The 56,833-nt window shown below is 67.7% G+C and carries 48 protein-coding genes, 1 tRNA gene and 1 pseudogene (2 of these 50 running past the window's edge); 25 read left to right on the top strand and 25 right to left on the bottom strand.

Features of this window, described 5'->3' with window-relative positions; translation table 11 throughout:
- From ACRARE_RS08805 to phoB, 10 genes are all read left to right on the top strand, one after another.
- On the top strand, positions 1–936 hold the 3' portion of the coding sequence (locus ACRARE_RS08805; RefSeq protein WP_432656057.1) for a surface lipoprotein assembly modifier. Its footprint begins 405 nt before the window's first position; only the last 936 of its 1,341 coding nucleotides appear in the window; its start codon lies off the left edge, out of view; the stop codon is at positions 934–936.
- 100 nt (positions 937–1,036) lie between these two features.
- Positions 1,037–1,687 carry a guanylate kinase gene (gene gmk / locus ACRARE_RS08800; protein WP_432656056.1) on the top strand — a complete coding sequence of 217 codons (651 nt, stop codon included), beginning with the start codon at positions 1,037–1,039 and terminating at the stop codon, positions 1,685–1,687.
- Positions 1,684–2,205 carry a gamma carbonic anhydrase family protein gene (locus ACRARE_RS08795; RefSeq protein ID WP_432656055.1) on the top strand — a complete coding sequence of 174 codons (522 nt, stop codon included), beginning with the start codon at positions 1,684–1,686 and terminating at the stop codon, positions 2,203–2,205. Before gmk ends, ACRARE_RS08795 begins: the two co-directional genes overlap by 4 nt.
- Positions 2,206–2,317: 112 nt before the next feature.
- Entirely contained in the window at positions 2,318–3,358 is a 1,041-nt protein-coding gene (locus tag ACRARE_RS08790) for an ATP-binding protein (protein WP_432656054.1), read from the top strand.
- A gap of 223 nt (positions 3,359–3,581) precedes the next feature.
- Positions 3,582–4,610 carry a substrate-binding domain-containing protein gene (locus tag ACRARE_RS08785; protein ID WP_432656053.1) on the top strand — a complete coding sequence of 343 codons (1,029 nt, stop codon included), beginning with the start codon at positions 3,582–3,584 and terminating at the stop codon, positions 4,608–4,610.
- 102 nt (positions 4,611–4,712) lie between these two features.
- A complete protein-coding gene (gene pstC, locus ACRARE_RS08780) occupies positions 4,713–6,176 on the top strand; it encodes a phosphate ABC transporter permease subunit PstC (protein WP_432656052.1) in 1,464 nt (487 codons plus the stop codon).
- Positions 6,173–7,534: a phosphate ABC transporter permease PstA gene (gene pstA, locus ACRARE_RS08775; protein WP_432656051.1), complete on the top strand. Its 1,362-nt coding sequence runs from the start codon at positions 6,173–6,175 to the stop codon at positions 7,532–7,534. The genes pstC and pstA overlap by 4 nt, the downstream gene beginning before the upstream one ends.
- A gap of 23 nt (positions 7,535–7,557) precedes the next feature.
- Complete coding sequence (gene pstB, locus ACRARE_RS08770) at positions 7,558–8,355, top strand: phosphate ABC transporter ATP-binding protein PstB (RefSeq protein WP_432656050.1); 798 nt, start codon at positions 7,558–7,560, stop codon at positions 8,353–8,355.
- 32 nt (positions 8,356–8,387) lie between these two features.
- The gene (phoU, locus tag ACRARE_RS08765; RefSeq protein WP_432656246.1) at positions 8,388–9,125 is read left to right on the top strand and encodes a phosphate signaling complex protein PhoU; all 738 of its coding nucleotides are present in this window, start codon (positions 8,388–8,390) and stop codon (positions 9,123–9,125) included.
- A 1-nt stretch (position 9,126) separates the two neighbouring features.
- Positions 9,127–9,819 carry a phosphate regulon transcriptional regulator PhoB gene (gene phoB, locus ACRARE_RS08760; RefSeq protein WP_432656049.1) on the top strand — a complete coding sequence of 231 codons (693 nt, stop codon included), beginning with the start codon at positions 9,127–9,129 and terminating at the stop codon, positions 9,817–9,819.
- A gap of 345 nt (positions 9,820–10,164) precedes the next feature.
- On the opposite strand, the gene ACRARE_RS08755 is transcribed toward phoB, so the two are convergent.
- From ACRARE_RS08755 to ACRARE_RS08740, 4 genes are all read right to left on the bottom strand, one after another.
- Positions 10,165–10,698 (bottom strand): chemotaxis protein CheD, encoded by a 534-nt coding sequence (locus ACRARE_RS08755; protein WP_432656048.1) that lies wholly within the window; start codon positions 10,696–10,698, stop codon positions 10,165–10,167.
- 14 nt (positions 10,699–10,712) lie between these two features.
- Positions 10,713–11,774, bottom strand: a complete 1,062-nt coding sequence (locus ACRARE_RS08750; protein WP_432656047.1) for a protein-glutamate methylesterase/protein-glutamine glutaminase — start codon at positions 11,772–11,774, stop codon at positions 10,713–10,715.
- Positions 11,775–11,864: 90 nt separating this feature from the next.
- Positions 11,865–14,948: a methyl-accepting chemotaxis protein gene (locus ACRARE_RS08745; protein WP_432656046.1), complete on the bottom strand. Its 3,084-nt coding sequence runs from the start codon at positions 14,946–14,948 to the stop codon at positions 11,865–11,867.
- Between the two features lie 222 nt (positions 14,949–15,170).
- Positions 15,171–15,791 carry a response regulator transcription factor gene (locus ACRARE_RS08740; protein WP_432656045.1) on the bottom strand — a complete coding sequence of 207 codons (621 nt, stop codon included), beginning with the start codon at positions 15,789–15,791 and terminating at the stop codon, positions 15,171–15,173.
- A 145-nt stretch (positions 15,792–15,936) separates the two neighbouring features.
- Between ACRARE_RS08740 and ACRARE_RS08735 the strand changes: the two genes are divergently transcribed.
- The 3 genes from ACRARE_RS08735 (at position 15,937) to ACRARE_RS08725 (ending at position 20,236) form a co-directional block, all read left to right on the top strand.
- Positions 15,937–16,473, top strand: coding sequence for a putative pterin-binding protein (locus ACRARE_RS08735; protein WP_432656044.1), 537 nt, complete (start codon positions 15,937–15,939; stop codon positions 16,471–16,473).
- A 59-nt stretch (positions 16,474–16,532) separates the two neighbouring features.
- Positions 16,533–18,956, top strand: coding sequence for a hybrid sensor histidine kinase/response regulator (locus ACRARE_RS08730; protein ID WP_432656043.1), 2,424 nt, complete (start codon positions 16,533–16,535; stop codon positions 18,954–18,956).
- Between the two features lie 107 nt (positions 18,957–19,063).
- On the top strand, positions 19,064–20,236 hold the full coding sequence (locus tag ACRARE_RS08725; protein ID WP_432656042.1) for a hypothetical protein: 1,173 nt from the start codon (positions 19,064–19,066) through the stop codon (positions 20,234–20,236).
- 153 nt (positions 20,237–20,389) lie between these two features.
- Here ACRARE_RS08725 and ACRARE_RS08720 read toward each other — a convergent pair.
- The 11 genes from ACRARE_RS08720 to ACRARE_RS08670 all read right to left on the bottom strand — a co-directional run bounded on the left by ACRARE_RS08720 (position 20,390) and on the right by ACRARE_RS08670 (position 32,557).
- Positions 20,390–20,479: transfer RNA gene (locus ACRARE_RS08720), tRNA-Ser, on the bottom strand.
- A gap of 201 nt (positions 20,480–20,680) precedes the next feature.
- On the bottom strand, positions 20,681–23,194 hold the full coding sequence (locus ACRARE_RS08715; RefSeq protein WP_432656041.1) for a DUF3772 domain-containing protein: 2,514 nt from the start codon (positions 23,192–23,194) through the stop codon (positions 20,681–20,683).
- A gap of 35 nt (positions 23,195–23,229) precedes the next feature.
- A complete protein-coding gene (locus ACRARE_RS08710) occupies positions 23,230–24,264 on the bottom strand; it encodes a cysteine synthase A (RefSeq protein WP_432656040.1) in 1,035 nt (344 codons plus the stop codon).
- Positions 24,265–24,321: 57 nt separating this feature from the next.
- The gene (locus ACRARE_RS08705) at positions 24,322–25,449 is read right to left on the bottom strand and encodes an NUDIX domain-containing protein (protein WP_432656039.1); all 1,128 of its coding nucleotides are present in this window, start codon (positions 25,447–25,449) and stop codon (positions 24,322–24,324) included.
- Position 25,450: 1 nt separating this feature from the next.
- Complete coding sequence (locus tag ACRARE_RS08700) at positions 25,451–25,897, bottom strand: TrgA family protein (RefSeq protein ID WP_432656038.1); 447 nt, start codon at positions 25,895–25,897, stop codon at positions 25,451–25,453.
- A 331-nt stretch (positions 25,898–26,228) separates the two neighbouring features.
- Positions 26,229–27,647, bottom strand: coding sequence for a cryptochrome/photolyase family protein (locus ACRARE_RS08695; protein WP_432656037.1), 1,419 nt, complete (start codon positions 27,645–27,647; stop codon positions 26,229–26,231).
- 114 nt (positions 27,648–27,761) lie between these two features.
- Positions 27,762–29,432 carry a BCCT family transporter gene (locus ACRARE_RS08690; protein WP_432656036.1) on the bottom strand — a complete coding sequence of 557 codons (1,671 nt, stop codon included), beginning with the start codon at positions 29,430–29,432 and terminating at the stop codon, positions 27,762–27,764.
- 12 nt (positions 29,433–29,444) lie between these two features.
- Entirely contained in the window at positions 29,445–29,861 is a 417-nt protein-coding gene (locus ACRARE_RS08685) for a universal stress protein (RefSeq protein ID WP_432656035.1), read from the bottom strand.
- A gap of 312 nt (positions 29,862–30,173) precedes the next feature.
- Positions 30,174–30,689 carry a DinB family protein gene (locus ACRARE_RS08680; protein WP_432656034.1) on the bottom strand — a complete coding sequence of 172 codons (516 nt, stop codon included), beginning with the start codon at positions 30,687–30,689 and terminating at the stop codon, positions 30,174–30,176.
- A 183-nt stretch (positions 30,690–30,872) separates the two neighbouring features.
- Entirely contained in the window at positions 30,873–32,015 is a 1,143-nt protein-coding gene (aroB, locus tag ACRARE_RS08675; protein ID WP_432656033.1) for a 3-dehydroquinate synthase, read from the bottom strand.
- Positions 32,012–32,557, bottom strand: a complete 546-nt coding sequence (locus tag ACRARE_RS08670; RefSeq protein ID WP_432656032.1) for a shikimate kinase — start codon at positions 32,555–32,557, stop codon at positions 32,012–32,014. Before ACRARE_RS08670 ends, aroB begins: the two co-directional genes overlap by 4 nt.
- A 145-nt stretch (positions 32,558–32,702) precedes the next feature.
- On the opposite strand from ACRARE_RS08670, the gene ACRARE_RS08665 reads away from it, so the two are divergent.
- The 4 genes from ACRARE_RS08665 to ACRARE_RS08650 all read left to right on the top strand — a co-directional run bounded on the left by ACRARE_RS08665 (position 32,703) and on the right by ACRARE_RS08650 (position 37,167).
- Complete coding sequence (locus ACRARE_RS08665; protein ID WP_432656031.1) at positions 32,703–32,852, top strand: hypothetical protein; 150 nt, start codon at positions 32,703–32,705, stop codon at positions 32,850–32,852.
- Between the two features lie 49 nt (positions 32,853–32,901).
- Positions 32,902–34,662 (top strand): hypothetical protein, encoded by a 1,761-nt coding sequence (locus ACRARE_RS08660; RefSeq protein WP_432656030.1) that lies wholly within the window; start codon positions 32,902–32,904, stop codon positions 34,660–34,662.
- 12 nt (positions 34,663–34,674) lie between these two features.
- The gene (locus ACRARE_RS08655) at positions 34,675–35,664 is read left to right on the top strand and encodes a tyrosine recombinase (protein ID WP_432656029.1); all 990 of its coding nucleotides are present in this window, start codon (positions 34,675–34,677) and stop codon (positions 35,662–35,664) included.
- A 165-nt stretch (positions 35,665–35,829) separates the two neighbouring features.
- Entirely contained in the window at positions 35,830–37,167 is a 1,338-nt protein-coding gene (locus ACRARE_RS08650) for an HlyC/CorC family transporter (RefSeq protein WP_432656028.1), read from the top strand.
- Positions 37,168–37,373: 206 nt separating this feature from the next.
- Here ACRARE_RS08650 and ACRARE_RS08645 read toward each other — a convergent pair whose 3' ends face one another.
- Positions 37,374–38,549: a DUF2254 domain-containing protein gene (locus ACRARE_RS08645; protein WP_432656027.1), complete on the bottom strand. Its 1,176-nt coding sequence runs from the start codon at positions 38,547–38,549 to the stop codon at positions 37,374–37,376.
- 228 nt (positions 38,550–38,777) lie between these two features.
- Here ACRARE_RS08645 and ACRARE_RS08640 point away from each other — a divergent pair, with 228 nt between their 5' ends.
- The gene (locus ACRARE_RS08640; protein WP_432656026.1) at positions 38,778–41,186 is read left to right on the top strand and encodes a GcvT family protein; all 2,409 of its coding nucleotides are present in this window, start codon (positions 38,778–38,780) and stop codon (positions 41,184–41,186) included.
- Positions 41,187–41,382: 196 nt separating this feature from the next.
- Here ACRARE_RS08640 and ACRARE_RS08635 read toward each other — a convergent pair whose 3' ends face one another.
- From ACRARE_RS08635 to ACRARE_RS08625, 3 genes are read right to left on the bottom strand one after another with little or no spacing between them, the layout of a single operon-like run.
- Entirely contained in the window at positions 41,383–42,759 is a 1,377-nt protein-coding gene (locus ACRARE_RS08635) for a cytochrome P450 (protein ID WP_432656025.1), read from the bottom strand.
- Positions 42,756–44,042 (bottom strand): hypothetical protein, encoded by a 1,287-nt coding sequence (locus ACRARE_RS08630; RefSeq protein WP_432656024.1) that lies wholly within the window; start codon positions 44,040–44,042, stop codon positions 42,756–42,758. The genes ACRARE_RS08635 and ACRARE_RS08630 overlap by 4 nt, the downstream gene beginning before the upstream one ends.
- A 50-nt stretch (positions 44,043–44,092) precedes the next feature.
- Positions 44,093–44,842, bottom strand: coding sequence for a cytochrome c biogenesis CcdA family protein (locus ACRARE_RS08625; RefSeq protein WP_432656023.1), 750 nt, complete (start codon positions 44,840–44,842; stop codon positions 44,093–44,095).
- Positions 44,843–45,041: 199 nt separating this feature from the next.
- On the opposite strand from ACRARE_RS08625, the gene ACRARE_RS08620 reads away from it, so the two are divergent.
- From ACRARE_RS08620 to ACRARE_RS08605, 4 genes and pseudogenes are all read left to right on the top strand, one after another.
- Positions 45,042–45,269 (top strand): sulfurtransferase TusA family protein, encoded by a 228-nt coding sequence (locus ACRARE_RS08620; protein WP_432656022.1) that lies wholly within the window; start codon positions 45,042–45,044, stop codon positions 45,267–45,269.
- 39 nt (positions 45,270–45,308) lie between these two features.
- Positions 45,309–45,536, top strand: a pseudogene (locus ACRARE_RS08615) (TfoX/Sxy family DNA transformation protein); the annotation flags it as partial.
- Between the two features lie 216 nt (positions 45,537–45,752).
- A complete protein-coding gene (locus ACRARE_RS08610) occupies positions 45,753–45,935 on the top strand; it encodes a YqaE/Pmp3 family membrane protein (protein WP_432656245.1) in 183 nt (60 codons plus the stop codon).
- Between the two features lie 25 nt (positions 45,936–45,960).
- The gene (locus tag ACRARE_RS08605; RefSeq protein ID WP_432656021.1) at positions 45,961–46,317 is read left to right on the top strand and encodes a DUF4112 domain-containing protein; all 357 of its coding nucleotides are present in this window, start codon (positions 45,961–45,963) and stop codon (positions 46,315–46,317) included.
- Between the two features lie 103 nt (positions 46,318–46,420).
- Here ACRARE_RS08605 and ndk read toward each other — a convergent pair whose 3' ends face one another.
- On the bottom strand, positions 46,421–46,843 hold the full coding sequence (gene ndk / locus ACRARE_RS08600) for a nucleoside-diphosphate kinase (protein WP_432656020.1): 423 nt from the start codon (positions 46,841–46,843) through the stop codon (positions 46,421–46,423).
- A gap of 326 nt (positions 46,844–47,169) precedes the next feature.
- On the opposite strand from ndk, the gene ACRARE_RS08595 reads away from it, so the two are divergent.
- From ACRARE_RS08595 to ACRARE_RS08585, 3 genes are read left to right on the top strand one after another with little or no spacing between them, the layout of a single operon-like run.
- On the top strand, positions 47,170–49,026 hold the full coding sequence (locus ACRARE_RS08595; protein WP_432656019.1) for an ABC-F family ATP-binding cassette domain-containing protein: 1,857 nt from the start codon (positions 47,170–47,172) through the stop codon (positions 49,024–49,026).
- A gap of 56 nt (positions 49,027–49,082) precedes the next feature.
- Positions 49,083–49,727, top strand: coding sequence for a MarC family protein (locus ACRARE_RS08590; RefSeq protein WP_432656018.1), 645 nt, complete (start codon positions 49,083–49,085; stop codon positions 49,725–49,727).
- A gap of 50 nt (positions 49,728–49,777) precedes the next feature.
- Positions 49,778–50,359 carry a retropepsin-like aspartic protease family protein gene (locus tag ACRARE_RS08585; protein WP_432656017.1) on the top strand — a complete coding sequence of 194 codons (582 nt, stop codon included), beginning with the start codon at positions 49,778–49,780 and terminating at the stop codon, positions 50,357–50,359.
- A gap of 18 nt (positions 50,360–50,377) precedes the next feature.
- Here the strand turns inward: ACRARE_RS08585 and ntrX are convergent, their stop codons facing one another.
- The 5 genes from ntrX to dusB form a co-directional block, all read right to left on the bottom strand.
- The gene (gene ntrX, locus ACRARE_RS08580; RefSeq protein WP_432656016.1) at positions 50,378–51,802 is read right to left on the bottom strand and encodes a nitrogen assimilation response regulator NtrX; all 1,425 of its coding nucleotides are present in this window, start codon (positions 51,800–51,802) and stop codon (positions 50,378–50,380) included.
- Position 51,803: 1 nt separating this feature from the next.
- The gene (locus ACRARE_RS08575; protein ID WP_432656015.1) at positions 51,804–54,026 is read right to left on the bottom strand and encodes a sensor histidine kinase NtrY-like; all 2,223 of its coding nucleotides are present in this window, start codon (positions 54,024–54,026) and stop codon (positions 51,804–51,806) included.
- 138 nt (positions 54,027–54,164) lie between these two features.
- The gene (locus ACRARE_RS08570) at positions 54,165–55,538 is read right to left on the bottom strand and encodes a response regulator (RefSeq protein WP_432656014.1); all 1,374 of its coding nucleotides are present in this window, start codon (positions 55,536–55,538) and stop codon (positions 54,165–54,167) included.
- Entirely contained in the window at positions 55,538–56,674 is a 1,137-nt protein-coding gene (locus ACRARE_RS08565; RefSeq protein WP_432656013.1) for a two-component system sensor histidine kinase NtrB, read from the bottom strand. Before ACRARE_RS08565 ends, ACRARE_RS08570 begins: the two co-directional genes overlap by 1 nt.
- On the bottom strand, positions 56,671–56,833 hold the end of the coding sequence (dusB, locus tag ACRARE_RS08560) for a tRNA dihydrouridine synthase DusB (protein WP_432656012.1). The gene runs 842 nt beyond the window's last position; the window shows 163 of its 1,005 coding nt (coding positions 843–1,005); its start codon lies off the right edge, out of view; it ends in the stop codon at positions 56,671–56,673. The genes ACRARE_RS08565 and dusB overlap by 4 nt, the downstream gene beginning before the upstream one ends.

Below are 56,833 nucleotides of genomic sequence, written 5' to 3'. Positions count from 1 at the left end.
GGCGGACAGTTGAACCCCGGCCAGCGCGCCCGCGCCGCCGAGGGCGCCACCCGGATGGAAGCGCCGCAGCGCTGGTCGGGCCGCTTCGGGATCGCCGTTGTCCCCTCCAGCAACCCGGGCCGCAAGACCCAGGAGGAAACCCTGGATCTGGGCTTTGGCGAGGCGACCCTGAACGAGGCCTCGCGCGCCCAGCCCGCGACCGGGGTCGAGGTGCAGGCCAGTGGCGCCTATGCGCATCGTTTCGGCCCCCGCACCCAGGGGCAGATCGCGCTGCATTTCAACGGCAGTTTCTTTGAAGATCGCGACGACAACGACCTGTTGGGCCTGATCGAGACCAGCCTGACCACGCAGCTGGCCCCCGGCGCGCTGCTGCGCGGGGCGCTGTCCTATCAGGAACGCTATCTGGGCGGCGACATCTATTCCCGAGGGCCCGGTCTGGGGCTGGACCTGGTGCTGCGCAGCGGGGCGCGCGGGCGGGTGACGCTGGGCCTCAGCCTGACCGACCTCAGCTTTCCCCATGCGCCGGGGGCCGACGGGCTGCGGCGCACGCTGCGGGCCAGCTACAGCCATGCGGCCAGTTCGGCCCTGACCCTGCGCGGCTCGCTGCGCCACGAGCGGGTCGACGCGGCGGTGGCCGAGATCGCCGCCACGACGCAGGAATTGGGCCTGGGGGCCAGCTATGCCTTTCGCGGCGGGCTGATCCTGGATGGCGATCTGGCCTTCCGCCGGACCCGGCGGGACGGGCCGCATGGCCTGTTCGGCGTGGTGCAAGAGGACCACCGCCAGACCCTGAGCCTGCGGCTGCGCCATGCCGAGGTCAACTGGAAGGGCTTCGCCCCCTATGTCGAGCTGCGTGCCGAGCGGCAGCGCTCGAACATCGCGATCTACGGCTATCACGCCGAGGACGTGACCCTGGGTCTGACGCGGCGGTTCTGACGGCGGCGGGCCAGGTCTCGCCGGGCGCAACGCTTGCCCGGCGGGGCGAAACCTGCTTAACGCTGAAGGGGACGTGACCAGCGACCCGGAAAGACCCCATATGACCCATCGGCGCGGCCTTCTGATCATCATCTCCTCGCCCTCTGGCGCGGGCAAGTCGACCCTGTCGCGGCGGCTGCTGGAGTGGGACGGCGATATCCGCTTTTCCGTTTCGGCCACCACCCGTGCGCCCCGGCCGGGCGAGGAACACGGGCTGCACTACTTCTTCCACAGCCAGGCCGATTTCGACCGTCTGGTCGAGGCGGGGCAGATGCTGGAACATGCGACCGTCTTCGGCAACAGCTACGGCAGCCCGCGCGGCCCGGTGGAAGAGGCGATCAACGCGGGCCGCGACCTGCTGTTCGACATCGACTGGCAGGGCGGGCAGCAGATCCGCGCCTCGGCCCTGGGCAAGCATGTGCTGTCTATCTTCATCCTGCCGCCCTCGATGCGCGAGCTGGAGCGGCGGTTGATCAGCCGCGCCCAGGACGCCCCCGAGGTGATCGCCAAGCGCATGGCGCAAAGCCGCGACGAGATCAGCCACTGGCCGGAATACGACTATGTGCTGGTCAACGACGATCTGGACGCCACCGAAGAGCGGCTGCGCACCATCATCGCCGCCGAGCGGCTGCGGCTGAGCCAGCAACCCGGCGTGGTCGAGGTGGTGCGCCAGCTGAACGCGGAATACGAAGAGGAGACGCAGGCCAAATGACGATCTATTCCCTGGACGGCGTGGCGCCGCTGATTGCCGCCAGCGCCTGGGTGGCCCCCGACGCCAATGTCATCGGTAAATGCGTGCTCGAGGCCGACAGCTCGGTCTGGTTCGGCGTCACCCTGCGCGGCGACAACGAGGAAATCCGCGTCTGCGAAGGCGCCAATGTGCAGGAAAACGTGGTCTGCCACACCGACATGGGCTTTCCCCTGGTGATCGGGCCCAATGTCACCGTGGGGCACAAGGCGATGCTGCATGGCTGCGTGATCGGCGAGAACAGCCTGATCGGCATGGGGGCCACGGTGCTGAACGGGGCCAAGATCGGGAAGAATTGCCTGATCGGCGCAGGCGCGCTGGTGACCGAGGGCAAGGAGATCCCCGACAATTCCATGGTGCTGGGCGCGCCCGGCAAGGTGGTGAAGGAACTGGGCCCCGACTGGGAACAGCGGCTGGCCGCCTCGGCGCTGCATTACCAGGAAAACGCCCGGCGCTATCGCGACGGGCTGCGGGCGCTGTAGGCGCGCCGCGACCGGAGGGGCAGGGGATGCAGAGGGCGATCAGACAGGGGATCCTGATCGGCGCCCTCGGCGGCGCCCGGGCCCCCGACGCCCTTTCCCAACGGATCCTGCCATGACTGACGCCTCGATCACCGCGCTGCTGAGCGCCATTCCCCTGCCGGCCCTTCTGGTGGGGCGGGGCGAGCGGATCATCGCCGCCAACCCGCCGACCAGCGCGCTGTTCGGTCCCTCGGTCACGGGGCGGCATTTCATCACCGTCATTCGCCAGCCCAACGTTCTGGACGCGGTCGAGCATTGCCTGGCGGACCGGCAGGTTCACAAGACCCAGTACCTGGCCACAAGGCGTGGCCAGGACAGCACCTATGAGGTGACCTGTTCCTATGTGGACACGCCCCTGGGCCAGGGGGTGGTGGTGGTCTTCCAGGATCTGACCATGCTGACCAAGGCCGAGCAGATGCGCCGCGACTTCGTGGCCAATGTCAGCCACGAGCTGCGCACGCCGCTGACCGCGCTGATCGGTTTCATCGAGACCCTGCGCGGCCCGGCCAAGGACGATGCCGGCGCGCGCGAACGCTTCCTTGAGATCATGGCGCGGGAGGCCGAGCGGATGGAACGGCTGGTCAAGGACCTGCTGTCGCTCAGCCATGTCGAGGGCGAGGCGCGGATGCGGCCCACGGAACGGGTCGAGCTGTCGGGGCTGATGCAATCGGTCTCCAGCGCGCTGGCGCCGCTGGCGCGTGACGCCGATGTGGCGATCGAGATCGAGGCGGGCCCGGAAGAGGTGCATGTGCAGGGCGACCCCGACCAGCTGCGCCAGGTGCTGACCAATCTGGTGGAAAACGCGATCAAATACGGCCGCACGGGCAAGCGGGTGACCCTGCGCCTGGGCCAGCCGGAAGAGATGCCGGAATTGCAGGGCCGGGGCGTGGCGCTAAGCGTGACGGACTACGGCGCAGGCATCGACGAGATCCATATCCCGCGACTCACCGAGCGATTCTACCGCGTGGACAGCCACCGCTCGCGCGAAATGGGCGGAACGGGCCTTGGACTGGCCATCGTGAAACATATCGTGACACGTCACCGGGGCCGGATGCGAATTTCCTCGACCCTGGGCGAGGGCACCACGATCCGCATTCTGCTGCCCCTCGACTGATCCGTTATGTGACCAATTCATAACGATTTCTCAACAACCGCAGGGATTTGTCTAGTTTCTGCAGCACCGTACTGTTGCGTCTTGACCTAAGGGCCCAAAGCGCAAGGACAAACACTGTCATGGAACTGTTACACGATTGTCGCAAAAGCATCGTGCCCGGCCTCTAGCAGGGGGCGCAAGGCCGCCGGGGGATGGCGGTCCTTTCAGATAACAGGAGCATTCCATGTCCTTCATGAAACTGACCGCTTCGGCCCTGGCCGTTGCCGCCGTTTCCGCCACCGCAGCGGCCGCCCGTGACAACCTGCAAATCGCCGGTTCCTCGACCGTTCTGCCCTACGCGTCGATCGTGGCCGAAGCCTTCGGTGAAAACTTCGAATTCCCGACCCCCGTCGTGGAATCCGGCGGCTCCTCCGCTGGCCTGAAGCGCTTCTGCGAAGGCGTCGGCGAGAACACCATCGACATCGCCAACGCTTCGCGCGCCATCCGCGAAAAAGAGATCGCCGCCTGTGCCGAAGCCGGCGTGACCGACATCATGCAGGTTCGCATCGGCTATGACGGCATCGTCTTCGCCAGCCAGATCGACGGCCCGGCCTTCACCGCCTTCGAGCCCGCCGACCTCTACAACGCCCTGGCCCCGAAAGTGGTGGTCGACGGCGCGCTGGTCGACAACCCCTACACCATGTGGTCCGAGTTCAACGCCGAGCTGCCCGAAGCCGAGATCCTGGCCTTCATCCCGGGCACCAAGCACGGCACCCGTGAAGTCTTCGAAGAGAAGGTCCTGGCGGCTGGCTGCGAAACCACCGGCGCCCTGGAAGCGATGATCGCCTCCGGCATGTCCGAAGACGACGCAGAAGACGCCTGCATCGCGGTCCGCACCGACGGCAAGTCCGTGGACATCGACGGCGACTACACCGAGACCCTGGCCTCGATCGACTCCAACCCGAACGCCATCGGCGTCTTCGGCCTGGCGTTCTACGAGAACAACACCGACAAGCTGAAAGTGGCCACCATGTCCGGCGTCGAGCCGATGACCGCCACCATCGCTTCGGGTGAATACCCGGTGTCGCGTCCGCTGTACTTCTACATCAAGAAGGCCCACATCGGCGTCATCCCCGGCCTGAAAGAGTTCGCTCAGTTCTTCGTCTCCGACGAGATCGCAGGCCCCTCCGGCCCGCTGTCGAACTACGGCCTGGTTGCCGACCCCGAGCTGGCCGACACCCAGTCGATGATCGAGAACGAAGAGACCATGTAAGTCTCTTCCGGGCGGCCTCCCTCGGGGCCGCCCATCTCCGGGCCCCGGGTCGTTTCCACGGCCGGGGCCTTTCGCCGCAACGACCCATCCAGCGAGTATTCCATGCCGGCAACCTGGATCTTCCTTATCGTCCTGGCGCTCGCCGCCATCGGATACGTGCTGGGACGCTCGCGCGCCCTTGCTTCCGCCGAGGGCGACGCCCGTCACCTTCATTCCCTTCCGTCCTATTACGGGGCCAATGCCGCGCTTCTGGTGCTGGTGCCCTCGCTTCTGGTCCTGGTGATCTGGCTCTTCGCCCAGCCGATGATCATTCAGTCCCAGGTCGAACACATGGTCCCCGAGACCAGCTATGAGACCCAGGGCGAGCTGAGCCTGGTCATGTCGGACGTGCGCCGCATCGCCGAAGGCCTGGACCTGGCCGTGGCCGAAGGCGCGCTGACCGAGGAACAGGCCAGCGACATCCGCACCGAATTCACCAATATTCGCGAACGCTTGGGCGCGGTCGGCGTGGCGCTCGGCTCTGACGTCGAGGCACCGATCCTGACCGCCGCCAAGGCCTGGCGCGCCATGGACAAGACCGGCAACATGATCCGCACCGGGGTCGTCCTGCTGGTCGCCCTGGCCGGTCTGGGCCTGGGCCTGGCCCGCGCAAACAAAGAGTTCCGCGCCCGCAACTCGGTCGAGAAGGTGATCAAGGCGCTGCTGATCCTGGCGGCCTCGCTGGCGATCCTGACCACGGTCGGCATCATCCTGTCGCTGCTCTTCAACACCATCGAATTCTTCCGCCTCTACCCGGCGCTGGACTTCTTCTTTGGCACCACCTGGGCCCCGTCCTTCGGCGGCGGTTCCGAGCTGGGCATCCTGCCGCTGCTCTGGGGCACCTTCTACATCTCGCTGATCGCTCTGGCCGTGGCCGTGCCGATCGGCCTTTTCGCGGCGGTCTACCTCAGCGAATATGCCTCGCCGGCGGTGCGCAGCTTTGCCAAGCCGCTGATCGAGGTGCTGGCCGGGATCCCGACCATCGTCTACGGCCTGTTTGCCCTGCTGACCGTCGGCCCGCTGCTGTTCAACGTCTTTGGCCCCGATGGCGCCGGCTGGATGGGCGGTGGCCGCGCGGTGATGACCGCGGGCCTGGTGATGGGCATCATGCTGATCCCCTTCGTCAGCTCGCTGTCGGACGACATCATCAACGCGGTGCCGCAAGCGATGCGCGACGGCTCGCTGGGCCTGGGCGCGACCAAGTCGGAAACCATCAAGCAGGTGGTTCTGCCCGCCGCCCTGCCGGGCATCGTGGGCGCCATCCTGCTGGCCGCCTCGCGCGCCATCGGTGAAACCATGATCGTGGTGCTGGGGGCAGGGGCCGCGGCCCGGCTGTCGATGAACCCCTTCGAGGCGATGACCACCGTCACCGCCAAGATCGTCAGCCAGCTGACCGGCGACGCCGACTTTGCCTCGCCCGAGGCGCTGGTGGCCTTCGCCCTGGGCATGACCCTCTTCGTGATCACCCTCGCGCTCAACATCTTCGCGCTCTGGATCGTGCGCAAATACCGGGAGCAATACGAATGACCGACGCAACCGCATCCGGTGCAGGCGCCCCGCAGACGAAACATACTGCCGGGTCCCTGCTGGAACTCAACGACCGCACCAAGCGCCGCAATGCCGCCGAGGCCCGGTTCCGCGCCTATGGCATGGCCGCTGTCGGCATCGGTCTGATCTTCCTGGTCGTGCTGCTGGTGGCCATCATCCGCAACGGTGTCCCGGCCTATACCCAGACCTTCATCAACCTGCCGGTGGAGCTGCGCGCCGAGAACCTCGACAAGAGCGGCACCCGTGACCCGGAAGAGATCAAGAAGGTCTCGACCTTCGGCTACAACCCCCTGATCCAGGACGCGCTGGTGCGTGTGCTGGCTGACAACGGGGTCGAAACCGAGGTCTCGGACGGCGACCTGCGCAAGATGGTCTCGTCCTCGGCCGCGGCCCAGATCCGCGACGTCGTCATCGCCGATCCCTCGCTGATCGGGCAGACCGTGGATTTCCGCGTGCTGGCCTCGTCGCGGGTGGATGGCTACCTGAAGGGCCGCGTGCTGCGTGAAGACCTGGAGCGTGACAAGAACCTGGATGCCGCGCATCTGGACATCGTCGATGCCCTGCGCGCCGAAGGTGTGGTGCAGCGGACCTTCAACTGGGACTTCATCCTGGGCGCCGACGCCTCGGAAAGCCGCCCGGAACAGGCCGGGATCGGGGTTTCGATGCTGGGCTCGCTGTTCATGATGATCGTCGTGCTGGTGCTGTCGCTGCCCATCGGTGTGGCCGCCTCGATCTACCTCGAGGAATTCGCGCCGAAGAACAAATGGACCGACCTGATCGAGGTGAACATCTCGAACCTGGCCGCCGTGCCGTCGATCGTCTTCGGTATCCTGGGCCTGGCCGTGTTCATCCAGTTCATGCACCTGCCGCAATCGGCACCGCTGGTCGGTGGCCTGGTGCTGACGCTGATGACCCTGCCGACGATCATCATCTCGACCCGTGCCTCGCTGAAATCGGTGCCGCCGTCGATCCGGGATGCGGCGCTTGGGGTAGGGGCCTCGAAGATGCAGTCGGTGTTCCACCACGTGCTGCCCCTGGCCATGCCCGGCATTCTGACCGGCACCATTATCGGCCTGGCCCAGGCCCTGGGGGAAACCGCGCCGCTGCTGCTGATCGGGATGGTGGGCTTCATCGCCTCCAACTACCCCGACGGCATTGGCTCGGGCTTCCTTGACCCGAACTCGGCCATGCCCGCCCAGATCTACGAATGGGCCAAACGCGCCGACCCGGCCTACTACGAACGTGCTTGGGGGGGGATCATCATCCTGCTGCTCTTCCTCATGACCATGAACATCATCGCCGTGATCCTGCGCCGCCGTTTCGAGCGCCGCTGGTAAACGATAGGATAGGGGACAGATCCATGTACGATGAGCCCGCCCTGGAGAGCAAAGTGACCAACAAAGATATCAAGATCGCCGCGAACAAAGTTCAGGTCTATTACGGCGATACCCATGCCATCAAGGATGTCGACGTCCAGATCCAGGACAAGACCGTGACCGCCTTCATCGGCCCCTCGGGCTGCGGCAAGTCCACCTTCCTGCGCTGCCTGAACCGGATGAACGACACCATCGACATCTGCCGCGTCGAGGGCGACATCCTGCTGGACGGTGAAGACATCTACGACAAGCGCGTCGACCCGGTGCAGTTGCGCGCCAAGGTCGGCATGGTGTTCCAGAAACCGAACCCCTTCCCGAAGTCGATCTACGACAACATCGCCTATGGCCCCCGGATCCACGGTCTGGCCAAGTCGAAGGCCGATCTGGACGTGATCGTCGAGAAGAGCCTGCGCCGCGGCGCCATCTGGGATGAGGTCAAGGACCGTCTGGATGCCCCGGGCACCGGCCTGTCCGGCGGCCAGCAGCAGCGTCTGTGCATCGCGCGCGCCGTTGCGACCGAGCCCGAAGTGCTGCTGATGGACGAGCCTTGCTCGGCCCTCGACCCGATCGCCACCGGCCAGGTCGAGGAACTGATCGACGAGCTGCGCGACAGCTATTCCGTTGTCATCGTGACCCACTCGATGCAGCAGGCCGCCCGGGTCAGCCAGAAGACCGCGTTCTTCCACCTGGGCAACCTTGTGGAATATGGTGAGACCAGCCAGATCTTCACCAACCCGGTCGACAGCCGCACCGAAAGCTACATCACGGGCCGGATCGGCTGATCCGGACGCAAGGGTGAGGACCCAAGAAAATGATGGAAGAACAGCACATTGCAAGCGCTTATGACCGCGATCTCGAAGCGGTACAGGCGCGGATCATGAAGATGGGCGGCCTGGTGGAACAGGCCATCCTGGAAGCCTCGGAGGCGCTGGAGGCGCGCGACGAGGAGCTGGCCGAGAAGGTGCGCAAGGACGACCTGGCGATCGACGAGCTCGAAGAGCTGATCCAGGAAGAATCCGCCCGCATCATCGCGCTGCGCCAGCCCGCAGCGGGGGATCTGCGCATCATCCTGTCGATCATCAAGATCGCCAACAACCTGGAACGGATTGCCGACTACGCCAAGAACATGGCCAAGCGGACCTCGGTTCTGGTGCAGATGCAGCCGATCTCGGGCGCCCATACGGCGCTGCGCCGCATGGCGCGCGAGGTGGAAACCATGCTGCGCGACGCCCTGGATGCCTATATCCAGCGTGACCCGCAGCTGGCCCGCGACGTGATCGCCCGCGACCGCGACGTCGATCAGATGTACAACGCCCTGTTCCGCGAATTCCTGACCTTCATGATGGAAGATCCGCGCAACATCACGGCCTGTATGCATCTGCATTTCATCGCCAAGAACACCGAGCGCATGGGCGACCATGTGACCTCGATCGCCGAACAGGTGGTCTATCTGGTGACCGGCGAAACCCCGGATGAACTGCGGGTGAAGGGTGACAAGACCTCGACCGATCCGTCGGTCGCGCCCGACATGCCCCTGAACGGAGATGCGTGACATGGCGGCAGATCAGCAACCCACCGTTTTGGTCGTCGAAGACGAACCGGCCCAGCGGGAGGTTCTGGCCTACAACCTGGAAGCAGAAGGCTTTCGCGTCAGCCGGGCCGAAAACGGCGAGGAGGCGATCCTCCTCGTCGATGAGGTCGCGCCGGACATCATCGTGCTGGACTGGATGCTGCCGAACCTTTCGGGGATCGAAGTGTGCCGTCAGCTGAAGATGCGCAGCGAGACGCGCGGGGTTCCGATCATCATGCTGTCCGCCCGGTCCGAAGAAGTGGACCGGGTGCGGGGGCTTGAGACCGGTGCCGACGATTACGTGGTGAAGCCTTATTCGGTGATCGAACTGATGGCCCGGGTGCGCGCGCAACTGCGCCGCACACGGCCGGCATCGATGGGCGAACGGTTGGAATATGAAGATATCGTGCTGGACGCGGAAACCCATCGGGTGACCCGGGCGGCCAAGGAATTGAAGCTGGGACCGACCGAGTTCCGGCTGCTGTCGACCTTCATGGAAAAGCCGGGCCGCGTGTGGTCACGCGAACAGCTTCTGGATCGGGTCTGGGGCCGCGACATCTATGTCGACACCCGCACCGTGGACGTTCACATTGGCCGACTGCGCAAGGCGCTTTGTGCCCATGGGGGCGACGATCCGCTGCGCACCGTGCGTGGCGCAGGTTATGCGCTTGGCTGATGGCGCCGAGCGCATAGGGTCGTGAGAAAAACGGGCTGCGTCGCGGGGGACCGGGGCGCAGTTCTCGCTTTTGGGGGCCAGGGAACCCGAAGGATAGGCGCCGGTTTCCGGTGCCAGATCCCTGGATACATTAGTTCGGTAATCAGTATTATGTTAATAATGTGTTAATCTGCCGACCCAGGCAGCAAGACCTGCCGCCCAGATAGCTTAACCGCAAAGACAAACGGTTACCGCAAAGATCTCATCCCTGTGGCGACTGGCCTCCTGGCTCCACTTTGCGTCGCTCCTCGCAGTCTGCACCCTGGCGGGCCCGAAGCTGCCCCGGGACGCGCGCCCCTCGCACGGTCAGAACAGCTCGACCCCGTTGCGTTCGGCGGGTTCGGGTTTCGGCGGGCGTTCGACCACCTCGGGCGCGGCAGAGACCGTGCGTTGCATCACACGACCTTCCGCGACCATGAACCGGATCTGCCGGGCCGACGTGCCCCCCAGGCTCTTGCCCAGAAGCGGAATGCCCTCGCGCTCGAGATACTCGACGACGAAGTTGCCGTTGGTATGACCGATGTCGGACAGCCCGTTGATCATGTTGGCGCCGCCGAAGACCTTGGCCTGAAAGCGCGAGCGCACGGCGCCCAGGCGAACAAGACCGTTGATCAGCAGCTCCATCGCGTTGACCCCGGCGAAGTCGTTCACGCCAAGCGCGGTGTGCGAGCGCGCCACCAGGATATGGTTCATGCCACCGCAGCCGCGCACCGGATCCCAGATACAGGTGGCCACGCACGAGCCCAGAATGGTGGTGATCATGCCGCCCGAGACATCGGAGACGGCATATTCGCCCTGGGTGATGTTGATATGCGGGCCCCTGCCCCTGGCTTCTCTCACCTCAGGCCCCCCGGTCAGTTGCGCCGTGCGGCGTCGCAGGCCGTGCAGATGGCCTGGGCGATTTCCGGCAAGGGCAGTTGCGCATCCAGAATCCCCAGTTCGGCCGCGGCGCGGGGCATCCCGTAGACGACGCTGGTGTCTTCATCCTGGCCAATGCAATAGGCTCCGTTCCGTTTCAGTTGTGCCATGCCCGCCGCGCCGTCCTTGCCGATTCCGGTCAGGATGACGGCGACCACGTTTCCGGCAGTGTCCACGGCAGACATGAACAGCTCGTCAACCGAAGGGATATGGCCGTTGCGTTTCGGCGCCGCGATAGATGCAATCTGATGTTTCCGGCCCGCGCGGCGAATGCCCGTATGTTCGGCCCCGCCCGGCGCCAGGTAGATATGGCCCGCCTCCAGCTCGGTCCCGTCACGGGCCAGCTGCACGGTTTGCGGCAAGAGGTCGTCCAGCCGCCGGGCAAAACTGACCAGGAAGCTTTCCGGCATATGCTGGGAAATGACCACCGGCGGGCAGGCCCTGGGCAGGCGTCGCAGCACGGCCTCGACCGCTGCCACGCCGCCGGTCGAGGCCCCGATCAGCACGTTGCGCCCGTTCCAGCGCCCCAGCTGGGCCATGTCGCGTGGCGCCTCGTTGTCGGGCAGTTGCGCCGGGGTGGCATCGCGCCGGAACCGTTTCGCCGTGCGCACCCGCGAGACCAGCTTTTCCAGCGCCTCTTCGGTCATGCCCGCAATGGGTTTCGGCAGCACATCCACCGCGCCCAGAGACAGGGCGCGCACCGCGTTCTCGCTGCCTTGCTGGGTGACCGAGGAGAACATGACCACCGGCATGGGCCGCAGGCGCATCAGGCGTTCGAGAAAATCCAGCCCCGTCATGCGCGGCATCTCGACATCCAGGGTCAGAACGTCGGGGTTCAACTTCTTGATCATCTCGCGCGCCATATAGGCGTCATTGGCCACCCCCACGACCTCGATATTGGGATCCTTGCTCAGCGCGTGGCGGATCAGGGCCTGCACCGAGGGCTGATCGTCGACGATCAGAACCCGGGTGATCGAGGGCGGGGGCGTCAGCGGCATCTGGGCTCCATGGGCTGGCTGGCTTGCAGGGGCGCGCCGTCAGGCACGCGACAAGGGTTCAGGTGGGGCCGCAACGGGACCTGCGGCAGCTCAGAAATCTTCCCAGTCGCTGGCACTGGGGCTCGGCCGGGCGGCCACGGCCAGGTTGCCTGACCGTGCCGGCGCCGTGCCGCCAGAGGCCCGGGGCGCGCGCGCTGCGCCCATCCGGCCCGAGGCGGCGCTGCGCTCGCTCTCGCGCGCGGGCGTGCGGGCCCTCTCCGGCGCGCCGGAGATGCGGAAATGACCGATCGTTTCGGCCAGGTTGTTGGCCCGCTGCGCCAGCTGGTGGCTGGCCGAGGTGGTTTCCTCGAACATGGCAGCATTCTGCTGCGTCACATGGTCGATCTGGTTCACCGCCGAATTGACCTGGTTCAGCCCGATGCTCTGCTCCTTCCCGGCCTGGGCGATTTCGGCGATGTAATCCGAGATCTCGGAAATCGAGCTGACGATCTTCTTCAGGGTCTCACCGGTCACGCCGACCAGTTCGACGCCCCGCGACACATGCTGCCCGGAAACCGTTATCAGCTGGTTGATCTCGGCCGCGGCATTGGCACAGCGCTGCGCCAGGGCGCGCACCTCGGTGGCGACCACGGCAAAGCCCCGGCCCGCCTCGCCCGCCCGCGCCGCCTCGACGCCCGCGTTTAGCGCCAGCAGATTGGTCTGGAAGGAAATGTCGTCGATCACCGAGATCACCTTCATGATCTCCTTGGACGAGCTGGAAATCTCCGCCATGGCGGTTTCCGCCTCATCCACGACCGACCCGCTTTCTTCGGCCCGGGCGCGGGCCTCGGTCACCACCTGGTTGGCGCGGGCGGCGCCATCGGCGGTCTGGGCAATATTGGTGGTCAGCTCATCCAGGCTGGCGGCGGTATCCTGCAAGGTCATCGCCTGGCGTTCGGTGCGCTGCGACATGTCATCGGCGGCCTTCACGATCTCGGCGGTTTCGCTGTGCATCTGGCTGGTCTGCTGGGCGATATTGCCCATGGCGCGGGTCAGGTTTTCCAGCGCGTCGTTGAAATCGGTGCGCAGTTGTTCGTATTCCGGGGCAAAGGGTTTGCTCAGCCGACCGGTCAGGTCGCCGTTGGAAATGTCGCGCATCCCGATCCGCAGCGCATCCACCACCCCTTCCTGGGCAAGCTGCATGGCCTTCTGCCGGGCCTCGGCCTCGCGCAGCTGCTGTTGCGCCGCCGTCACGTCCGAACCGATCAGGGCCATGCCCGAGGTGGACCCCCGGCTGTCGATGATCGGGTACAGCCCGCCCTCAACCAGCGCATCGTCCCGTCCGGGGCGGGTGATCAGGAACCGGCCCTGCACCGCCTCGGCCTGTTTCAGCCGGGCCATCAGATCGCCCCCCTGCCCCGCCGTTTCCGTTCCCTCGTCCAGGCGGATGCGGTCGGTCAGGGCGCGGCCCAGCAGATCCTCGGAGGTGCAGCCGGTCAGCGTCAGGAAGTTGTCGTTCAGACGCCGGAACGTGCCCGCAGAGTTGCACTCGACGAAGATCTGGCCGCTGTCGATGGCGTTCAGCACCGAAGTGCGGCGGCGTTCCTCGGTCACATCGACCCATTCCACCACCAGCCCGGCAAAGGACTTGTCGGGACCGTAGACCGCGTTCAGCTCGATCTGGATCCGGGCCTCGCCAACGCGGATATCGGTGCTGAACGGCAGCTTGTCGGGCTGGGTGATCAGGCTGCGGATCTGTCCCGGATGGGCATGGAAAATGTCCATGTTGACGCCGATCAGATTGTCGGGATCGAACTCCGGCTGGATCTTGCGGAACTCTTCCACCTGATTGCGCATCATGTCGCGCACCGCGTCGTTCATATAGGTGATGGTGAAATCCTCATCGGTGATCATCAGCGCCGCCGAGGTCGAGGCCAGAGCCGCGCTCTTGAAGGCCGATTCCACCTGGATGGCATGGGATCTCGACAGCGCCCCGCGCAATTCCTCCAGCGAGCGCGAGATCGTGCCCAGCTCGTCCCCCCGGTCCACATGGGGCACGGGCGTGTCGTAATCCTCTTCGCTGACGGCGGCGATGGAATGGCTGAGGTCGCGCAGCGGGCGCGTCACGCTGAGAGCCAGGGCCGTGCCGACGATGGCCGCGAAGACCAGAATGATCCCGCCATACAGCAGCGTGTTGGACAGAAAGCTGGAGACCGGCAGGAGGATCTCGGATTTCGCCTTGCTGACCAGCGACAGCCATTGCGCCCCCAGCACCTCGGCCGGGGCGGCGGCGGTGATCATGCCCTCACGCGTCATCTGGGCCAGCGGCTCTTCGATCAGCACGGTTTCGCCGCCAAGCGCGCGGGCCAGGGCGCTGTCAGGGGCGATGGTGCCAGCGACCCATTCGGGGGCCGCGGTACGGGCCGCGCCATCGGCGCCGATGACAAAGGCATGCCCGGTCTCGCCCAGCCCGCCGGCCGCGCCCAGGTTGGTGCCGATGGTGGCGGCGCTGAGGCGGAAGACAATCGCCCCCAGGGTGACATTGGCACCATGGGACACCGGCGCCATGACAAAGGCTGAGGGCGTGCCAGAGGCCGAATGCGGGGCGAAATCGAGGAAGCGCAGCGCGTCGCTTTCGCGTTCGGCCAGCATTTGCTGCGCCTCGACGAACATCGGATCCTCGGGCAGATCGGCCTGCGCCAGGCCGAATTCCGCCCCCTTGGTCACCGAATAGACCACCGTCCCGGCGGGGTTCAGAAGATAGACATCCTCGTAGGCGCCCCGGCGTGCCACGGCGCTGAAATGCTCGTGAAAACGGCTGTGGATCCGCGAATAGACCGAGCCGTCGCCGGGATCGAGGATCTCGGCCCCGGCCTCTTCGGGATAAAGCGCGCGCATCTGGTCGGCGGCGCTCGGCCCCATGGTCTGCCAGGCGGCATGAAAGCTGCGTAGGGCGTTGTAAACAAGTGGGTTATGGGCTTGAAGCGTCAGGTCGGTGCGCAACTTGTCGGCCCAGGTCGCCAGTTCCGCGGCGCGGGTTTCGGCGATCTGGCGCATCTCTTCCTCGCCCGAGGCGATCAGGGTCCGCTTGGCCGAGGAATAAGAGAACACCACCAGCACCGCCAGGGAGAGCGCGACGATCAGGAAAAAGGCGGCAGGCAGGCGCAAGGCAATGCGAATTTTCGAAAGACCCATGTCGTTCCCCTGGTCGGTCGCTGAAAGTCCCGTCGCCGCCCCGGTCGGGCGAGGTCGAGCGTGCGGGATGGCCCGATCCGCCGGGCCGCATCTGGGGGGCAGATTTGGCGGCCAGCCGTGAACATTGGTTTAATCGCCCCCCCGATCCGCCCCGGGGCCGCGGGGGCAAATACAAACAATTGCAGGCAAATCGCCCTGGCCCGGGCGCCCGTGCCTCTGGGGTCAGACCAGCCCCAGATCCCGCGCCAGCAGCGCCGCATGGGTGCGATTGCGCGCGCCCAGCTTGCGGCTGAGGCGCTGCATATGCAGCTTCACCGTGACCTCCTGAAGGGCCAGATCACGGGCGATTTCCTTGTTCGACTGGCCCCGGGCCAGACCCGCCAGCACCTGCCTTTCGCGGGTGCTGAGCGGTGCGTCGGGGGCCAGGGGCGCGGCGCTCTCTGGCGGCAGGTGGCGCTGGATCTCGGCCAGCACCGCATCGGGCGGCAACGCCTTGCCCAGCAGGGCCGTGGCGCCTGCGGCCCGGGCGGCCCGGGCCAGCGTGGGGTCATGGGCGCCTGCGGTCAGCAGCACCGGCAGCGGCCCGAAGGTGGCGCGCACCGCCGCCAACCCATCGGGCAGGGTCAGGTCGCCCAGGCGCAGATCCATCAGCAGAAGATCCGGTCGCGCGGGCTGCGCCAGCACCTGGGCCAGGCTGTCGACGCAGCGCACCCGCAGGCCCCGGGCCCGCAGCCAGGCGGCCAGCGTGTCGCGCAGCAGCGCATGATCATCGGCAAACAGCAGCAGCGGCCCCGGCGGGTCGATGGGCGTCGCTGCGGCTGGCGGATCGCTGGGCGGGGTCATCGTGCCTCCTCTGTGCCCGGGAACGGGCGGGATTAGAGGGAACATTAAGACATTGCCGCTAGCCATTCCCTTAACGACGGTCGCTCTGTCGCCCAGCCATGGCGCAGGCAGGTGCGATCGTCTCCTGTCCTGACGGAGTGTGCCGATGATCCCTGCCTTTCCCCGTCCCGCCCGCGCCGCGCAGGCCCGGACCCTGCCCTGGTTCACGGGGGCGCGTCCCCTGCCCTGGCTGCTGCTGGCCGCGCTGCTGTGGCTGTTGCCCGCGACCCTACGGGCCGAGGCGCCGGTGCTGTTGCGCCTGACGCTGCCTGACCGGGTGGTCGCCCTGGACCGCGCCGCGCTGCAAGAGATGCCCGAGGCGGCCTTCGAGACCACCACGATCTGGACCGAGGGGGTGCAGCAGTTTCGCGGTGTGCGAATGACGGATTTCCTGGCGCGCTACGGGATCGAGGGCGGGATCCTGCAACTGGTCGCGGCCAATGACTATGCCATCGAGATCCCGGTCGACAGCTTTCGCCCCGATGGCGCGATCCTGGCCTATGAACGCAACGGACAGCCCATGACCCTGCGCAGCAAGGGGCCTCTTTGGCTGGTCTATCCCTATGATTCCTCGGCGGACTTCCGGTCCGAGGTGATCTATTCCAACTCGATCTGGCAACTTGACCGCATCGTCGTGAAATAGGCCGCCCCTGCCGCGTCGCGCCGGGTCCCGGCGCGTGGGCAGCGTCGGCGGAGGCGGCCATGGCCCGCAGGCACCGCAGCATAGACCCCGCCGCAAGCGATCCGGGCCCGCAGACGGGGCTGGGACCGGTGCCCGTGCCCCCCGGTTCGGCGGCGGCGCCCAGCCGGTGGGATGCCGGGGTGCTGCGCCTGGCGGTGCTGACCCTGATTACCGGCCTGTGCCTGCTGGTCATCCTCTACCTGCTGACCGAGGTGCGCCAGAAGCTGGACGAACTGGCCTCTTCCCCTGCCGACAACGTGCAATGGACCCTGGCCCAGCTGGAGGTCGAATATCTGAAACTACAGTCGGCCACCGCCCAGGCGCGGCTGGCCCAGGGTCGCGACGGGGCGGCGGGTGATGCGCCACCGGCCCTGACACTGTCGCAGACAGAGGCGCCACCCGCCGCCGCCCTGCGCGAATTGCGGCGTCGCTACGACATCCTTTACGGACGATTCGAGACCCTGGCGGCGGCGGCCCTCTACAATACTGCCCTGCGTGACCCGGCCCAGGGCGGCAGCTTCGACCGCATCCGCACCGAGGTCTACGCCCTGGCGCCGCTGATCGACGGGCCGGACGCGGCCCTGCTGGCCGCCCTGCCGCAGATGGATGCCCGGCTCGAGGCGCTGCGCCCGGCCCTGCGGCGCCTGCTGTCGCTGGCCAACCTGCGCCTGGTGGGCCAGTCTGACAGCGCCCGTCTCGAAGTGCTCTCGGTGCTTAAGGGGTTGGCGGCGGCCAGCCTGGTGCTGCTGGCGGCCCTGACCGCCATGGTGGTGCTGTTCCGCTCACTGGCGCGGGTCTCAGAACGGCGGCTGGAGGAACGCCAGGTCGCCTGGGCCCGGTTGGAGACGATCTTTTCCACCTCGCGCGATGCCATCCTGATGCTGGATGCGCGCGGCCGCATCCGAGACACCAACCGTGCCGCGACCGAGATGTTCGCCCTGGATCGCGACCGGGTGCTGGGCCAGCCCGTGGGCCGCCTGCTGCGCCGCGACGGCGCCGACGGCACCACGGCGATCTCGGGGCGCGCGCTCTTCGACGCCTGTGCCCTGGGGCCACGCACCGGCTATCGCCTGATCGCCTGGCGCAGCGACGAACACCGCTTCCCGGTCGAGCTGTCGATGGATAGTTCCGACAGCGAGGGGGCGCCGATCCTGGTCTGCGTGATCCGTGACATCTCGCACCAGGTGGCCGCCGAGGCCGAGCTGAAGGCTTCGCGCGACAAGGCGTTGGCGGCGGAACGGGCCAAGGCGCGTTTCCTGGGGGTGATCAGCCACGAGATGCGCACGCCCCTGAACGGCATCCTGGGCGCCATCGACCTGATGGCTGAGAATGACGACCCCGCCGAGGGGCGCCGGTTCCTGGAGGTGGTGCGCGGCTCTGCCCAGACGCTGTTGCAGCTGGTGAACGACGTGCTGGACATCACCCAGATCGAGGGCGGGGACGTGGCGATCCGCAAGGCGCCCTTCGATCTGGACGCGCTGATCGACGACATCCTGGCCAGCGAGGCGCCCCGCGCGCGCACCCAGGACAACCGCCTGTTCCGCATCGGCGCCGCACCCACGGGATGGGTGCTGGGCGATGCCACCCGGCTGCGCCAGGTGCTGCTGAACCTGGTGTCCAATGCGGTGAAATTCACCCGCTTCGGCTCGGTCAGTGTCGAGGTGCGGCGCTGCGGCGCCCAGGTCGAGATCCTGGTGCGCGACACCGGCATCGGCATGACCCGCGACGAGGCCGAACGGGTCTTCGACGATTTCGTCCGCCTGGACGGAGCGATCCGCCACCAGATCCAGGGCACCGGGCTCGGCCTGGGCATCGCCCGGCAGCTGGCCCGCGCCATGGGGGGCGAGATCGAGGTGGCCTCGGCCCCGGGCAAGGGCAGCGTCTTTAGCCTGACCCTGCCCCTGCCCGAGGCGGCGCGCCCCGCCACTGATCCCGCCGAGGCCGAGGGCGCCCTGCCGCCGCCCCGCGCCCGCCCGCAGCGCATCCTGCTGGTCGAGGACAACGCCACCAACCGCTTCGTGGCCCGTCGCCTGCTGGAACGCGACGGGCACAGCGTGACCGAGGCCGCCGATGGCCGCCAGGGGGTCGAGGCGGCGGCCGAGGCGCCCTTCGACTGCATCCTGATGGATGTCTCGATGCCGGTGATGGACGGGGTCGCGGCGGCGACGGCGATCCGCGCAGGCGCCGGGCCGAACCGCGACAGCCGGATCGTGGCGCTGACCGCCCATGTGGGCGAAGAGGTCTCGGCGCGGCTGCGCGCGGCGGGGCTGGACGATGTGGTGGCCAAGCCGATCCGCGCCCAGGTGATCCGGCGCCTTCTGGCCGAGGGGCGCGAGGATCGCGGCGCCCGGGCCGCCGCCCGGCCCGAGCAAGGCCCGCCAGAGCAGGACGAGGGCCCGCCGCAGGCCCGGCCGGCGCCGCCCGCCGAAAGCAACGGGGGCTAGGGGCCATCGCTTGACGCGCGCGCCGCGACGGGTCATCCCCTGCGGGCGCCCCGCCCCAGGACATGTTTCCCGGGCCCGGGGCCGCCGCAGAAGAAGGAACCTCTCTCATGGCCCTGCCGCTTGCCCTGCAACGCCTCTACAAGAAAAGCCTGCGCGAGCACGCCCGCACCCGCCAGCCGCGCGAGGTGGTCACGGCCCAGGTCCAGGTCGATGGCCCCGAGATGACCGTGACCTTCGGCAATCGGGGCTTCTTCCTCCGTGCCCCCGCCCCGATCGAGACCGCCGAGTCGGTCCCCGACAGCGCGGTGCTGGGGCTGGCGATCCAGTCGATGTCGCATAATATCGAGATCCGTCTCGACCAGCCGGTGACCCCGGCCGCCGCCGGCATCCTCGACCGGCTGGGCTTTGCAAGCGACCTTTGGATGATGCCCGGCAACGCGCCGTTGCGCCTGCGCCATGAGGTCGGCGCCCCAGCCCCCCTGCCCGCTGCGCGCCAGGACAAGATCCTGTGCCTCAGCGGCGGGGTCGACAGCACCCAGGCGGGGATCGAGGCGATCACCGGTCACGGCTATACCCACGGCCTGCTGGTGGCGGGGGCGGATTACGCCGGGGCCAGCGAGCCGGGGTTTGTCGACCTGAAGGCCCGCGTGGCCCGCATCGCGGACCGGCTGGGGCTGGAGCTGCTGGTGGTCGAGACGAACCTGCGCCAGCAGGGCATGAACTGGAACATGCTGCACAGCGTGAACCTGGCCATGTGCCTCAACGCCTTGCAGCCCCGCCTGGCCGAGGCCGCCATTGCCATGGACAATTCCCTGACCCAGCAGTTGGCGCGCCACCCCTGGGGCAATTGCTCGGAGCTGGTGGCCGCTCTGTCGTCAGAGGCTCTGCCGATCCGACCCTTGGGCGAACGGGTCACCCGGGTGCAGAAGGTGGGCGTCATCGCCGCCCATGATCCGGCGCTGCTGGACGACCTGTCGGTCTGCTATCGCGATACCTCGACCGGCGGCAATTGCGGGCGCTGCGAGAAATGTATCCGCACCCGGTTGGCGATGGTCTGCCTCGGGCTGGACCAAAGCGCCAGCTTCCCCACCACCGAACCGCTGGAAGATCTGGTGCCGACCCTGAAGATCTCGCGCCGCTCGGCCCAGGCGTTGCGCGGCCAGCTGATCGTCACCAATGACCTGCGGCGCCACATGCCCCCGGGTCCCTTGCACGACCGGCTGAAAGACTTCGAGGACCGCGTCCGCGAGTGCCTGCTGGCCAGACTGCCGTCCCGCTGAGCGGCGGGTGCGGCCCCGAGGCCAGACCAGTCCCGCAGGGCACCCTGCGGGATTTCCAATGCCGTGCAAAAGACATCGACCGCAATCCCGCGGCGTCTCGGATCGGCAACTGTCTGAAATATTGGGGGAAATCGACCCGCAGTGCGGGGATTATGGCGGAGAGACAGGGATTCGAACCCTGGAGACGGTTTCCCGCCTACACACTTTCCAGGCGTGCGCCTTCGACCACTCGGCCACCTCTCCGTGGCGGTGTCTTTAGCCGGGAAGCGGCGCTGGGTGCAAGAGGCGAACGACAAAAAACGACAGGTTTTTTCAGACCCTTGCGCGGCCCCGTCCCGGGCTGACCCAGGGGGCCGGAAACGCAGACGGGCCGGGCCGCACGCCCAGCCCGTCTGTGACCCGTTTCCGGTATGCTCTTTTGCTTTCCCTGGCGGGCGCCTGGCCTCAGCGGTCGCCGTCGCCGCCCTCTCCGGCCGCATCCTCGCTGCCATGGGGCAGGTCGTCCGCGGTCAGATGGGCCGGGCCCTGCTTGGCTTCGACCGCAGGCGTCGAGGTGGGCGCGGCGGGCTGTGGCGGCGTTTCGGCCGGGGCGGCGGCGCGCAGCGCCTCGGGGTTGCGCAGCCAGATGTCCCGCTGGGCGAAGGGGATCTCGATTCCCTCTTCCTTGAACCGTTCGGCGATGCGGTGATGCACCTCGGTCTGGACGTTCAGGATCTGGGTCACGTCGCGCAGGATGGCGCGGATCTCGAAGTTCAGCGAATCCGCCCCGAAGGCGATGAAGACCACGCCGGGCGGCGGGTTCAGCAGCACCAGCGGCTGTTCCTCGGCCACCTCTTGCAGGATCTTCGCCACCTTGCGGGTGTCGCTGCCATAGGCCACGCCCACGGGGACGATCAGCCGCCCGATCAGGTTGCCCCGGGTCCAGTTGGTCACCTGCCCCGAGATCAGGTCGGCATTGGGCACGATGACATCGGTGCGGTCGAAGGTCTCGATCCGGGTCGAGCGCACCGAGATCGACCGGACAAAGCCCATCTGGCCGCCCACCTCGATCCAGTCCCCTTCCGAGATCGGCCGTTCGATCAGCAGGATGATGCCCGAGACGAAGTTCTGCACGATGGTCTGCAGGCCGAAGCCCACGCCGACCGACAGCGCACCGGCAACGATGGCCAGCGAGCTGAGGTCGATCCCCGCCGTGGTGATCGCGATCAGCGCGGCCAGGAAGATGCCCACATATCCCAGCCCCGAGATCACGGCGTTCTGCCCGCCCTTGTCCAGCTTGGTCTTGGGCAGCACCGTGGTGCGCATGGCGCCCTGCAACAGCCGGGTCAGCCCGTAGCCTGCCATGAAGACCAGAACGAAGACCAGGAAGTCACCGGGCGAGATATGGGTCTCGCCGATGTCGAACCCGGCGCGGAACTGCGCCCAGGCCTCGCCCAGGTCGGTGCGCCGGGCGCCCCAGATCAGGGCGAAGACCGGCAGCGAGGCCACGGCCATGGCAAAGCTCAGCAGCACCGGCAATAGCGCCTCCGAGGCCCTGTCGCGGTCGCCGGTGAAGACCACGTAGATCTCGCCCACCAGTTTTTGCAGGATCAGCAGGAAGGACAGCAGTTCCAGCGAATAGAGCATCCGCAGGGTCAGGGCCTGGCCCGCCTCGAAATAGCCGACGGCCGCCAGCGCCGGGCCGAGGATCGCCAGAAGCGCCACGGCGCGGCCCAGAAACAGCACGATCTGCTGGCGGAAGGAATTGGCCCCATCCTCGCCCCCCTGATCGGCGCGGCCATGCAGGATCAGGAAGCGCGCCACCCGCAGCAGGAAGAGGCCGGTCACCACCAGCAGCGGGAAGACCAGCACGTTGCGGGTGACCGCATCCCAGGATTCCAGCGCGATGGCCTCGCGGATCAGCCAGTAGACGGCCAGAACCAGACCCAGCACGTTGGCATAGACCCGCCCCTCGCGCAGCTGCGTGGGCGAGATCTGCAACATCAGCCCGGCCCGTTGCGACACCGGGAAGACATAGGCGGCCAGCCAGCGGGTGAAGAAGAACAGCGTCCCCGCCCCCACCAAGGACTGCGCCATGGCCTCGCCCCGCACCCCCAGAAGGCCCGAAGTGGTGCCCGCCGCGGCCAGGATCGCCAGGCCGGTGACCGGCAGGGCGATCTGGCCCAGCGACACGATGAAGGAAAAGAGCCAGCGCGCCGCGGATTGCTGCTGATCCAGCACCGACAGGGCGAGACGTTCGATCCAGCCGCGTCCGCGCAGCACCAGCGCCATGGCCAGCAGGACCAGCAGGGCAATCACCGGCAGGTTCTGGCGGAACACCTGGCGCTGTGCCGGGGTGTCCCAGGCCTCGCGCACATCCCCGGCCAGGGCGGCGACGAATCCGCTCACATCCTCCAGCACGCCGGGCCAGTGGCTGGGGTCCAGCGGCGAGGGGCCGATTTCCAGCAGCGCCTCGGTCTGGCGGGCCCGCAGGTTGGCGTCGATGGAACGGATCAGTGCATCGGCCCGGCTATAGGCGATCTCGGCGCGGCGCGCGGGGCTGGCCAACTCGTCCAGCCGCTCGGTCAGCTCGGCGCGTTGCTCGGCCAGGGCCTCTGGCTCTTCGCCGCTTTCGGGCACCGGGCCCAGGGTGTCCAACTGGGCCTGGGCGGCGCTGAGGGCAGCAGAGTTGGCCGATTGGGCGGCCTCGAACCGGCTGCGCCAGTCGACCAGTTCGGCGCGCAGCTCGTCAAAGGCGGCTTCCGAGGCGCGGTCGGTCTCGATCGCCTCTTCGGCGCGCTGCGCCAGGGCTTCCCAGCTGCTGTAGTCGCTTTCGCTCAGCGCCGCCGAGGCCGCAGTTCCCTCCTGGGCCAGTGCCGGGCCAAGGGGCAGCGGCGCCAGGGCCGCGAAGCTGAGGAAGAGGATGAAAAGAGAGGCGCAGAGCCTTGTCAGATCAGGAAAATTCCGCCGCAGGCGCATGGCCCCTCCTTGGGTCGTCCGATATTTGGCTGCGCTCAGTCGTCAGAGAAGACGCCGGGGATCGAGCGCGGGCTTTCGGTCATCCAGCCCGGCGTCGGCAATCCCTTTTCACGCAGGAAGTCCGGGTTGAACAGTTTAGACTGGTATCGGGTTCCATAGTCGCACAGTACAGTCACGATCGTGTGGCCCGGCCCAAGTTCGCGCGCCAGACGCACCGCGCCCGCCACGTTGATCCCCGAAGAGCCGCCGACGCAGATCCCCTCGTCCGACAGCAGGTCGAAGACATAGGGCAGCGCCTCGGCATCGGGGATCTGGTACGAGAAGTCGGGGGTGAACCCTTCCAGGTTCTTGGTGATCCGCCCCTGCCCGATGCCTTCGGTGATCGAGCCGCCTTCGGATTTCAGCTCGCCGGTGGTGTAGTAGCTGTGCAGCGCCGCGCCCATCGGGTCGGCCAGGGCCACTTTCACGCCCTTCGGCTGCAAGGCCATGGCGGTGCCGACCAGGGTCCCGCCCGAGCCCACGGCCGCGACAAAGCCGTCGACCTTGCCGTCGGTCTGTTCCCAGATCTCGGGGCCGGTGGTTTCCAGGTGGGCCTGGCGGTTGGCGGTATTGTCGAACTGGTTGGCCCAGATTACGCCCTTCTGTTCGGTTTTCGACAGCTCTGCGGCGAGACGCTCACTATAGCGAACATAATTGTTGGGATTTTTGTAGGGGGCCGCCGGGACCTGCACCAGTTCGGCGCCCGCCAGACGGATCATGTCCTTCTTTTCCTGGCTCTGGGTCTCGGGGATCACGATCACCGTGCGGAACCCCATCGAGGCGCCAACCAGGGCCAGGCCGATGCCGGTATTGCCGGCGGTGCCTTCCACGATGGTCCCGCCCGGGGCCAGTTCACCGCGCGCGATGGCGTCGCGGATGATGTAAAGCGCGGCGCGGTCCTTCACGGACTGGCCGGGGTTCAGGAACTCCGCCTTGCCGAGGATGGTGCAACCGGTCTCCTCGCTGACGCGCCGCAGTTTGATCAGGGGCGTGTTTCCGACGGCCTGCGCCAGATCCTGAGCGATATGCATCGGGGTCATCCTTCCAAAGTCTATTTGCACCAGATGTATCTGCGCCGTGGCGCCAACTCAAGCGGCGCCCCGCAACTCGGAACGCCTGGTCGCCAGCCACAGCAGGGTCAGGACCAGCGGCGCGTTTCTGGCTTCGCCGCTGGACACCAGTTCCATGGCGCGTTCGAAACTCAGGACATGGGTCCGGATATCCTCGGCCTCTTCGTCCAGCCCCCCTGCCCCTAGGCCCGTCTCGGGCAGGTCGCAAAGGCCGATGTAACAGTGGTGAAACTCGCTCAGGCAGCCGGGCGATGGATAGGACGAGCTGACATGATGCAGCGCCTCCAGCTCCAGCCCTGCCTCTTCGCGGGCCTCGCGGCGGGCGCAGGCCTCGGGGGTCTCGCCCGGATCGACACGGCCCGCCACCGGCTCCAGCATCCAGGGCAGCGCCTCGCCCCGGCCATAGGGGCCCATGCGGAACTGTTCGACCAGCAGCACCCGGTCGCGGCGCGGGTCATAGGGCAGGACGATGGCGGCGTCGGGGGCCAGGAAGACCTCGCGCCGGATCGGCTGCGAGGGGCCGCCCGCGAAGGTCTGGTGGCGCAGCTCGAAGGTGCGGGCGATGAAGTAGCCCGCGTGGTCGTCCTGCTGGTGCAGCTCCTGCACCCAGGGGTCGGTCGGGCCGCACCCCAGGTCGTGCCGCGCCGGATAGCGTTCGGCGGCCACACGCGCCGCTGCCCGGGCGCGGATCTGGCCCAGGCGAAAGCGCAGGTCAGAGCCCTGGAACCGGCCGCGCAGCTTCATCACCTCATGGGCCGTGTGGCAGGCCTCTTCGCCCACCTGTCCGGCCCAGTCCTCCAGCGACCAGCGCCCGGGGGCCACGGGTTGGGCGCTGTGTTCAGGGCGGAAGGCCCGGGCGCGCAGCGGCGCGCCGTCCACCTCGACCACTACCTCGGCGGGGACCAGCCCGTAGGCATCGGCGTAATGGGCAATCCGTGCCGCCACCTCGTCTGCCAGGTCGCGCAGCACGATCCCCTGGGTCGCCGTCCCCGGATCCTGCACCAGCACCGGCCAGTCGTCGCTTTCGCGCGGCGCGGCGCGGTATCCCTCCAGCCGGGCGGCGGCCTCGGCCGGGCGTGTGCCCGCCACGATCTGCATCATCACCGGCAGGCACAGGGGGCCGTAAAGAAAAAGGGGGCACCCCATGTTATTTCCACATCCGGTCGACGATCTTGGCCATCAGCGCCGACAGCAGGCCGCCCCCGATCAGCGTCATCAGGATATGCGGATGCAGCAGGTTTGCCCCCCATTCGGCCGAGATCGGCAGGATGTCCAGGATCGCCTCGATCGGCCCGTCATAGCGCCGCCGCAGCGCCTTGCGCAGCGCCTCGTTGCCCGCGAAGACGAAGAAGGCGATCAGCAGCATCACCCCGACCCCGGTCAACCCATAGCCCACGATCTGCGAGAGGGTGGACTGGCGCGTCACCCGGCGCCCGATGGTCGCCCAGCCGGTCCAGGCGCCGATGGCGGTGCTGACCCAGGGGAACTGGCCGAAGTTGAACTCTTCCTCCCAGGCCGCCATGACCTGGGTCGAGACGAGATAGGCCGTGCCGGCCAGCGTGGCCGATGCGGCGACCTTGCCCATGGTGAACATCTGGGGCTGCCCTCCTGCACCTGTAATCGGTTCTGTTATCTCGCATTTTCGCGCGTGACATGGCAAGCCGCCTTGGCGCTGCAATCGGAGGGCGTTGCGGTGAAGGTAGGTATCTAACTGCCACGCCTAGCGCATTGAAAGAAATGCAAATTATGCCTTCCCTGAAGTTCTGGAGTAAGTCCGCTCCGCCAGCCCGCGCGATGACGGGCCGCCGCCTCTCTGGGCAGGGTCAGCGCGCCGATGCGGCGCCCCTGTCCTTGCGGTGTCACTTTAGAAGCGCGGAAAAATCACCGTATTTCAGAGGGTTTCCGCCTCTCCCTCGTGCGATTTCTCAGCTGTCGTCCTTCAGCGCCGCATAGGCCGCCAGCGCCCGCTCGCGCCCGGCCTTCAGATCGACCAGCGGCGCCGGGCGGGGTTGGTCCGGCTTTAGCTCCCAGCTTTCGGGAATGGCGTCGTAGAAGGACAACGCATCGCGCCCCGGCTTGCCCTGCCCCTCGGCCAGCCAGCGGCGGCGATAGCTCTGGTCGCGGTCGAACTTCTCGGCCTGGGTGTCGGGGTTGAACACCCGAAAATAGGGCGCCGCATCGGGGCCGCTGCCCGCCACCCATTGCCAGCCCATGGCGTTGGAGGCCGGATCCCAGTCCACCAGACAGTCCTCGAACCACCGCTGGCCGATCCGCCAATGCACCAGCATGTGCTTGGTCAGATAGGAGGCGACGATCATCCGCGCCCGGTTGTGCATCCGCCCGGTCACGAACAACTCGCGCATGGCGGCATCGACGAAATCCACCCCCGTGCTCCCCTGTTTCCAGGCCAGCACCCGCTCGTCCTCCTCCTCGGACCAGCTGAACCCGTCCCAGTCCTCGCGCCAGTTCCGGGTCAGGATCTGCGGCGCGTGGTACATCAGGTGATAGGCGAACTCGCGCCAGACCAGCTCTTTCAGGAAGGTCTCGGCCCCCGGCTTGCCGTCCTCCAGCGCGCGCCAGCCAGCGTGCCAGCACTGGCGCGGGCCGATCTCGCCCAGGGTCAGGTAATGCGACAGATCCGAGGTGGCCTCGGCCCCGGGGATGTCGCGCCCGTCCTTGTAGCCCGCCACCCGGTCGCGGATGAAAACGCCCAGCTGGTTTTGCGCGGCCCGTTCGCCCGCTGTCACATGGCCCGCCACCACATCGCGGCCGCGCCGCATGGGCGCCGAGAGCTGCCAGTCGGTCAGGGCCTCGGTCTCGGGCCAGGGATCCGGCGCGGGGATCTGGGCGGGGGCGGGCAGCGCGGGGCCCACGTCGCGGTCGCGCACGGCGCGCCAGAAGGGGGTGTAGACCTTGTAATAGCCGCCCTTCCCGGTCTCGACCTGCCAGGGTTCGAACAGCAGATGGCCCGGATGGCTGACCGCCTCGATCCCGTCCTCCTTCAACCCGGCCTTCACCGCCTTGTCCCGGGCGATGGCCTGCGGGTCGTAAAGGCGCGTCCAGTGGACGGCCTCGGCGCCCGTCTCTGCGATCAGGCCGCGCAGCACCTCCAGCGGATCACCGCTGCGCAGGATCAGGCGCGACCCCTGCCCCTTCAGCGCCTCGACGAAGGCGTCCAGCCCCAGCTCCAGCCGCAGGGCGGGCGCGGCGCCCAGGGCGGTCACGCTGTCGTCGCGGATCACCACCGGGATCACCGGGCTGCCACGGGCCACGGCGGCGCTCAGCGCGGGGTGATCGGTGGTGCGCAGGTCGCGGCGCAGCCACAGCAGGGTCGGTGCAGGCATGTCTTGGCCCCTCTCAACGGTCTTTCGGGGGGATACGTAGCACGAGGGGCGCCCGGATCACTCCGGCCGCCCCTCTTTTCCGTTTCGTTCAGGCGCCCTGCGGGGCGCGCCGGATCACAGCTCGCGCCGCTCGGCCATCAGGCCACGCCAGATCGCCCAGCACATCACCAGCAGAACGATGGTGAAGGGCAGCCCGGTCGAGATGACCATGGATTGCAGCGAGGACAGGCCCCCCGCCGAGAGCAGCAGCACGATGGCCACGGCGCCCTCGAAGAGGCACCAGAACACCCGCTGCGGCACCGGCGCGTCGACCTTGCCGCCTGCGGTGATCGTGTCGATCACCAGCGAGCCGGAGTCCGAAGAGGTGACGAAGAAGACGATCACCAGCACGATCCCGATCAGCGAGGTGATCCCCGCCATGGGCAGCGCATCCAGCATCTTGAACAGCTGGATCGGCAGTTCGGCGTCCTGGGCGGCGGTATAGCCGTCCTGCACCACCTGGGTGATCGCCACGCCACCAAAGACCGACATCCACAGCACGCAGACCAGCGAGGGGATCAGCAGCACGCAGATGACGAATTCGCGCACCGACCGGCCCCGCGACACGCGAGCAATGAACATGCCGACGAAGGGGCTCCAAGAGATCCACCAGGCCCAGTAGAAGCTGGTCCAGCCCTGCATGAAGTTCACGTCTTCCCGACCAACCGGATTGGACAGGGCGGGTAGATATTCCACATAGGCCAGCAGGTAGTCGGCAAAGCCCGTGAGGATGGCCAGGGTCGGTCCCGCGATCAGCACGAAGAGCAGCAGCAGGAAGGCCAGGCCCATGTTGATCTCGGACAGGATCTTGACCCCGCCATCCAGGCCACGCAGGACCGAGACCAGGGCGATGGCGGTGATGCCGGAAATCAGCAGCACCTCGACCGTGTCGTTGATCGGGATCCCGAACAGCTCGTTCAGGCCCGCGTTGGCCTGGGTGGCGCCGAAGCCCAGCGAGGTGGCCAGACCAAAGAGCGTGGCAAAGACCGCCAGGATGTCGATCAGGTGCCCCGGCCAGCCCCAGACGCGTTCGCCCAGGATCGGGTAGAAGGCCGAGCGGATGGTCAGCGGCAGGCCCTTGTTGTAGCTGAAAAGCGCCAGCGCCAGCGCCACGACCGCATAGATCGCCCAGGGGTGCAGACCCCAGTGGAAGATCGTGGCCGCCATGCCCAGACGCATCGCCGCCTCGGCGTCGCCCTCGGCCGCGCCCAGGGGCGCCCAGTCGGTGCGCAGGCCATCTTCACCCATGGCGATCCCGCCCATCGAGCTGGAGAAATGGCTCATCGGTTCCGAGACGCCATAGAACATCAGGCCAATGCCCATGCCCGCGGCGAACAGCATCGCGAACCAGCCGATGTAGGTATAATCGGGCGTGGCCTCTGCCCCGCCCAGCCGGACCGAGCCCAGGGGCGTCACGATCAGCAGCAGGCAGAACAGCACGAAGATGTTGCCGGCGCCCAGGAAGAACCAGTCAAAGCCCTTGGTCACCGCGCCGAACAGCCAGCTGAACAGCGATCCCGCCTGCTCCGGCAGGGCCAGAGTGTAGAAGACGAAGGCGACGATGCACAGGCCCGAGATCAGGAAGACCGGGTTGTGGATGTCGAAGCCGAAGGGCCCGAGCTCGCCTTCGATATTGTCCTGGCCGATCTCGTAATCGGTGTCGATGACATCCGCCGCCCCTTCCGGCGCGGGAATGCCCATCTCCTCCATGTCGGTGGAGGTGTCGTTGGTGTTGTTGTCACTCATCCCTCGTCCCCCTCAGCTGCGCACGATCATGACCGAGCACTTGGCGTGTCCGGCGATCCGCCCGCCGTTGGACGGCCAGACGTAATCGGTGATGTTGGGAATATGGCTGGCCATGACGACCAGATCCGCGCCGGTCTCGTCCACGGCCTTAAGCAGCTCGTGGTCGATCTCGACGGCGATGTCGTGGCCTACCATCATGTGGGCGGTGGCGGTGACGCCCTGCGCCTCGGCCTGGGCCTTGGCGAAGGCCTCCAGCTTGGCGCGGTATTCGTCGGGAGTGTGGGCGATCGAGCCCGGCAACGCCGAGGTGACCCCGACGAAGACGATGTCCGCGCCGAAGGTCTGGGCCAGCTTGGCCGATACCTCCAGCGATTTCGTCAGACGGTCCGCGTGGGTCAGGTCCACGGGAACCATGATCTTGGAATACATCCTTGCCTCCTTGTTCGGCCGGGCGTCGCGGCGGACGGTTCTTATGCCGCCTGAGGGCGCCAGGGCCCGGCGTGTCTGGGCAGACCTTTCCGGCCTGACCTCCCTGAAAGGTAACGGTTCGTTAACACACCCGTGAGCAAAAGCCGATGCGATGGCGCACAAAAGCGACATTCGCGTGTCGGATTTGTCGGGTGTCCCATGTCACAGGACATAGGGCGCAGGGCGGAAGGGAAAGGCGGACGGGCGAAATTCTTTGCGCAAAGCGGGCGCCCGGGGCCGCGTGGCCGCCGCCAGGGCCGCCCTATCGGGGGCCTAGCGCGCGGTCTCGGCGGCGGGCATCAGGAACAGGTCGGTGGGCCCGGGGTCGATGCCAAGGGCGGTCAACATGGCGTGGATCTGGCCCCGGTGGTGGGTCTGGTGGTTGAAGACATGCATGACGATCCCCGCCAGCGGGCGGCGTTCCTCGCGTCCGGTGATCCCCGAATGCCAGACCAGATCGCCGGTCAGATCCAGCGCGCCCAGCCCCTCGGCCCAGAGACGGAAGCGGCCATCAATGCGGAACCGCTCGGCCTGCCAGGCGGCGATGGTCGGGGTCAGTTCGGGGCTGCCCTTCATGCCCACCTCGGGCCGTGCCACGTCCGTCAGGCGCGACAGCCACAGCTGATCGGCCCAAAGCAGGTGGTTCGCCGTGCCCAGCAAGGAGCCGAAGAAGGCGCCCCGGTCCTGGCGCAGCGCCTCTGGGTCCAGCTGCGCCAGGGCGGCGGCCATCTGGCTGTTCTGCCAGCTGTTGTAGCGGGCCATCGTCTGGCAATAGGCAGGTGTGATCATCGCGTCTGGGGCCTTCGCGTCATCAGGAGGGTCAGGGAAATAACAGCCCGCAAGAGATCGGAAAGCAAGCCCGGAGGCGCGCCGCCCGAGCGGGTGTGCCGTAGGTCGCCCCCTTGGTGCGCACTCTAAGCACCTGAAGTGATTTCACCAATGGCCGCACTTCGCGCGGTGCGTGAAGGCGGCTCAGCGCAGGGCCAGCGCCTCGCTCAGCACCTTGTGCACCGCCTCGCCCGGCACCTCTGCGGTGACGAAGGCCTCGCCGATGCCGCGCGCCAGGATAAAGCGCAGCTGGCTGTCGACCACCTTCTTGTCCTGCGCCATCAGCGCCAGCAGCCCCTCGGCATCGGGCAGATCGCCCGCGATGTCGCGCAGGTCCACCTTCATCCCCATGTCGCGCAGATGCGCCCGGACCCGGCTGGGCGCCTCTTGCGAACACAGCCCCAGTTTCGAGGACAGCTCGAAGGCCAGGGCACAGCCGATGGCCACCCCCTCGCCATGCAGCAGCCGGTCGGAATAACCCGTCGCCGCCTCCAGCGCATGGCCGAAGGTATGGCCGAGGTTCAAAAGCGCGCGGTCCCCCTGCTCTGTCTCGTCGCGGGCCACGATCTCGGCCTTCATCTGGCACGAGCGTTTGACGGCGGCCACCCGGGCCGCCATGTCGCCCGAGGCCAGCGCCGGGCCCATCTTTTCCAGCCAGTCGAAGAAATCGCTGTCGCCCAGCAGGCCGTATTTCACCACTTCGCCATAGCCCGCCAGGAAGTCGCGGGCGGTCAGCGTGCCCAGAACGGCGGTATCGGCCAGCACCAGGGCGGGCTGGTGGAAGGCGCCCACCAGGTTCTTGCCCCGGGCGCTATTGATGCCGGTCTTGCCGCCCACGGAGCTGTCCACCTGGGCCAGCAGCGAGGTCGGGATCTGCACGAAGCGCACGCCCCGGCGCAGCACGGCGGCGGCAAAGCCCGCCAGGTCGCCGATCACCCCGCCGCCGAAGGCCACCACCACGTCCGAGCGTTCGACCTTCTGTTCCAGCAGCCATTCCACCGCGCGGGTGAACTGCGGCCAGGATTTCGTCGCCTCGCCCGCGGGCAGGGTCAGGGCCACCATCTCGATCCCGGCCGCGGCCAAGCCCTCGCGCAGCGCCTCCAGGTGCAGGGCGGCGACGTTTTCGTCGGTCAGCACGGCGACGCGCGGGCGGCGCAGCAGCGGCGCGATATGGGCGCCCGCCTGGGCGATCAGCCCGGGGCCGATCTCGATCCGGTAGGCGCGCGTGCCCAGTTCGACCGTCAGGGTTTCGGCCAGGGTATCCGGGGTCAGGTCCAAATTGCTCATTTCGCCTCCAGCACGTCGGGCCGCGCGCTCAGCGCCTCCACGACCTTTTCCGCCATGTCCTGCACGGAATACTCGGCCCGCGCCTTCACCGACAGGTCGGCCTGGGCATAGACCGGCACCCGCGCCTCGTAGATCTTGCGCAACGTGGCGCGGGGATCGGGGGTTTTCAGCAGGGGCCGGGTGTCGCGGTGGCGCACCCGGTTCCACAGCAGATCCAGATCCGCATCCAGCCAGACGGCCACGCCCTGGCGGGTGATCATCTCGCGATTGGCCGGTGCCATGTAGGCGCCGCCGCCGGTCGACAGGATCGCCGGGGCCTCTTCCAGCAGGCGGGCGATGACCTGGCGTTCCTTCTGGCGAAAGAAATCCTCGCCGTCGCGGGTGAAGATCTCGGCGATGGTCATGTTGGCGGCGGCCTCGATCTCGGCATCGGAATCGCGGAACCCCACGCCCAGGATCTGCGCCACGGCGCGGCCCACGGCGGTCTTTCCGGCGCCCATCATGCCCACCATCACGACGCTCTTACGCAGCTTCCAGCCCATAACCTCCACCGGGGTTTTCCATGGCGCGGCGGGGCCTTTCGGCGCCCGGCTGCCATTTGACGATTTTCGCGTCTGAATGACGTGATCTTGCGGAAAAGGCCAGTTATAAGTTGCGGAAACGACAGGCGAACGGGACAAGACTTATATGCTTCGCATCCTCAAATGGCTGCTCTACCTGGCCCTTCTGGGCGGAATCGCTTTGGTGGCCTATGCCTATCTCGGGCCCTGGCTGGGCGCCGACTTCGCCCCGCCAGCGCAAGAGATCCGCGCCCCCCTGGTGCTGGATGCCAACTGACCGCAGGGGTCTTTCCCGACGCCGGACGGCAGGTTCGGCGTCCGCCCTGGTGCTGGCGCTGTGCCTGGCGGGCCTGCCCACGGGCAGCGCCGCGCAGGACGGGGCCGTCGTCGACCCCCGGCTGGGGGCCGGTCCGCCGCCTGTCTTCGGCCTTGACCAGATGCAGCAGATGCAGGGCGCCGTGCCCGTGGATCTGTCGCAGGGCCTGCCCGTCACCCAGCCCGACCGGCGCCCTGCCCTTGGCAGCCAGAACGCGCGCGGACCTTCGGGCGGTGCCCCGGCGGCGGGTGCGCCCATGTCCGCCATCGACTGGCTGGACGCGCTGACCGATGCGGGCATCGCCCGGCCCGGCGATCCGGCTCCTGATCAAGCCTCTGACATTGCCGACAGCGCCCTGGCACCCGAGGTCCGCACCCTGACCCTCTCGGCGTCAGAGGCGGGCGCCGTGGGCCTGCTGCCCGCCTCGGTGACGGGCCTGCCCACGACGCTGTGGCAGGGCTCGGAGGTGGCGACGCTGATCCGCCGGATCGACACGCTTGACGTGACCCGCCTGCCCGCCATGCAATCCCTGCTCTACACCCTGCTGCTGGCCGAGGCGGATCCCCCCGAGGGCCCGGCACAGGGCAGCGGTGGCGCGGCGCGCGACGATGACCCGCTGCTCTTGGCGCGGATCGACAAGCTTGCGGATCTGGGGGCGCTGGACCCGGCGCTGGCGCTGATCGAACGGGCGGGGCAGACCCGCAGCCCGGCCCTCTTTGCCCGCTGGTTCGACCTGTCGCTGCTGGCCGGGCTGGAATCCCAGCCCTGCCGCCGCATCGCCACCGACCCCGAGATCGCCCCCGGCCCCGCCGCCCGCATCTTCTGCCTGGCGCGCAACAGCGACTGGGACACCGCCGCCCTGCTGCTGGAAACCGGCGGCGCCCTGGGCGCCCTGGCCCCCATCGAAGAGCGGCTGTTGACCCGTTTCCTGCATGTGGATCTGGACGACGACGCCACGCCGCTGCCGCCCCCTGCACCGGGACAGATCACCCCGCTGCTCTTCCGCCTGTCCGAGGCCATCGGAGAACCCCTGCCCACCTCTGACCTGCCGCGCGCCTATGCCTATTACGACCTGCGCGGCCGGGCGGGCTGGAAAGCGGCGCTGGAGGCGGCCGAGCGGTTGGCGCGCACCGGCGCCCTGCCGGAAAACCGCCTGCTGGGCCTCTATTCCGGCGGGCGCCCCTCGGCCTCTGGCGGGATCTGGGACCGGGTCGCGGCGGTGCAGGCCTTCGATGCGGCCATCGGCGCGCCGCGCCCCGACCGCGATCTGGTGCGTCAGACCCTGCCGCCCGCCTGGGAGGCGATGCAGGACGCGGGGCTGGAGACGGCCTTTGCCGCCCTCTATGCCGGACGCCTGGCCACCTATGCCGCCGAGGCGGGTGCGCCCGGGCGCATCGCCCTGCGCGCCCTGCTGCTGGCGCCCGATCCGGGCGATCACCTGGCCGCCCTCGGCCCGCGCAACCCGACAGAGGCCTTTCTGCTGGCGCTGGCGCGCGGGCGCCCCGATCAGGTCGAGGCCCCCTCGGAACGGGCCCGCATCGTGGCGCGCGGCTTTGCCGCCGACACCCGCCTGCCCACCCGGCTGGCGCGGCTGGTCGATCAGGGCCAGCTGGGCGAGGCGATCCTCGAGGCGATGCAGCTTTACGCCTTCGCCATGGCGGGGAACCTGGCCGATACGGGGCCCGCGCTGGCGGGCTTCCGCGCCCTGGGTCTGGAACAGACGGCCCGCGCCGCCGCCTTGCAGATCCTGTTGCTGGACGATCGCGGATAAGGGGGGCCTAGGATGAGCACGCGCGCCCCCGAAGACGACCGTTGGCTTTCGGCCTTCCTCGACGCCCAGGCGGCTGAGGCGGGGGCGGCGCGCAACACCCTGCTGGCCTATGGCCGCGACTTGCGCGACGCGGGCGACTGGCTGGCGCGCCGGGGGCTGGGCTGGGCCGGGGCCGGCCGCGCCGATATCGAGGCCTATCTGGTGCATTGCGACGCGCAGGGCCTGTCGCAGGCCACCCGCGCGCGGCGGCTGTCGGCCATTCGCCAGCTCTACCGTTTTGCCTATGACGAGGGGCTGCGCACCGACAATCCGGCGATCCAGATCCGGGGCCCGGGCCGGGCGCGGCGCCTGCCCAAGACCCTGACCACAGACGAGGTCGACGCCCTGCTGGCCGCCGCCGCGGTCCATGGCCGGGGCGCGGATGACCGGCTGCGCAACCGCTGCCTGATGGAACTGCTTTACGCCACGGGGATGCGGGTCACCGAACTGGTCTCTCTGCCGGTGGCGGCGGCGCGCGGACGCCCAGAAATGCTGCTTGTGCGCGGCAAGGGCGGCAAGGAACGGCTGGTGCCCCTGTCGCCGCCCGCCCGTGACGCCCTGTCCGACTGGCTGGCGCGGCGCGACGTGCAGGAAGACGAGGCACGGCTGGCGGGGCGGCATGCCTCGCGCTTTCTCTTCCCGTCGCGCTCGGCCGAGGGGCATCTGACCCGCCACCGCTTCTACCTGCTGATCAAGGAGATCGCCCTGGCCGCCGGGATCGCCCCCGACAAGGTCACCCCGCACCGGCTGCGCCATGCCTTCGCCACCCATCTGCTGGAGAACGGCGCCGATCTGCGTGCCATCCAGACCCTGCTGGGCCATGCGGATCTGGCCACCACGGAGATCTACACCCATGTGCTGGACGCCCGCCTGCGCGAGCTGGTCGAGGGCCATCATCCGCTGGTCGCGGGCGCCGCACAGGGCGCGACGCCCCCCGAGGCGGGACCGGACGAGGACCGCTGAGCGCCGCGCCGCGCCTCATCCTTGCATGGCCGCCATCGGGCTTGTCCTTCGTTGCCCTCTTCATCCCCGCATCACAAAGGGGCGCGTCTTGCGAACCTGCCGCGCCCTGCCCTTGATCCCGGCGGCGACCGTGCCCATAACCCCTTCAGACCTTTGGGAGAGATCATGGACGACGCAAGCGCATCACTGACGGGCCTGGCCGCCCTGGACGCGGCCTTTTGGATCACCGCCGCGGCGATCCTCGGCCTTCTGGTCTTCTCGGCCTTCTTTTCGGGCTCGGAAACCGCGCTGACGGCGGCCTCGCGCGGGAAACTGCGCGCCCAGGCCGACAAGGGCTCGCGCGGGGCGGAACGGGCGCTGGAGATCACCGAGGACAACGAGCGGCTGATCGGCTCGGTCCTGCTGGGCAACAACCTGGTCAATATCCTGGCCACCTCGCTGACCACGGCCCTTTTCACCCGGGTCTTCGGCGACAGCGGCGTGGCCATCGCCACCCTGGTGATGACCCTCCTGGTGCTGATCTTCGCCGAGGTTCTGCCCAAGACCTATGCCATCACCAATGCCGAAACGGCGGCCAGCCGGGTCTCGGCGCCGATCGCCTTCGTCATCTCGATCTTCGCCCCCGTCGTCGCCCTGGTGCGCTGGCTGGTGCGCGGCGTGCTGCGCATCTTCGGGGTGAAGACCGACCCGGACAGCCAGATCCTGGCGGTGCGCGAAGAGATCGCCGGCGCCCTGAACCTGGGCCATTCCGAGGGCGTGGTCGAGAAGGAGGACCGCGACCGCATCCTGGGCGCGCTGGATCTGGGCGACCGCACGGTGGAAGAGATCATGCTGCACCGCTCGCGGATCGAGATGATCAATGCCGCCGACAGCGCCCAGGAGATCCTGTCGCAATGTCTGCATTCCAACCATACCCGCCTGCCGGTCTACGAGGGCGACCCCGAGAACATCGTCGGCACGATCCACGCCAAGGATCTGTTCCGCGCCACCTATACCCTGGCCACCAATTCCGAGGATCCCGCCGAGGCGCTGACGGATTTCAAGATCACCGATGTGATGATGGATCCCTATTTCATCCCCGACACCACCTCGCTGGACGAGCAGATGCGCCAGTTCCTGCATATGCGCACCCATTTTGCCCTGGTGGTGGATGAATACGGCGCCTTGCAGGGTCTGATCACGCTGGAGGACATCCTGGAAGAGATCGTGGGCGAGATCACCGACGAGTTCGACCCGGCCACCGCCGAACACACGGTGAAGAAGACCGAGGACGGCACCTATGTGGTGGACGGGGCGATGACGATCCGCGACCTGAACCGCGCCATGGACTGGTCCCTGCCCGATGAAGAGGCCAACACCATCGCCGGTCTGGTGATCCACGAGGCGCAGATGATCCCCACCGTGGGTCAGGTCTTTTCCTTCCACGGCTTCCGCTTCGAAGTGGCGGCGCGCAAGGAAAACCGCCTGACCCGGCTGCGCATCCGGCCGTTGGTTGCGGGCTGAGAGGGGGGTGGGGGCTCTGCCACCCGCCGCCGGAGGGCCGCAACATAGGGTATGGGGGCTCTGCCCCCGGCCGCCGGAGGACGGCAGATCTTAGGGAAAGGGGGCTCTGCCCCCGCCGCCCTGCGGGCGACTCCCCCGGGATATTTCTGGCAAACGAGAAGAGAGGGGCGGGACGCGGGCCCCGGCGGTGCGCCTTGACCGGGCCGTCAGCTTTTGCAGGCGCTTTGCAGCGCGCGGGCGGCCTGGGCGATGCCGGGGTCTTCGTGGCGCGCCAGCGCCCTCAGCGTCTGGTCTATGGGGCGGGCCAGTTCCTGCCGGTCGGCCCCGTCCGACAAGATCGGCGCCAGGGTCTCGTGGGTCATCGCCTCTGTCGCCAGAGCGGGCAGCCACAGCCGGTCGTGCTGCGCCTCCTGCGGCGCGGTGAAGGGCCCCTCGACCGCCATCAGCACCCGGGCGATGCGGTGCAGCATGTCCAGCGCCGTCCCCGGATCGTTGACGCCCGGTGACAGGGCGCGCACCGCGATCTCGCTGAGGCAGGTCAGGCCGAACCCCGGATCCTGGTCGAAATTGCGCAACGAGCCCAGGACCACATTGGCGGCAATCGCCTCTTCCATGGCCTTCTCCTCGCCTTCGTAGCGCGCCAGCGCGTCGCCCCGGTGCACATGGGCGCCGACCGGGTGCAGCAGCCAGATGCGTCCGTCACAGCCTTCAGCCGCCTGTTGCAGCCGGTCCTGATAGATCGTCTGCACATAGCCGCTGTCAGCGGCCCGCAGCACCCCAGCCCCCTCGGGCACGGCCTCGGGGTCCAGGGGATGGGCGCCCAGGCAGGGCGCATCGGCGCGCAGTGCCAGGGCGGCGCGGGTGCTGTCCTGGATCCGCTGGGCGGTGTTGATCAGGCTGCCCAGCATTTCCAGATGCGAGATCCAGCGGATGATCGCCACCACGATCAACAGCACCACCAGCAGGGTCATACCGAAAAGCACGATCAGCCCCGGCCCGGCGAAGATTTCGAGATCGCGCAGGATGATCGCCGAAAGCGCATAGAGATAGGCGCCCACGAAGGTGGCCAGAACCGTATGGGTCGTGGTGTCCTGCAACAGCATCTGATGGGCGCGCGGGGTCCAGCTGGTCGAGACCATGCGATGCGCCGCCGCCATCACCGTCAGCGAGAAGGTGGTGACCGTCAGCATCGAATTGGCGATGACCGACAGGATATTGTCCACCGCATCGCCGCCGATGAAGGGCTCGATCTCGCGCGGGATCAGCCGCGCCCCCAGCTTGGCCAGGCCAAGCGCCAGGAAGGCGAGCAGCGCGATCAGCACCACCCGCACCACCAGCCGCCGCGAGAAGGCGTGAAATTTGCGCAGAAGCGAGGGCAGCATGGGCGGGTCTCCTTTGGCAAGGATCTAGGTTGCGCCGGGCCGAGGACCAGATCGGGCCTGTTGCGTGGCGCCACGGCTGCGCATTTCGCGGGCGATGGCGTGGACCCCGGCGGGCCGATCGCGCTGGCGGCCCCATTCGGCGGCCATTTGCGACGCTTGATGTCGCTTTTCCGCAAGCCATCCCGCCCACTCCGCCGCCAGCATTCCCCCAGGCAACAGGAGGCGCAGATGCAAACCACCACCCGAGTCGCGGTTATCGGGGGCGGCGTCGTCGGCTGCTCCGTTCTCTATCACCTGACCAAGCTGGGGTGGTCGGATGTCATGCTGCTGGAACGGTCCGAGCTGACCTCTGGCTCGTCCTGGCACGCGGCGGGCGGGTTTCACACGCTGAACGGCGACACCAACATGGCGGCGCTTCAGGGCTATACCATTGGTCTGTATAAAGAGCTGGAAGAGATCACCGGCATGTCCTGCGGGCTGCACCAGACCGGCGGGCTGACCCTGGCCGACAGCCAGGACCGGTTCGACATGATGCTGGCCGAACGCGCCAAGCACCGGCACATGCGCCTGCAGACCGAGATCCTGACGCCCTCGGAGGTGAAAGAGCGCTGCCCCGTCACCAATATCGACGGCGTGATCGGCGCGCTGTGGGATCCGTTGGATGGCCACCTGGATCCCTCGGGCACCACCCATGCCTATGCCAAGGCCGCGCGCCTGGGCGGCGCCACGATCGAGACCCATTGCCGGGTGCTGGAAACCAACCCTCGCCCCGACGGCACCTGGGACGTGGTCACCGACAAGGGCACCATACACGCCGAACATGTGGTCAACGCAGGCGGCCTTTGGGCGCGGGAAGTCGCGGCCATGGCGGGGGTCTACCTGCCCCTGATGCCGATGGAACATCACTACATCGTCACCGATGACATCCCCGAGATCTACGAGCGCGACAGCGAGCACCCCCATGTGGTGGACCCGGCGGGCGAAAGCTATCTGCGGCAAGAGGGGCGCGGACTTTGCATCGGGTTCTACGAGAAGAAGCCCCGCGCCTGGGCGGTGGATGGCACCCGCTGGGATTTCGGCCACGAACTCTTGCCCGACGATCTGGACAAGATCGGCGACAGCATCACCTTCGCCTACAACCGCTTTCCCGTGCTGCAAACCGCCGGGCTGAAGCGGGTGATCCACGGTCCCTTCACCTTTGCCCCCGATGGCAACCCGCTTGTCGGGCCGGTGCCGGGGCTGCGCAACTACTGGTCCGCCTGCGCCGTCATGGCGGGCTTCTCCCAGGGCGGCGGCGTGGGCCTGATGCTGGCGCAATGGATGATCCACGGCGAATGCGAGCGCGACACCACCGCCATGGATGTGGCCCGTTTCGGCACCTGGACGACCCCGGGCTATACCCTGCCCAAGGTGATGGAGAACTACCGCACCCGCTTTTCGGTGGCCTATCCCAATGAGGAGAAACCGGCGGCGCGCCCCTTCCGCACCACGCCGATGTACGACACCTTCGATCAGATGGGCGCGGTCTGGGGCCAGCAATACGGGCTGGAGGTGGTGAACTATTTCGCCGCCCCCGGCGAGCCGCGCTATGAGACCCCTTCGACCCGCCGCTCGAACGCCTTTGCCGCCACCGCGCGCGAGGTGGCGGCGGTGCGCGGGGCCTGCGGCATCAACGAGGTGCAGAACTTCGGCAAATATGCCGTCACCGGCGCGGGCGCGCGGGCCTGGCTGGACCGGATCATGGCCGGGCGCATCCCGGCGCCGGGGCGGATCTCTCTGGTGCCGATGCTGTCGCCCTCGGGCAAGATCATCGGCGATTTCACCGTCGCCTGCCTTGGCGAGACCGAGTTCCGCCTGACCGCCTCTTACGGGGCCCAAGCCTACCACCTGCGCTGGTTCCAGCAGAACCTGGACGACGGGGTGGCGGTCGAGAATATCTCGGACTGTTCCACCGGGTTCCAGGTGGCGGGGCCAGAGGCGCGGGCGGTGCTTCAGGCCTGCACCCGCACCGATATTTCCGACATGCGGTTCCTGGATGTGCGGCGCCTGACCGTGGGGATGGCCGACTGCATCGTGCAGCGGGTCAGCTATACCGGGGATCTGGGCTATGAGATCTACTGCGATCCCATGGCGCAGCGGGCTCTGTGGTCGGCCCTTTGGGCGGCGGGCGCACCGCTGGGGATGAAACCCTTCGGGATGCGGGCGATGATGTCGCTGAGGCTGGATAGGCTCTTCGGCTCCTGGCTGCGGGAATATTCGCCCGACTACACCCCGGCCGAGACGGGCCTGGATCGCTTCATCGTCTGGACCAAACGCGCCGATTTCATCGGCCGCGCGGCGGCCGAGGCGGGGCGCGCCGCGGGGCCGTCCCGCCGCCTGATCGGGTTCCGGGTCGCGGCAGAGGATTGCGACGTGCACGGCTACGAGCCCATCTGGCACGCGGGCGAAGTGGTGGGCTATTGCACCTCGGGCGGCTATTCGCACCACCTGGGCCAGTCCCTCGCCCTGGGCTTTCTTCCCACGGCCGAGGCCGTGGCGGGAACCGAGGTGGAGATCGAGATCCTGGGCCAGATGCGCCGCGCGGTGGCGATCACCGAGACGGACTTCGCCCCCGAAGCCTTGCGGATGCGGGGCTGAGGGGGGCTTTGCCCCCGCGCGTGCCGCGCTCCCCCAGAGTATTTTGGGCCCAGTGAAAGAGCAGGCATCCGCCCCGATGCGGCCGCCTTTCGAAGACGGGGGCGTGGCACGCTCTCAACAGAGAGGTCCGCCAACCAGACAGGCGCTGTCCCGCTCTTTCACTGGGCCCAAAATACTTCGGGGGTGAATGGAGCCGTTAGGCTCCAGAGGGGGCAGCGCCCCCTTCCCTGCGCTCCAGTTGCAACCAGATCCCCGTCCGGCTTCTCACTGTGAGATGCGCCACAGGTTCCGGCAGTTTCCCCGTCACCGGCGCCACCCGCAGCTGCCGCAGGATCTCGGCCAGCAACAGCGGGCCTTCGAGCATGGCGAAACCCGCCCCGGTGCAGACCCGGGCGCCGGCGCTGAAGGGGATGAAGGCCTCGCGCAGACAGGTCTTGCCGTTCTCGGTCTGCCAGCGCGCCGGGTCGAAATCGTCGGGCGCCTCCCATAGGCGTTCCTGGCGGTGCAGGTGCCAGGGACTGATCACGATCTGGCTGCCCTTGGGCACATCGCGGTCGCGGAAATGTTCGGGACAGGCGGCCTCGCGCACCATCATCGGCACCGGCGGGTAAAGGCGCAGCGCCTCGCGGAAGACGTCGCGGGTGACGCGCAGCCGGGCGACATCGGCGAAATCCAGATCACCCACCTGCCCCACTTCGACCGCCACCCGGTCCTGCCAGTCGGGGAAAAGCGCCAGCAGGTAGAGCGTCCAGCCCAGGGCGGAGGCCGAGGTTTCATGCCCCGCCAGAAAGAAGATCGCCACCTGGTCGACCATCTCTTCGGTGGTGAAGGTCTGGCCGGTTTCGGGATCGCGGGTGGTCATGATCTTGGTGGCCAGGTCATCGGGCGCGGTGCCCGCCGCGATCTCGGCCATGCGGGCCTCGCAAAGGCCGCGGATCAGGGCGCGGATCTCGGCCCCCGCCCGGCGTGCCTGACGGGGCAGGAAGCGCGGCATCCAGCGCGGCAGGGGCACGAAGGCCGCCAGGTTCAGGATCGGTTGCGCCCGCTGGTAGTCGCGGAAGCGGTGAAAGACGCGCGCCGCCACCTCATGGTCGATGGGGATCGAGAAGAGGGTGCGGAAGATCACATCGGCGGCAGCATGGCTGGCCTCTTCCTCGATCTCGACCGCCTGGCCCGCCCGCGCCGTCAGCCGCGCCGCACAGGCCCGGGCGGCGGCCTGCATTGCGGGAAAGGTGTCGCGCAGCCGCCCGCCCTCGAAGGCCGGGTCGATGATCCGCCGCTGCCGTTCCCAGGTGGCGCCATTGGTCAGGAAGACCGAATTGCCCAACACCGGGCGCAGCCCCTCGCCCACCCGGTCGGATTTGGGAAAATCGCCGGGGCGGTCCTTCAGCACGGTCTTCACCAGATCGGGCTGGTTGATGAGGTAAGAGCGGAAGAATGGGGTGCGGAACTCGGCCATCCAGGCGCGGTAAAGGCGCGCGGGCTGTGCCGAGAGGATGTCGGCGCGAAAAAGCTTCGCATAGCGCCAGAGCGAGACGCGATCGGGCCGGGCGGGCGGTTTCGGGGGGATCATGCCGTGCTCCGGTAGCGGTTCACGGCGCGGGTGATGCGGCTTTGCGAGGGCGCGCGGCCCGCGAAACGCGCGGCCAGGGTCTGCGGCCCGGCGGTGATGCGGAAATAGTCGTAATCGCCGGGGCGGTCGAAGGCGCAGAGGTACTGGAAATGCAGCCGGAAGAAGCGCCGTTTCAGCGCAGCCCAGCGTTCGGGGCTGAGCGTCTGGGTGAAGGCGGCCGACAGCACCAGCGGGTGGATCTGCCCCTCGGGCGCCACGCCCGTGACCGCCACCGGATCACACAGCGCGAAGGCGCAGCCGTCGCCGGGGGCCGTGACGTCCAGCCAGTAAAGCTCGGGCCGGGTCGAGAGATAGGCCAGGTCGGCGCGCAGGCGGCTGGCACGGGGCAGGAAACTGACCATGGGCACCACCTGGCCCAGGGACAGGAAGGATAGCTGGGGGCCATCTTCGGGCACCTCGCCTGCGCGGATCAGGTCGGCCAGGATCGACACCGCCAGATGGGCACCCGAGCTGTGGCCCACCACCAGCACCTCGTCGCTGTCCTGGCAAAGCGCCTGGGCGATCTGGGCGCGGAACTGGGCCATCCGTTCTTCCAGCGCGGGCGGGTTGGCGCCCCGGTAGCGGGCCGAGAAGGCGTAGTCATGCATCAGGTAATAGGCAAACAAACGGCCATCGCGGGCCTTGAACCAGCGCAGCACGGTCACCGCCAGGGCGGCACCCGCGACAAGGCCCGGCAGGGCCGCGGCGCGCCCCAGCCCCAGGCCCTGCCCCGCCGCCGTGACCCCTGCCCCCAGGACCCAGCCCAACCCCAGGGCCAGCGCCAGTTGCAACAGCAGGAACCCCACCGGGTAGAGCGCCGCGATCACCGGCCCCTTGCGCAACCGCATCAGCCGAAACAGCGCTCCGGTGGCGATATATTCCCAGGCCGTGCGCAACAGTTGCAGATAGGTGGCCGCGATGCCGTGACCCATCGAGGCGCGCACGATGTCCGACCAGATCAGCACGTCGACCCGGGCCGCCACCTCGGCCCCCTCGATCCGGCCCGTCACCTGCCAGCCGTAGACATCGCCGCCCTGGCGCCCCTCCAGGGCGATCTCATAGCCCGAAATGCGGGCCTGTTCGGGGCCTTCCTTGCGGTAAAGCTCGCGGTAGCGGCGCGGGTGGATCGGGTCGTAGCCGGGGATGTAGAAGACATGGCGGCGGCGCACCGCGCGGGCGGGTGCGGCCTCGGTCGGATCCGTTGTCGGGCCGAGGGTGTGGCGGGGGTCGGGGGTGCTCGTCATGTCGCCTCTCTGGCGCCACGTTAGCCGAGGTTTCGCGCGGGCGTAAGGCCTTAGCCGAGGGTGGCCAGCGCCGGGAAGCTTTCCAGCAGCCAGTAGGAGAAGCGCGAGAAGCCCCCCGTCAGCATCATCAGCCCGATGGTCCACAGCAGCAGGCCCATGACCCGTTCGATCTGTTCCATATGCCGCTTCATCCAGGCCATCAGGCCGGTCAGGCGCGGCAGGAAGGCCGCCACCAGCAGGAAGGGAATGCCCAGCCCCGCCGCATAGACCGCCAAGAGCGCCGTGCCGCGCGCCAGCGAGGCCTCTTGCGCCGCCAGGCTGAGGATGGCGCCCAGTTGCGGGCCGATGCAGGGGGTCCAGCCGAAGGCGAAGGCCAGGCCCAGCACATAGGCGCCAAAGGCGGTGCCGCCCTGGTCGCCCGCGTCCAGCCGCGCCTCGCGGTCGAGAAAGCCGATGCGGTAGACGCCGACGAAATGCGCCCCGAAGATCATCACCACAATCCCCGCCACCACGTTGAACCACTGCTGATAGGCCAGAAAGACCGTGCCGATGGCCGAGGCGGCGAAGCCCAGGAACAGAAAGACGGTCGAGAGGCCCAGCACGAAGAAAAGAGCCGGCAAGAGCGCGCGCGAGCGGGCGCCGCGCTGGCCCAGCTCTCCCAGCGAGACGCCGGACATATAGGCCAGGTAGGGCGGCACGATGGGCAGCACGCAGGGGCTGAGGAAGGAAATGACCCCCGCCAGCGCCGCGACGAACATTGCCGGCAAAAGCGCGGCGTCCATGATCTCGATTCCGAACATGGGATCTGCCTAGCCTGCCTGAGAGGCGGCGTCACCTGTCATCCTGTCACAGGGGCGTGTGGGTAGGCGCGGGCCGGGCTGGGGGCGCTGCCCCCGCCGCGCCTGTGGCGCGTCTCCCCCAGAGTATTTTTGGCTGTCGGATAAGAGGGGCGTGGGTCCATGGCTGGACAGGGCCGCGCGAGGGGCCTAGGCAGGCGGAATGAGCGAGATCCTGGAAATCGACGCGCGCGGGCTGCGCTGCCCGCTGCCGGTGCTGCGGGCGCAGAAGGCGCTGCGGGGGCTGGCGCCGGGGGCAATGTTGCGCCTGCGCGCCGATGATCCCATGGCCCAGATCGACCTGCCGCATTTCTGCACTGAGGCGGGCCATGCGTTGCTGCTGGCGCGCGCCGAGGGGGACGGCTTTCTTTTCGAGATCCGGCGGGGCTGAGCGCTTGACCCGCGCAGGCCCCGGGCGCAGCATCGCCCCATGAGCACCCCCATTCGCAGCATCCGCAATCTTGGTCCCGCCATGGAGACGGCCTTTGCCCGTGCGGGCATCGCCTCGGCCGAGGCCCTGCGCGCGGCGGGGGCCGATGCGGCCTATCTGGCCGCCCTGCGCGCCGGGATGATCGCCCATTTCGCCGCCTATCTGTCGCTGGTCATGGGCTTGCAGGGTCGTCCCTGGACTGATGCGCACGGGTCCGAGAAAAAGGCCCTGCGCGCGCGCTACGAGGCGCTGCGCGCGGCACTTTACGCCCCCGGCGCCGAGGGTGAGACCGAGGGCGGCGCCCTGCCCCTGCCCCCCCGATCTGCGCCGTTTCATCCGCGATATCGGCCTCGACCGCTAGGCGCCTGCGGGGAACCCGATCCCCCTGTCCGCGTTGGACCTGCAACGCAACAAGGACCGAAACGGGAGAGCTTCGACATGACCATGGAACGAACCGACAGCGTGGGGGGCGATGTCCCGCGGGTGCTTCTGGCCTTCCTCCTGCCGCCGCTTGGCGTCTTCTTTCAGGTGGGCCTGGGCAAGCATTTCTGGTTCAGCATCCTGCTGACCCTGCTGGGCTGGGTGCCGGGGATCATCCACGCGCTTTATATCATCCTGCGCGACTGAGATGTCCGCGACCGATGCACAGGCCATGCAGAGGCCTGTCCGCGCCGAGGCGCTGGCCCGGCTGCATCGGCTGGACCGGCTGGCGCATAGGATGGACCGGGCGTTTCGCCTGCCGGGCACCGGCATCCGCTTTGGCTGGGATTCGATCCTGGGTCTGCTGCCAGGGCTGGGTGACACGGTCACCCTGGCCCCCGCCGCCTGGATCATCCTTGAAGGGCATCGTCTGGGCCTGCCCCGGGCGCGCGTCGCGCAGATGATCGGCAATGCGGGGATCGACTGGATCATCGGCTCGGTCCCCCTGGCAGGCGATCTGTTCGACGTCGGTTGGAAGGGCAATCTGCGCAATGTGGCGCTGATCCGGCGCCACTTGGAAGGGGTCTAGCCGGCCTTAGGGGACGCCCCCGCCCAAAGAAAAGCCCCGGTGCAGCGATGCACCGGGGCTTTCGTTATCTCATGCAATCAGATCGCGCTGCGATCTGGCGCCTTCAGCCGACCAGTTCGAGGCCGGAGAAGAAGAAGGCGATTTCCTGAGCTGCGGTTTCCGGCGCATCGGAGCCGTGGACCGAGTTCTCACCGACGGATTCGGCGAAATCGGCGCGGACGGTGCCGGGGGCCGCGTCGGCGGGGTTGGTGGCGCCCATCACTTCGCGGTTCTTGGCAATCGCGCCTTCGCCTTCCAGCACCTGGACGACGACCGGGGCCGAAGCCATGAATTCGCACAGTTCACCGTAGAAGGGACGCTCGGCATGCACTTCGTAGAACTTGCCCGCCTGGGCTTCGGTCAGCTGGATGCGCTTCTGGGCGACGATGCGCAGGCCGGCATCTTCGAACTTGGCGTTGATCTTGCCGGTCAGGTTGCGGCGGGTGGCGTCGGGCTTGATGATCGAAAGGGTGCGTTCGATGGCCATGTCACTGTCCTCTTTAGGTCAGGCGGTTCCGGCCCTGGCTCTGCGCCGGGGCCCCGCCGGGAAAATCCGGGACCGGGTAGCATGGGGATGGCGGTTTGAAAAGCCGCTATATCAGGGGGGGAAGGCCGTGATGGGCCCCGGCCTGGCTGGGGGCGCTGCCCCCGGCGCGCCTGCGGCGCCCCTCCCCCGGAGTATTTTCAGCCATCGAATGGAGCAAGGGGCGCGGGCGGCCGGGGCGCGGCCCTTTCCGCGACGTTTGCGGGAACCTTGCGGCCCGGGGGCCGGCACGCATTGACGGCCCCTGCGGCGGCTGTCACAGAGCATCCATGCTGCGTATCTCCTCGATCTCTTATTCCGTCGCCGGCCGCCCCCTTCTGGAAGAGGCCTCTGTCACCGTGCCCGAGGGCCACAAGGTCGGCATCGTCGGCCGCAATGGCACCGGCAAGACCACGCTGTTCCGGCTGATCCGGGGCGAGCTGACCCTGGACGGGGGCGAGATCACCCTGCCCGCCCGCGCCCGCATCGGCGGCGTGGCGCAGGAGGTGCCGGGCAATGAGGTCTCGCTGATCGACACGGTGCTGGCCGCCGACGTGGAACGCGCCGAGTTGCTGGCCGAGGCCGAAAGCGCCACCGATGGCGCCCGTATCGCCGATATCCAGACCCGGCTGGCCGATATCGACGCCTGGTCCGCCGAGGGCCGCGCCGCCTCGATCCTGAAGGGCCTTGGCTTTACCGATGCAGAGCAGCAGATGCCCTGTTCGGCCTTCTCGGGCGGCTGGCGGATGCGGGTGGCCCTGGCGGGGGTGCTGTTCGCCCAGCCCGATGTGCTGCTTCTGGACGAACCGACCAACTATCTGGATCTGGAAGGGGCGCTGTGGCTGGAAAGCTATCTGGCCAGCTATCCGCACACCGTGCTGGTGATCAGCCATGACCGCGGCCTGCTGAACCGCGCCGTGGGCCATATCCTGCACCTGGAAGACCGCAAGCTGACCCTCTATTCCGGCGGCTATGACACCTTCGCCAAGACCCGCGCCGCCAAGCTGGCGGTGGCCGAGGCCGAGGCCAGCAAGCAGGAGGCGCGGCGCGCGCATCTGCAAAGCTTCGTCGACCGTTTCAAGGCCAAGGCCAGCAAGGCCAAGCAGGCCCAGAGCCGCGTCAAGGCGCTGGAGAAGATGACGCCGATCACCCGGCCCCAGGAAGCCGCCCTGCGCCGCTTCAGCTTCCCCCAGCCCGAAGAGCTGTCGCCGCCGATCCTGAAGACCGAGGGGGTTTCGGTGGGCTATGACGGCAAGGCGATCCTGCATCACCTCGATCTGCGCATCGACCAGGACGACCGGATCGCCCTGCTGGGCCGCAACGGCGAGGGCAAATCGACCCTGTCGAAGCTTCTGTCGGGCCGTCTGGCGGCCATGGGCGGCGATATCGTCAAAAGCTCGAAACTGCGTATCGGGTTCTTTGCCCAGCACCAGGTCGAGGAACTGCACCTGGACGAGACCCCCATCGACCACGTCCGGCGCGAACGCCCGAACGAGGCCCCGGCGCAGCTGCGCGCCCGGCTGGCGGGCTTTGGCGTGGGGGCGGAACAGGCGGAAACCCTGGTGGGCAAGCTGTCGGGCGGGCAGAAGGCGCGGCTGTCGCTGCTGCTGGCCACGCTGGACGCGCCGCATATGCTGATCCTCGACGAACCGACCAACCACCTGGATATCGAAAGCCGCGAGGCCCTGGTCGAGGCGCTGACCGATTACACTGGCGCCGTCATCCTGGTCAGCCACGACATGCACCTTCTGAGCCTGGTGGCCGACCGGCTATGGCTGGTGAAGGACGGGCGCGTGGCGCCTTACGAGGGCGATCTGGAAAGCTATCGCCAGATGCTGCTGCAAGGCAACAAGCCCGCCGAGAAGGAAAAGAAAGAGGCCGCCAAGCCCAAGCCGAAGCGCCCGTCGCGCGATCAGGTCCTGGCCCTGCGCGCCGAGGTGCGCAAATGCGAAGAGCGGGTCAAGAAGCTGGAGGAGATGGCCGACAAACTGTCGAAAAAGCTGTCCGATCCGGCACTGTATGAAGACAGCAAGGTGGGCGAGCTGGAAGTGTGGAACAAGAAATACGCCGAGGTGCGCGAGGCCATGGCCAAGGCCGAGGGCCTGTGGATGGGCGCGCTGGAAAAGCTGGAGGCCGCCGAGGCCTGACTTGCCCCGGGGCGCGCCCCCTGCCAAGCTAGGCCCCGCCACCGGAGGAGACGAGTTTGGACAGCGCCTTTGTGATCACCGCCTTTGTCACGCTTTTCGTGATCATCGACCCCATCGGGCTGACGCCGATCTTTGCCGCCCTGACCCAGGGCCAGACGGCACGGCGGCGGCGCGAGATGGCGCTGCGGGCCTGTGTCATCGCCTTTGGCATTCTAGCGGTCTTTGCGGTTTTCGGCGAACAGGTGCTGGGGTTCATCGGCATCTCGATGCCCGCCTTCCGCATCGCGGGCGGGCTGCTGCTGTTCCTGACCGCGCTGGACATGCTGTTCGAACGGCGCACCAAGCGGCGCGAGGGGCAAAGCGAGGCCGCCGAGGCCGAGCACGAAGGCCACCCCGAGGATGACGCCGACCCGTCGGTCTTTCCCATGGCAATCCCGCTGATCGCCGGGCCTGGCGCCATTGCCACGGTGATCCTGCTGGCGGGGCAGAACCCCGGCTGGGCCGGGCTGGGCCTGACCCTGGCAGTGACGCTGGTGGTGCTGGCCTCGGTCTTCGGTCTGGCGCTGACCGCGGGGCTGCTGGAACGGGCCCTGGGACGGACCGGGATCAACGTTGTGACCCGCCTGCTGGGGATGCTGCTGGCGGCGCTGTCGGTGCAATTCGTCCTGGACGGGCTGAAGGCCTTCGGCTTTGCCGCCTGAAGGGCGCCGGGGCCGGTGACAGCCCCCCTGCCCATGCCTATATCGACCCCATGAGCGCGATCGACATCGGAAACCTGGCCTATCTCGGCCTGCTGCTGGCGGCCCTGGGCGGCTATCTCTTCGTCTCGAACCGGGACCGGCTGGGCCAGATGGCGCGGCACGCCCTGCTGTGGGCGCTGATCTTCGTCGCCGTCATCGCGGGCATCGGGCTGTGGGATCAGATCAGCCAGACCATTCGCCCGTCCCAGACCCTGGCCGCCGACGGCACCGAGATCACCCTGCCCCGCCAGGCCGATGGCCATTACTACGCCCGGTTGACGGTGAACGGGGTCGAGATCCCCTTCCTGGTCGATACCGGCGCCACCGATGTGGTGCTGACCCGCGATGCGGCCCGCGCCGTGGGGATCGACCTGGGCCGGCTGGTCTTTTCCGGGCGCGCGGGCACGGCCAATGGCACGGTGCGCACCGCGCCGGTGAGGCTGGACAGCGTCACCCTGGGCGGGGTCACCGACCACGACCTGCGCGCCATGGTCAATGATGGCGACCTGGACATGCCCCTTCTGGGCATGGCCTATCTGTCGCGCTTTTCCCATATCGAGATTACCGGCGGGGCGCTGAAGCTGACCCGTTAAGTGCCGCGCCGCTCGGGACTATTGCGCCGCCGAGGACGAAGCCTCTTCATCCTCGACCCGGGCAAAGCGGGTGCCGGCGCGGTTGGTGGTGACCACGTTCAGGCTTTTCAGCTTGCGGTGCAGCGCGCTGCGTTCCATGCCGACGAACTGCGCGGTTTTCGAGATATTGCCGCCGAAGCGGTTGATCTGGGTCAGAAGGTATTCCCGTTCGAAGGCCTCGCGCGCCTCGCGCAGGGGCAGCATGGCCAAGGCGCCCGACATCACAACGCGGCCCTCCTCGGCCCGGGAACGGTCGTCCTCGGCGGGCACTTCGCTGACGTCGATCTCGGCGCTGCTGTCGCCCAGGATCAGGATACGCTCGATCACGTTGCGCAGCTGGCGCACGTTGCCGGGCCAGGTCAGGGTCTGCATCAGCGCCGCCGCCTCTTCCGACAGGCGCCGCAGGGGCAGGCCCTGGCTGCGGTTCAGCACTTCGATGAAATGCTCGGCCAGGGTCGGGATGTCCTCGCGCCGCTCGGCCAGCGAGGGCACGGCCACGGGCACCACGTTCAGCCGGTGATACAGCTCCTGGCGGAAGTTGCCCGCCGCGATCTCGGCCTCCAGGTCGCGCGAGGTCGAGGACAGCACCCGCAGGTCCACCTTGATCTTGTCCGAGCCCCCGACGCGCAGGAACTGCTGATCGACCAGCACCCGCAGGATCTTGGACTGGGTGCCATTGGGCATGTCGGCCACCTCGTCCAGATAGACGATGCCGCCATGGGCCTGTTCCAACAGGCCGGGCTCGACCCCACGTTCGGGGCTTTCGCGGCCAAACAGCACCTCTTCCATGCGGTCGGCCTCGATCTGGGCGCAGTTGACCACGACGAAGGGCGCATCGGCGCGGGTGGAATTGGCGTGCACATAGCGCGCCGCCACTTCCTTGCCCGCCCCCGAGGGGCCGGTCAGCATCACCCGACCGTTGGATTTCGTCACCTTGTCGAGCTGGCCCAGCATGGTGCGGAAGGCCGCCGAGCCGCCGATCATCTCGGCCGCATCGCCGCCGCCGCGCTTCAGCGCCTGGTTCTCGCGGCGCAGCTGGCTGGTTTCCATCGCCCGGCGGATCACCACCAGCAGCTGGTCGATGTTGAAGGGCTTCTCGATGAAGTCATAGGCGCCCTGCTTGATCGCCGCGACCGCCAGTTCGATATTGCCATGGCCCGAGATGATGATGATCGGAATATCGGGATAGTCGCGCTTCACCGTCTTCAGGATGTCGATCCCGTCCATCTGGCTGTCCTTCAGCCAGATATCCAGGATCATCAGCGCGGGCGCCTCGCGGGTGACCTCGCCCATGCATTCGTCGGAGTTTCCGGCCATGCGGGTGGCATAGCCCTCGTCCTGAAGGATGTCGGAGATCAGTTCGCGAATATCGCGCTCGTCATCCACAATCAGAATATCGCTCATACTATCCTCTTGCCTGTCCTGCGGCGGCGCCGGGTGCCAGATGCAGCCGGACCACGGCCATGGCCCCGCGATGCGCCCCCTCCCCAAAGGGGGCTGCATCCTCCAGCACCAGGGTGCCGCCGTGTTCTTCGATGATCTTCTTGACGATGGGCAGGCCCAGGCCCGTCCCCTTGTCCCGTGTCGTCACATAGGGTTCGAACAGCCGCGCGCGATCCTCCGGCAGGCCGATCCCGTTATCGGCGATGCGGATCTCGGCCAGCGGCTGGCCCTCCTGTTCGATCTGCGCAAGCGTCACGCGGATCTGCGGCGCCCAGCCCTCGGGGGCGCCCCGCTCGGCCAGGCTCTCGGTGGCCTCGCCGGCATTCTTGATGAGGTTGGTCAGCGCCTGGCTGATCATCGTCGCGTCCAGCTCGGCCGAAAGGGGCAGCTCGGGCAGTTCGGCGGTGATCTCGACCTGGGGCTGGCCGGATTGCTGCAACAGCACCGCGCCGCGCACCAGATCGGTCAGATCCTCGTCGCGCCGGGTGGGTTCGGGCATCCGTGCGAACTTGCTGAACTCGTCCACGATGCGGCGCAGGTCGTCGGTCTGGCGCACGATGACGCCGGTCAGGTTCTCTAGATCCTCGTCCAGCGGCGCCTCGAGGTGGCGGGCGAACTTGCGCTTGATCCGCTCGGCCGACAGCTTGATCGGGGTCAGCGGGTTCTTGATCTCGTGGGCGATGCGCCGCGCCACGTCGCCCCAGGCCGCCATCCGCTGCGCCGAGACCAGATCGGTCACATCGTCGAAGGCCACCACATAGCCCTCGCGGCGGCCCTTGGCATTGCGCCGGGTGGCCATGCGCACCAGCAGGTTTTCCAGCCGCCCGTTGCGGCTGACCTTGATCTCTTCCTGCACCACCTGGCCGCGGCCCTGGCGCAGCTGATCAAACAGCGGTCCGAACTCGGGCACCGCCACTGACAGGGGGCGCGCCTCGTTCTGTTCGTCCCAGCCCAGCAGGGTCTCGGCCGAGCGGTTGACGAAGGTCACCCGCCCGTCCACGTCCAGCCCCACGACCCCTGAGGTGACCGAGCTGAGCACCGAGTCGAACAGCCGCCGCCGCGCCTCGATCTGCGCGGTGTTCTCCAGCAGCTCTTCTCGCTGGCTTTTCAGCTCTCGGGTCATCTGGTTGAAATAGCGGGACAGCTGGGAAAACTCGTCATTGCCGCTTTCCTCGTAGACGCGCACGTCCAGGTCGCCGCTGCCCACCTGTTGCGCGGCCGAGGTCAGCCGCCCCACGGGGCGCGACAGCCGTTCGGCGAACCACAGGCCCAGCCAGATGGCGGCCAGGATCAGGATCACCGCGAAGCCGAGGTAGAGCAGCGCGAACTCGAACAGCACCCGCCCGCGCTCATTCTCCAGCTGCTGGTAGAGCTGCACGGTTTCCTGGGTGTCGTCCAAAAGGTTGAGGATCGAGCCGTCGACCGAGCGGCTGACGTAAAGCAGCCGGTCGGGGAAGCGGCGCAGGGGCACCAGGGCGCGGAACTCGTTATTGTCCCAGTCCTTGATCACCGCGATCCCCGCGTCGCGGGCGGTCTGGAACTGTTCCGGGCTGGGTTCTTCGTAGTTGAAAAGGTAGGACCGTTCGCCGCGCGCCCGGATCTCGCCGGTGCCGTCGATCACATAGGCCTCTTGCAAGCCGCGCTGGATCTGCGCCTGGCCCGAGGTCAGCGCCTGGCGAAGCTCGCCGTCGCCGACGAAGAAATTCGCGTCTCGGATGGAATCCAGGGCGGCGGCCAGGATCTGCGCATCCTGGGTCAGGTCCTGCTGATGTTCTTCCTCGTAGGCCCGCGCGGCGGCCAGCGAGGTACCCACCACCTCGCGCACCCGGTCCGAGAACCAGCCCTCAAGCCCGATGTTGATCGTCAGCGCGGCGAAGATGGCGACCGAGACGGTGGGGATCAGCGCCATCAGGGTGAAGACCCCGGTCAGCCGCAGGTGCAGCCGCGAGCCCGCCGACTGCGCCCGCCGCGCCGCGATCATCCGCGCCACGCGCTGCGCCACCAGGGCGGCGACCACCATCACATAGACGAAATCGGCCAGCAGGATCAGCCGCAGCGCCATCGAAGAGCCGCCCTGATCGAGGGGCCCCAGCACCAGGAAGGTGGAGAGCACCAGAACCGGCCCCAGAAGCACCAGACCCAGGGTGGCGATATTCTGCACACGCCGCTGGCGGCGCAACCGCATGAGCCGATTCCAGTTGAGTTGTCGTGCCCGCGTGGCCACAGGCTGCTCCCGCCCAGATGTAGTGCCTTCAGGCACCAACGCTATATCTTGTGGCTCTGACGGGGGATGTCCCCCGTCGGCCACGGTTCTGTGGCGTTTTTACATCAACTTCCGGCGGCGTGTCACGCGAATATCCAGATCGGTGATCTTCTTGCGCAGGGTATTGCGGTTGATGCCAAGCAGGTCGGCGCATTTCGCCTGGTTTCCGCCGGTGGCCTCCAGCGCGATTTCGATCAGCGGCAGCTCGACCTCTTTCAGGATCCGCGCGTACAGACCCGGCGGCGGCAGCATGTTGCCGTGCAGGTCGAAATAGCGCCGCAGGTGGCGCGCCACCGATCCCGACAGTTTCTCGTTCTCGCCCTGCCCGCCCAGAAGCGGCTCGGTCTCGGGCTGGTTGCCCAGCACCGATTCCACCTCGGTGCGGCTGATCTCGTCGGTGCGCGCGGTCAGCACCAGGCGGCGGATGGCGTTTTCCAGTTGGCGCACGTTGCCGGGCCAGGAGTAGGTGCGCATCATCTCCAGCGCGTCCTCGGCCAGGTAGCGGCGCATGGCGCCCTCGCGCTCGGCCCGTTGCAGGAAATGTTCCACCAACAGCGGGATGTCATCGACGCGTTCGCGCAGGGCGGGCACGTTGATGGTGGCGCCGGTCAGGCGATAGAACAGGTCCTGGCGCAGGCGCCCCTCTTCCATGGCGCGGTTCAGATCGGTCTGCGAGGTGGCCATGAAACGCGGCAGCGTGTCGGTGGGCCCGTCCATCATGCGCACGATGCGGGCCTGCACCTCGCCGTCGATATCGGCGATCTCGTCAAACAGGACGGTGCCGCCCTTGGCCCGCGCCAGGATCCGCGCCGGGCCCTCCAGGTCTTGCAGATCCGAGGCAGAGACGGCGACAAAGGGCAGGTTGCGGCGGTCGCTGAAATCGTGAATGGCCTTGGCGATCAGGGACTTGCCCGTCCCGCTTTCGCCCGCGATCAGCACCGGCAGATCGGTATTCATCACCCGCGCCACCAGCCGGTACAGCGCCTGCATCGAGGGGGTGCGCCCGACCAGGGGCAATTCGTCGGGGCGATCCTTGGTCTCTTCCACCGCGCCCTTGGCGGGCATCCGCTGGCGCTGTTCCAGCGCCCGGGCGGTGCGTTTCATCAGATCCGGCAGGTCGAAGGGCTTGGGCAGATAATCATAGGCCTCGGCCTCGGCCGCCTGGATGGCCGTCATGATCGTGTTCTGCGCCGAGATCACGATGACCGGCAGGCCGGGCCGGTCCTGGGCGATCTTGGGCAGCATCTCGAGGCCATTGCCGTCCGGCATCATCACGTCCGAGATCACCACGTCGCCCTTGCCCTCGGCGACCCATCGCATCAGCGTGGTCAGCGACGAGGTTGCGTGCACCTTGCAGCCCGCGCGCGTCAGCGCCTGGGTCAGAACCGTGCGGATCGTGCGGTCGTCATCCGCAACCAGAACCGTGCCATCCATCACTTAGTCTCCTTCTCGAGGACTTCCTTGGGTGCCCGCGGCAGAGAAATGCGGAACACCGTCTTGCCCGGAACAGAGGTGACGGAGATCCAGCCCTCATGGTCCGAGATGATCTTGCTGACCAGCGCGAGGCCAAGCCCCGTGCCGTTTTCCCGCCCCGAGACGAAGGGATCGAAGATGTCGCCGGCGATGTCATCCGGCAGGCCGGGGCCATCATCCTCGATCTCGATCTGAAGGGGCAGACTCTTGCCCTTGCCGTCGGCGCGGCGCAGGCGGAAGGAATGTTCGAAATAGGTGTGCAGGCGGATCCGCCCGCCCTCGGGGCCCGCCGCTTGGGCGGCGTTCTTCAGCAGGTTCAGGATCACCTGCAACAGCTGGTCGGGGTCGCCATAGGCCTGGGGCAGCGAGGGGTCGTATTCCTCGACGATCTTCATGTTGGCGCCGAACCCCAGCAGGGCCGAGCGCCGGGCGCGGTCCAGCACATCGTGCAGGTTCACTGGCTTCAGATCGGGCATGGTCAGGTTGCCGAATTGCTCGACCTGCTCCAGCAGCTTCACGATGCGGCGGCTTTCGGCCACGATCAGGTCGGTCAGCTCCATGTCTTCCTTGGAGAGGTTCATCGACAGCAGCTGCGCCGCGCCGGTGATGCCAGCCAGGGGGTTCTTGATCTCATGGGCCAGCATCTCGGCCATGCCGATGGCCGACTTGGCCGCCGATTTCACGCTGTGGTCCTGGGTCATGCGCCCCGCCAGTTCGCGCGGGCTGATCAGGAACAGCATGAAGCCGGTGCGGTCGTTCAAGGGCGAGATCTGAAGGTTGCAATGCAGCGGCGCGCGTTCGCCGGTGCCCACGTCGACGTCGTTGACAAACAGCGGCGAGGCGGTGGCGCGGGCGCGCTGAAAGGCCTCTTCCAGCGGGCTGTCGATCAGCACCTTTTCCCAGACCTTCTGGCCCCGGATCGACTTGGCCGAGGTGTTCAGGAACCCTTCGGCGGCGGGGTTGATCGAGATGATCGCATCCTCGGGATCCAGCAGCAGGGCGGGCACGGGCAGCGAGGCCCAGACGGTGGTCTCCTCCACCTCGGCGATGACCTCGGCAAGGTCTTCGGATTCGAACGGGTTGGACCGCGTATTCATGCGGCGCGTACCTCCGGTTGGGCCTGGGAACAGGGACCCTCGGCCAGGGCCTCGGGCAGAAGGGAAAGAACCTGGGCGGGGTCGCCCTCGCGCAGCAGGCGGCCGCGCAGATCGGCGGGGGTGCGGGCCTCGTCCATGTACCAGCCCAGGTGCTTGCGC

The organism is Pseudooceanicola aquaeponti (genome assembly GCF_050897975.1).
Lineage (GTDB): Bacteria > Pseudomonadota > Alphaproteobacteria > Rhodobacterales > Rhodobacteraceae > Pseudooceanicola.
This window is presented reverse-complemented; position numbering and strand designations above follow the sequence as displayed.

Excerpts from the sequence above, each read along its gene's own strand:
- ndk (WP_432656020.1), bottom strand. The coding sequence starts at position 46,843 with ATGGCCATCGAACGCACCCTTTCGATCATCAAGCCCGACGCCACCCGC.
- ACRARE_RS08610 (WP_432656245.1), top strand. The coding sequence starts at position 45,753 with ATGGAACGAACCGACAGCGTGGGGGGCGATGTCCCGCGGGTGCTTCTG.
- ACRARE_RS08705 (WP_432656039.1), bottom strand. The coding sequence starts at position 25,449 with ATGGGGTGCCCCCTTTTTCTTTACGGCCCCCTGTGCCTGCCGGTGATG.
- pstC (WP_432656052.1), top strand. The coding sequence starts at position 4,713 with ATGCCGGCAACCTGGATCTTCCTTATCGTCCTGGCGCTCGCCGCCATC.
- ACRARE_RS08690 (WP_432656036.1), bottom strand. The coding sequence starts at position 29,432 with ATGAGTGACAACAACACCAACGACACCTCCACCGACATGGAGGAGATG.
- ACRARE_RS08565 (WP_432656013.1), bottom strand. The coding sequence starts at position 56,674 with ATGAATACGCGGTCCAACCCGTTCGAATCCGAAGACCTTGCCGAGGTC.
- ACRARE_RS08785 (WP_432656053.1), top strand. The coding sequence starts at position 3,582 with ATGTCCTTCATGAAACTGACCGCTTCGGCCCTGGCCGTTGCCGCCGTT.
- ACRARE_RS08605 (WP_432656021.1), top strand. The coding sequence starts at position 45,961 with ATGCAGAGGCCTGTCCGCGCCGAGGCGCTGGCCCGGCTGCATCGGCTG.
- ACRARE_RS08730 (WP_432656043.1), top strand. The coding sequence starts at position 16,533 with ATGGCCCGCAGGCACCGCAGCATAGACCCCGCCGCAAGCGATCCGGGC.
- ACRARE_RS08735 (WP_432656044.1), top strand. The coding sequence starts at position 15,937 with ATGATCCCTGCCTTTCCCCGTCCCGCCCGCGCCGCGCAGGCCCGGACC.
- ACRARE_RS08745 (WP_432656046.1), bottom strand. The coding sequence starts at position 14,948 with ATGGGTCTTTCGAAAATTCGCATTGCCTTGCGCCTGCCTGCCGCCTTT.
- phoU (WP_432656246.1), top strand. The coding sequence starts at position 8,388 with ATGGAAGAACAGCACATTGCAAGCGCTTATGACCGCGATCTCGAAGCG.
- ACRARE_RS08595 (WP_432656019.1), top strand. The coding sequence starts at position 47,170 with ATGCTGCGTATCTCCTCGATCTCTTATTCCGTCGCCGGCCGCCCCCTT.
- pstA (WP_432656051.1), top strand. The coding sequence starts at position 6,173 with ATGACCGACGCAACCGCATCCGGTGCAGGCGCCCCGCAGACGAAACAT.
- ACRARE_RS08795 (WP_432656055.1), top strand. The coding sequence starts at position 1,684 with ATGACGATCTATTCCCTGGACGGCGTGGCGCCGCTGATTGCCGCCAGC.
- ACRARE_RS08700 (WP_432656038.1), bottom strand. The coding sequence starts at position 25,897 with ATGTTCACCATGGGCAAGGTCGCCGCATCGGCCACGCTGGCCGGCACG.
- ACRARE_RS08585 (WP_432656017.1), top strand. The coding sequence starts at position 49,778 with ATGAGCGCGATCGACATCGGAAACCTGGCCTATCTCGGCCTGCTGCTG.
- ACRARE_RS08575 (WP_432656015.1), bottom strand. The coding sequence starts at position 54,026 with ATGCGGTTGCGCCGCCAGCGGCGTGTGCAGAATATCGCCACCCTGGGT.
- ACRARE_RS08710 (WP_432656040.1), bottom strand. The coding sequence starts at position 24,264 with ATGCATATCGCTCAGGATCTGGCGCAGGCCGTCGGAAACACGCCCCTG.
- ACRARE_RS08630 (WP_432656024.1), bottom strand. The coding sequence starts at position 44,042 with ATGACGAGCACCCCCGACCCCCGCCACACCCTCGGCCCGACAACGGAT.
- ntrX (WP_432656016.1), bottom strand. The coding sequence starts at position 51,802 with ATGAGCGATATTCTGATTGTGGATGACGAGCGCGATATTCGCGAACTG.
- ACRARE_RS08640 (WP_432656026.1), top strand. The coding sequence starts at position 38,778 with ATGCAAACCACCACCCGAGTCGCGGTTATCGGGGGCGGCGTCGTCGGC.
- ACRARE_RS08635 (WP_432656025.1), bottom strand. The coding sequence starts at position 42,759 with ATGATCCCCCCGAAACCGCCCGCCCGGCCCGATCGCGTCTCGCTCTGG.
- ACRARE_RS08715 (WP_432656041.1), bottom strand. The coding sequence starts at position 23,194 with ATGCGCCTGCGGCGGAATTTTCCTGATCTGACAAGGCTCTGCGCCTCT.
- ACRARE_RS08685 (WP_432656035.1), bottom strand. The coding sequence starts at position 29,861 with ATGTATTCCAAGATCATGGTTCCCGTGGACCTGACCCACGCGGACCGT.
- ACRARE_RS08695 (WP_432656037.1), bottom strand. The coding sequence starts at position 27,647 with ATGCCTGCACCGACCCTGCTGTGGCTGCGCCGCGACCTGCGCACCACC.
- ACRARE_RS08625 (WP_432656023.1), bottom strand. The coding sequence starts at position 44,842 with ATGTTCGGAATCGAGATCATGGACGCCGCGCTTTTGCCGGCAATGTTC.
- ACRARE_RS08670 (WP_432656032.1), bottom strand. The coding sequence starts at position 32,557 with ATGGGCTGGAAGCTGCGTAAGAGCGTCGTGATGGTGGGCATGATGGGC.
- ACRARE_RS08650 (WP_432656028.1), top strand. The coding sequence starts at position 35,830 with ATGGACGACGCAAGCGCATCACTGACGGGCCTGGCCGCCCTGGACGCG.
- pstB (WP_432656050.1), top strand. The coding sequence starts at position 7,558 with ATGTACGATGAGCCCGCCCTGGAGAGCAAAGTGACCAACAAAGATATC.
- ACRARE_RS08725 (WP_432656042.1), top strand. The coding sequence starts at position 19,064 with ATGGCCCTGCCGCTTGCCCTGCAACGCCTCTACAAGAAAAGCCTGCGC.
- ACRARE_RS08620 (WP_432656022.1), top strand. The coding sequence starts at position 45,042 with ATGAGCGAGATCCTGGAAATCGACGCGCGCGGGCTGCGCTGCCCGCTG.
- aroB (WP_432656033.1), bottom strand. The coding sequence starts at position 32,015 with ATGAGCAATTTGGACCTGACCCCGGATACCCTGGCCGAAACCCTGACG.
- phoB (WP_432656049.1), top strand. The coding sequence starts at position 9,127 with ATGGCGGCAGATCAGCAACCCACCGTTTTGGTCGTCGAAGACGAACCG.
- ACRARE_RS08665 (WP_432656031.1), top strand. The coding sequence starts at position 32,703 with ATGCTTCGCATCCTCAAATGGCTGCTCTACCTGGCCCTTCTGGGCGGA.
- ACRARE_RS08680 (WP_432656034.1), bottom strand. The coding sequence starts at position 30,689 with ATGATCACACCTGCCTATTGCCAGACGATGGCCCGCTACAACAGCTGG.
- gmk (WP_432656056.1), top strand. The coding sequence starts at position 1,037 with ATGACCCATCGGCGCGGCCTTCTGATCATCATCTCCTCGCCCTCTGGC.
- ACRARE_RS08790 (WP_432656054.1), top strand. The coding sequence starts at position 2,318 with ATGACTGACGCCTCGATCACCGCGCTGCTGAGCGCCATTCCCCTGCCG.
- ACRARE_RS08570 (WP_432656014.1), bottom strand. The coding sequence starts at position 55,538 with ATGGATGGCACGGTTCTGGTTGCGGATGACGACCGCACGATCCGCACG.
- ACRARE_RS08750 (WP_432656047.1), bottom strand. The coding sequence starts at position 11,774 with ATGCCGCTGACGCCCCCGCCCTCGATCACCCGGGTTCTGATCGTCGAC.
- ACRARE_RS08645 (WP_432656027.1), bottom strand. The coding sequence starts at position 38,549 with ATGCTGCCCTCGCTTCTGCGCAAATTTCACGCCTTCTCGCGGCGGCTG.
- ACRARE_RS08740 (WP_432656045.1), bottom strand. The coding sequence starts at position 15,791 with ATGACCCCGCCCAGCGATCCGCCAGCCGCAGCGACGCCCATCGACCCG.
- ACRARE_RS08655 (WP_432656029.1), top strand. The coding sequence starts at position 34,675 with ATGAGCACGCGCGCCCCCGAAGACGACCGTTGGCTTTCGGCCTTCCTC.